At 51.8% G+C, this 57,671-nt stretch carries 50 protein-coding genes, 1 pseudogene and 1 other annotated feature (2 of these 52 only partly in view); of the genes and pseudogenes, 20 read left to right on the plus strand and 31 right to left on the minus strand.

Annotation, left to right across the window (positions count from 1 at the left end):
- Nucleotides 1-1,714, minus strand: the 5' portion of a protein-coding gene (gene ileS, locus KKH3_RS16870; protein ID WP_039361678.1) for an isoleucine--tRNA ligase. Its footprint begins 1,100 nt before the window's first position; only the first 1,714 of its 2,814 coding nucleotides appear in the window; its start codon is at nt 1,712-1,714; its stop codon lies off the left edge, out of view.
- Nucleotides 1,715-1,745: 31 nt separating this feature from the next.
- A complete protein-coding gene (gene ribF, locus KKH3_RS16875) occupies nt 1,746-2,687 on the minus strand; it encodes a bifunctional riboflavin kinase/FAD synthetase (protein ID WP_039361680.1) in 942 nt (313 codons plus the stop codon).
- Between the two features lie 425 nt (nt 2,688-3,112).
- Between ribF and rpsT the strand changes: the two genes are divergently transcribed.
- Nucleotides 3,113-3,376, plus strand: a complete 264-nt coding sequence (gene rpsT, locus KKH3_RS16880) for a 30S ribosomal protein S20 (protein ID WP_010681770.1) — start codon at nt 3,113-3,115, stop codon at nt 3,374-3,376.
- A 37-nt stretch (nt 3,377-3,413) separates the two neighbouring features.
- Here rpsT and nhaR read toward each other — a convergent pair whose 3' ends face one another.
- The 4 genes from nhaR to dnaK form a co-directional block, all read right to left on the minus strand.
- Nucleotides 3,414-4,328 (minus strand): transcriptional activator NhaR, encoded by a 915-nt coding sequence (nhaR, locus tag KKH3_RS16885; protein WP_039361683.1) that lies wholly within the window; start codon nt 4,326-4,328, stop codon nt 3,414-3,416.
- A 31-nt stretch (nt 4,329-4,359) separates the two neighbouring features.
- Nucleotides 4,360-5,556 (minus strand): Na+/H+ antiporter NhaA, encoded by a 1,197-nt coding sequence (gene nhaA, locus KKH3_RS16890; protein ID WP_039361686.1) that lies wholly within the window; start codon nt 5,554-5,556, stop codon nt 4,360-4,362.
- A gap of 285 nt (nt 5,557-5,841) precedes the next feature.
- On the minus strand, nt 5,842-6,978 hold the full coding sequence (gene dnaJ / locus KKH3_RS16895; protein ID WP_039361689.1) for a molecular chaperone DnaJ: 1,137 nt from the start codon (nt 6,976-6,978) through the stop codon (nt 5,842-5,844).
- Nucleotides 6,979-7,086: 108 nt separating this feature from the next.
- Nucleotides 7,087-8,994: a molecular chaperone DnaK gene (dnaK, locus tag KKH3_RS16900; protein WP_039361693.1), complete on the minus strand. Its 1,908-nt coding sequence runs from the start codon at nt 8,992-8,994 to the stop codon at nt 7,087-7,089.
- A gap of 483 nt (nt 8,995-9,477) precedes the next feature.
- On the opposite strand from dnaK, the gene satP reads away from it, so the two are divergent.
- On the plus strand, nt 9,478-10,053 hold the full coding sequence (gene satP, locus KKH3_RS16905) for an acetate uptake transporter (RefSeq protein ID WP_015841790.1): 576 nt from the start codon (nt 9,478-9,480) through the stop codon (nt 10,051-10,053).
- Between the two features lie 95 nt (nt 10,054-10,148).
- Here the strand turns inward: satP and KKH3_RS16910 are convergent, their stop codons facing one another.
- Together KKH3_RS16910 and mog are read right to left on the minus strand one after the other, a co-directional pair.
- Nucleotides 10,149-11,486 (minus strand): MFS transporter, encoded by a 1,338-nt coding sequence (locus KKH3_RS16910; protein WP_039361696.1) that lies wholly within the window; start codon nt 11,484-11,486, stop codon nt 10,149-10,151.
- 123 nt (nt 11,487-11,609) lie between these two features.
- Nucleotides 11,610-12,197: a molybdopterin adenylyltransferase gene (gene mog, locus KKH3_RS16915; RefSeq protein ID WP_039361699.1), complete on the minus strand. Its 588-nt coding sequence runs from the start codon at nt 12,195-12,197 to the stop codon at nt 11,610-11,612.
- A 385-nt stretch (nt 12,198-12,582) separates the two neighbouring features.
- On the opposite strand from mog, the gene KKH3_RS16920 reads away from it, so the two are divergent.
- Nucleotides 12,583-13,671: a GGDEF domain-containing protein gene (locus tag KKH3_RS16920; RefSeq protein WP_039361703.1), complete on the plus strand. Its 1,089-nt coding sequence runs from the start codon at nt 12,583-12,585 to the stop codon at nt 13,669-13,671.
- Between the two features lie 75 nt (nt 13,672-13,746).
- Here the strand turns inward: KKH3_RS16920 and tal are convergent, their stop codons facing one another.
- Nucleotides 13,747-14,700, minus strand: a complete 954-nt coding sequence (tal, locus tag KKH3_RS16925) for a transaldolase (protein WP_010300491.1) — start codon at nt 14,698-14,700, stop codon at nt 13,747-13,749.
- Nucleotides 14,701-15,002: 302 nt separating this feature from the next.
- On the opposite strand from tal, the gene yaaA reads away from it, so the two are divergent.
- Nucleotides 15,003-15,776 (plus strand): peroxide stress protein YaaA, encoded by a 774-nt coding sequence (yaaA, locus tag KKH3_RS16930; protein ID WP_039361705.1) that lies wholly within the window; start codon nt 15,003-15,005, stop codon nt 15,774-15,776.
- A 46-nt stretch (nt 15,777-15,822) separates the two neighbouring features.
- On the opposite strand, the gene thrC is transcribed toward yaaA, so the two are convergent.
- The 5 genes from thrC to KKH3_RS16950 form a co-directional block, all read right to left on the minus strand.
- Nucleotides 15,823-17,112 carry a threonine synthase gene (gene thrC, locus KKH3_RS16935; protein ID WP_039361707.1) on the minus strand — a complete coding sequence of 430 codons (1,290 nt, stop codon included), beginning with the start codon at nt 17,110-17,112 and terminating at the stop codon, nt 15,823-15,825.
- Nucleotides 17,113-17,115: 3 nt separating this feature from the next.
- Nucleotides 17,116-18,045 (minus strand): homoserine kinase, encoded by a 930-nt coding sequence (gene thrB, locus KKH3_RS16940; RefSeq protein ID WP_039361710.1) that lies wholly within the window; start codon nt 18,043-18,045, stop codon nt 17,116-17,118.
- A 2-nt stretch (nt 18,046-18,047) separates the two neighbouring features.
- Nucleotides 18,048-20,507 carry a bifunctional aspartate kinase/homoserine dehydrogenase I gene (gene thrA, locus KKH3_RS16945; protein ID WP_039361711.1) on the minus strand — a complete coding sequence of 820 codons (2,460 nt, stop codon included), beginning with the start codon at nt 20,505-20,507 and terminating at the stop codon, nt 18,048-18,050.
- A 90-nt stretch (nt 20,508-20,597) separates the two neighbouring features.
- Nucleotides 20,598-20,713: a sequence feature (Thr leader region), on the minus strand.
- Nucleotides 20,652-20,738, minus strand: coding sequence for a thr operon leader peptide (thrL, locus tag KKH3_RS22620; protein WP_071531141.1), 87 nt, complete (start codon nt 20,736-20,738; stop codon nt 20,652-20,654). It overlaps the preceding feature by 62 nt.
- Before the next feature lie 193 nt (nt 20,739-20,931).
- Entirely contained in the window at nt 20,932-21,618 is a 687-nt protein-coding gene (locus KKH3_RS16950; protein WP_039361714.1) for a tRNA/rRNA methyltransferase, read from the minus strand.
- A 755-nt stretch (nt 21,619-22,373) separates the two neighbouring features.
- Between KKH3_RS16950 and arcA the strand changes: the two genes are divergently transcribed.
- The gene (gene arcA / locus KKH3_RS16955; RefSeq protein ID WP_039361716.1) at nt 22,374-23,090 is read left to right on the plus strand and encodes a two-component system response regulator ArcA; all 717 of its coding nucleotides are present in this window, start codon (nt 22,374-22,376) and stop codon (nt 23,088-23,090) included.
- Between the two features lie 55 nt (nt 23,091-23,145).
- Here the strand turns inward: arcA and creA are convergent, their stop codons facing one another.
- Nucleotides 23,146-23,628, minus strand: a complete 483-nt coding sequence (gene creA / locus KKH3_RS16960) for a protein CreA (RefSeq protein ID WP_039361719.1) — start codon at nt 23,626-23,628, stop codon at nt 23,146-23,148.
- A gap of 205 nt (nt 23,629-23,833) precedes the next feature.
- Between creA and robA the strand changes: the two genes are divergently transcribed.
- The gene (gene robA / locus KKH3_RS16965) at nt 23,834-24,721 is read left to right on the plus strand and encodes an MDR efflux pump AcrAB transcriptional activator RobA (RefSeq protein WP_039361722.1); all 888 of its coding nucleotides are present in this window, start codon (nt 23,834-23,836) and stop codon (nt 24,719-24,721) included.
- Here the strand turns inward: robA and gpmB are convergent.
- On the minus strand, nt 24,710-25,360 hold the full coding sequence (gene gpmB / locus KKH3_RS16970; RefSeq protein WP_039361725.1) for a 2,3-diphosphoglycerate-dependent phosphoglycerate mutase GpmB: 651 nt from the start codon (nt 25,358-25,360) through the stop codon (nt 24,710-24,712). The two genes, robA and gpmB, sit on opposite strands and share 12 nt — an antisense overlap.
- A gap of 50 nt (nt 25,361-25,410) precedes the next feature.
- Here gpmB and yjjX point away from each other — a divergent pair, with 50 nt between their 5' ends.
- Nucleotides 25,411-25,944: an inosine/xanthosine triphosphatase gene (gene yjjX / locus KKH3_RS16975; RefSeq protein ID WP_039361727.1), complete on the plus strand. Its 534-nt coding sequence runs from the start codon at nt 25,411-25,413 to the stop codon at nt 25,942-25,944.
- Nucleotides 25,945-25,947: 3 nt separating this feature from the next.
- On the opposite strand, the gene trpR is transcribed toward yjjX, so the two are convergent.
- Nucleotides 25,948-26,295: a trp operon repressor gene (gene trpR, locus KKH3_RS16980; protein WP_039361729.1), complete on the minus strand. Its 348-nt coding sequence runs from the start codon at nt 26,293-26,295 to the stop codon at nt 25,948-25,950.
- A gap of 72 nt (nt 26,296-26,367) precedes the next feature.
- Nucleotides 26,368-28,293 (minus strand): murein transglycosylase, encoded by a 1,926-nt coding sequence (gene sltY / locus KKH3_RS16985; RefSeq protein ID WP_052201388.1) that lies wholly within the window; start codon nt 28,291-28,293, stop codon nt 26,368-26,370.
- 430 nt (nt 28,294-28,723) lie between these two features.
- Here sltY and KKH3_RS22530 point away from each other — a divergent pair, with 430 nt between their 5' ends.
- Both KKH3_RS22530 and ettA read left to right on the plus strand, forming a co-directional pair.
- Nucleotides 28,724-28,855, plus strand: a complete 132-nt coding sequence (locus tag KKH3_RS22530; RefSeq protein ID WP_276206510.1) for a hypothetical protein — start codon at nt 28,724-28,726, stop codon at nt 28,853-28,855.
- 140 nt (nt 28,856-28,995) lie between these two features.
- Nucleotides 28,996-30,663 (plus strand): energy-dependent translational throttle protein EttA, encoded by a 1,668-nt coding sequence (gene ettA / locus KKH3_RS16990; protein ID WP_072034549.1) that lies wholly within the window; start codon nt 28,996-28,998, stop codon nt 30,661-30,663.
- 76 nt (nt 30,664-30,739) lie between these two features.
- Here ettA and KKH3_RS16995 read toward each other — a convergent pair whose 3' ends face one another.
- Complete coding sequence (locus tag KKH3_RS16995) at nt 30,740-32,443, minus strand: methyl-accepting chemotaxis protein (RefSeq protein WP_039361733.1); 1,704 nt, start codon at nt 32,441-32,443, stop codon at nt 30,740-30,742.
- A 253-nt stretch (nt 32,444-32,696) separates the two neighbouring features.
- Nucleotides 32,697-33,608 carry a LysR family transcriptional regulator gene (locus KKH3_RS17000; RefSeq protein WP_039361735.1) on the minus strand — a complete coding sequence of 304 codons (912 nt, stop codon included), beginning with the start codon at nt 33,606-33,608 and terminating at the stop codon, nt 32,697-32,699.
- A gap of 119 nt (nt 33,609-33,727) precedes the next feature.
- Between KKH3_RS17000 and KKH3_RS17005 the strand changes: the two genes are divergently transcribed.
- A complete protein-coding gene (locus KKH3_RS17005; protein ID WP_039361737.1) occupies nt 33,728-34,729 on the plus strand; it encodes a zinc-binding alcohol dehydrogenase family protein in 1,002 nt (333 codons plus the stop codon).
- 38 nt (nt 34,730-34,767) lie between these two features.
- On the opposite strand, the gene serA is transcribed toward KKH3_RS17005, so the two are convergent.
- Entirely contained in the window at nt 34,768-36,000 is a 1,233-nt protein-coding gene (gene serA / locus KKH3_RS17010; RefSeq protein WP_039361740.1) for a phosphoglycerate dehydrogenase, read from the minus strand.
- Between the two features lie 294 nt (nt 36,001-36,294).
- On the minus strand, nt 36,295-36,954 hold the full coding sequence (gene rpiA, locus KKH3_RS17015; RefSeq protein ID WP_039362575.1) for a ribose-5-phosphate isomerase RpiA: 660 nt from the start codon (nt 36,952-36,954) through the stop codon (nt 36,295-36,297).
- A 226-nt stretch (nt 36,955-37,180) separates the two neighbouring features.
- Here rpiA and KKH3_RS17020 point away from each other — a divergent pair, with 226 nt between their 5' ends.
- Nucleotides 37,181-38,074 carry a LysR family transcriptional regulator ArgP gene (locus KKH3_RS17020; RefSeq protein WP_039361742.1) on the plus strand — a complete coding sequence of 298 codons (894 nt, stop codon included), beginning with the start codon at nt 37,181-37,183 and terminating at the stop codon, nt 38,072-38,074.
- 88 nt (nt 38,075-38,162) lie between these two features.
- Here the strand turns inward: KKH3_RS17020 and KKH3_RS17025 are convergent, their stop codons facing one another.
- The 7 genes and pseudogenes from KKH3_RS17025 to tkt all read right to left on the minus strand — a co-directional run bounded on the left by KKH3_RS17025 (nt 38,163) and on the right by tkt (nt 46,833).
- Nucleotides 38,163-38,888, minus strand: coding sequence for an oxidative stress defense protein (locus KKH3_RS17025; RefSeq protein ID WP_039362578.1), 726 nt, complete (start codon nt 38,886-38,888; stop codon nt 38,163-38,165).
- A 219-nt stretch (nt 38,889-39,107) separates the two neighbouring features.
- Nucleotides 39,108-39,722 (minus strand): arginine exporter ArgO, encoded by a 615-nt coding sequence (gene argO / locus KKH3_RS17030; RefSeq protein ID WP_039361744.1) that lies wholly within the window; start codon nt 39,720-39,722, stop codon nt 39,108-39,110.
- A gap of 209 nt (nt 39,723-39,931) precedes the next feature.
- Nucleotides 39,932-40,792 carry a small-conductance mechanosensitive channel MscS gene (gene mscS / locus KKH3_RS17035; protein ID WP_039361748.1) on the minus strand — a complete coding sequence of 287 codons (861 nt, stop codon included), beginning with the start codon at nt 40,790-40,792 and terminating at the stop codon, nt 39,932-39,934.
- Between the two features lie 264 nt (nt 40,793-41,056).
- Nucleotides 41,057-42,133 carry a class II fructose-bisphosphate aldolase gene (fbaA, locus tag KKH3_RS17040; protein ID WP_010300561.1) on the minus strand — a complete coding sequence of 359 codons (1,077 nt, stop codon included), beginning with the start codon at nt 42,131-42,133 and terminating at the stop codon, nt 41,057-41,059.
- 137 nt (nt 42,134-42,270) lie between these two features.
- The gene (pgk, locus tag KKH3_RS17045) at nt 42,271-43,434 is read right to left on the minus strand and encodes a phosphoglycerate kinase (protein ID WP_039361752.1); all 1,164 of its coding nucleotides are present in this window, start codon (nt 43,432-43,434) and stop codon (nt 42,271-42,273) included.
- A gap of 72 nt (nt 43,435-43,506) precedes the next feature.
- Nucleotides 43,507-44,523: an erythrose-4-phosphate dehydrogenase gene (epd, locus tag KKH3_RS17050; protein WP_039361754.1), complete on the minus strand. Its 1,017-nt coding sequence runs from the start codon at nt 44,521-44,523 to the stop codon at nt 43,507-43,509.
- A 314-nt stretch (nt 44,524-44,837) separates the two neighbouring features.
- Nucleotides 44,838-46,833, minus strand: a pseudogene (gene tkt / locus KKH3_RS17055) (transketolase).
- 408 nt (nt 46,834-47,241) lie between these two features.
- Here tkt and loiP point away from each other — a divergent pair.
- Nucleotides 47,242-47,994, plus strand: a complete 753-nt coding sequence (loiP, locus tag KKH3_RS17060; RefSeq protein WP_039361757.1) for a metalloprotease LoiP — start codon at nt 47,242-47,244, stop codon at nt 47,992-47,994.
- Nucleotides 47,995-48,669: 675 nt separating this feature from the next.
- On the plus strand, nt 48,670-49,215 hold the full coding sequence (locus tag KKH3_RS17065) for a helix-turn-helix transcriptional regulator (RefSeq protein ID WP_039361760.1): 546 nt from the start codon (nt 48,670-48,672) through the stop codon (nt 49,213-49,215).
- Nucleotides 49,216-49,273: 58 nt separating this feature from the next.
- Here KKH3_RS17065 and speA read toward each other — a convergent pair whose 3' ends face one another.
- Both speA and KKH3_RS22335 read right to left on the minus strand, forming a co-directional pair.
- Nucleotides 49,274-51,256: a biosynthetic arginine decarboxylase gene (speA, locus tag KKH3_RS17070; protein WP_039361763.1), complete on the minus strand. Its 1,983-nt coding sequence runs from the start codon at nt 51,254-51,256 to the stop codon at nt 49,274-49,276.
- On the minus strand, nt 51,249-51,407 hold the full coding sequence (locus KKH3_RS22335) for a hypothetical protein (protein WP_167371710.1): 159 nt from the start codon (nt 51,405-51,407) through the stop codon (nt 51,249-51,251). The genes speA and KKH3_RS22335 overlap by 8 nt, the downstream gene beginning before the upstream one ends.
- Before the next feature lie 558 nt (nt 51,408-51,965).
- Here KKH3_RS22335 and metK point away from each other — a divergent pair.
- The 7 genes from metK to ruvX all read left to right on the plus strand — a co-directional run.
- The gene (gene metK / locus KKH3_RS17075; protein WP_039361766.1) at nt 51,966-53,117 is read left to right on the plus strand and encodes a methionine adenosyltransferase; all 1,152 of its coding nucleotides are present in this window, start codon (nt 51,966-51,968) and stop codon (nt 53,115-53,117) included.
- A 136-nt stretch (nt 53,118-53,253) separates the two neighbouring features.
- Nucleotides 53,254-53,766 carry a SprT family zinc-dependent metalloprotease gene (locus KKH3_RS17080; protein ID WP_039361768.1) on the plus strand — a complete coding sequence of 171 codons (513 nt, stop codon included), beginning with the start codon at nt 53,254-53,256 and terminating at the stop codon, nt 53,764-53,766.
- A 96-nt stretch (nt 53,767-53,862) separates the two neighbouring features.
- Nucleotides 53,863-54,561, plus strand: a complete 699-nt coding sequence (gene endA, locus KKH3_RS17085; protein ID WP_039361771.1) for a deoxyribonuclease I — start codon at nt 53,863-53,865, stop codon at nt 54,559-54,561.
- Between the two features lie 381 nt (nt 54,562-54,942).
- A complete protein-coding gene (gene rsmE / locus KKH3_RS17090; protein WP_039361774.1) occupies nt 54,943-55,677 on the plus strand; it encodes a 16S rRNA (uracil(1498)-N(3))-methyltransferase in 735 nt (244 codons plus the stop codon).
- Between the two features lie 11 nt (nt 55,678-55,688).
- Nucleotides 55,689-56,648, plus strand: coding sequence for a glutathione synthase (gshB, locus tag KKH3_RS17095; protein WP_039361777.1), 960 nt, complete (start codon nt 55,689-55,691; stop codon nt 56,646-56,648).
- Between the two features lie 83 nt (nt 56,649-56,731).
- Nucleotides 56,732-57,295: a YqgE/AlgH family protein gene (locus KKH3_RS17100; RefSeq protein ID WP_039361780.1), complete on the plus strand. Its 564-nt coding sequence runs from the start codon at nt 56,732-56,734 to the stop codon at nt 57,293-57,295.
- A protein-coding gene (gene ruvX / locus KKH3_RS17105; RefSeq protein ID WP_039361782.1) for a Holliday junction resolvase RuvX crosses the window boundary here: on the plus strand, nt 57,295-57,671 show its 5' portion. The gene runs 43 nt beyond the window's last position; 377 of the gene's 420 nt are visible here — the first part of the coding sequence; its start codon is at nt 57,295-57,297; its stop codon lies beyond the right edge, outside the window. Before KKH3_RS17100 ends, ruvX begins: the two co-directional genes overlap by 1 nt.

The following is a 57,671-nucleotide window of genomic DNA, read 5'->3' on the forward strand; positions in this document are numbered from 1 at the left end:
ACATGAACCAGCCACGATGCTGGTCGGAACCTTCCAGATACATATCCGCCGCATGACCGCCGAATTCAGGGCGTACATCCACGACAGACGCGTGCGTTGAGCCAGAATCGAACCACACGTCCAGCGTGTCTGGCACTTTGACGTAATTGTCAGCGTCTGCGCCCAGCACGTCGGCCGGATCGAGATCCCACCATGCCTGAATACCGTCGGCTTCAACGCGTTTTGCTACCGCTTCAATCAGCTCAGCGGTACGTGGATGCAGCTCTTCTGTCTCTTTATGAACAAACAGCGACATCGGCACGCCCCAGGTACGCTGACGGGAGATACACCAGTCAGGGCGGTTGGCGACCATCGCTTCGATACGCGCCTGACCCCAATCAGGGATCCACTGCACGCCTTTGATTTCAGACAGCGACTGCTTACGCAGGCCTTTCTGATCCATGCTGACAAACCATTGTGGCGTCGCACGGAAAATGATCGGCGACTTATGGCGCCAGCAGCATGGGTAGCTGTGCTGCAACTTCTCTACGTGCAGCAACCTGCCTTTTTCGCGCAGAATTTCAACGATCAGATCGTTGGCTTTGAAAACGAATTTGCCATCCAGTTCAGGATAGGTTCCGCTCAGGTAACAGCCGTTCGGCCCAACCGGATTGGCGATTTCCAAATTGTACTTCTGGCTGATCACGTAGTCTTCAGGACCGTGGCCACCAGCGGTATGCACTGCCCCCGTACCCGCATCCAGCGTCACGTGGTCGCCCAAAATGGCCGGTACATCGAAGCCCAGGAACGGATGTTTGAAGCGCAGTAGCTCAAGATCCGCGCCCTTACAGTCGCCCAGCACAATCCACTGGGTCACACCTGCGCGCTTCATCACGCTTTCAACCAGATCGGCCGCCAGAATCAGCGCCTGACCGTCAATCTGCACCAGCTGATAATCAAATTCCGCATTCAGCGAGATCGCACGGTTTGCTGGCAGCGTCCACGGCGTCGTCGTCCAGATCACCAGCGAGACTGGGCCATCTACGCTACTCACGCCAAATTTGGCTAATACCGCAGCCACATCGCTAGCGTTAAACGCGACATCAATGGATGGAGACGTTTTGTCGTAATACTCAACTTCCGCTTCCGCCAGCGCGGAACCACAGTCGGCACACCAGTGAACCGGCTTCGCGCCCTTGTGCAGGTGACCGTTTTCAATGATACGACCCAGCGCACGGATGATGTTCGCTTCGGTGTTGAAATCCATCGTCAGATAAGGACGATCCCAGTCGCCCAGGACACCGAGACGAATAAAGTCGGCTTTCTGACCCGCAACCTGCTCTGCCGCATATTTACGGCACTCAGCGCGGAATTCTGCGGCGCTGACTTTCTCGCCCGGCTTACCGATCAGTTGTTCTACTTTCAATTCAATCGGCAGGCCGTGGCAGTCCCAGCCCGGCACATACGGGGAATCGTAGCCAGACAGACCTTTCGATTTAACGATAATATCTTTCAGAATCTTGTTAACTGAGTGACCAATGTGAATGCTGCCGTTCGCGTACGGAGGGCCATCATGCAGGATGAAGGTTTTCTTTCCCTTCTTCGCATTGCGAATAATCCCGTACAGATCCTGCTCATACCAACGTTTCAGCATGTCAGGTTCGCGCTTGGCCAGATCGCCACGCATCGGGAACCCTGTTTCCGGCAAGTTCAGGGTAGTCTTATAGTCACTCATTAGATTCTCGATTTCGTTTCGGCTAGAAAAATTAAACCGGTGTCTTTAACCCGAAGAACGTCCGGGCGGTCACCACATCATCGGCGATTTGCTGTTTTAACGCATCGAGCGAAGCAAAACGCTGTTCATTACGGATCTTTTTACGCAGTACGACTTCAATGTGACGGCCATAAAGGTTCATCGTCACGTCCAGCAAATGCACTTCAAGTTGCTGGCGTTTGTCACCATTTACGGTCGGACGCGTACCAATATTGGCAACGCCTGGTAGCGGTTCTTGCCCCAACCCATAAACGCTGACGGCATATACACCGCTAACTGGGGAAACCTGACGTTTCAGCGGCAGGTTGGCGGTAGGGAACCCAATGGTCCGCCCCAATTCTTTGCCATGTTCCACGCGCCCGGAAATGCTGTAAGGATGACCCAGCAGGCTTTCCGCCAGCTCAAGCTCATCACGGCTGAGCGCTTCACGTACGGCAGTGCTGCTCACCCGTTTGCCGCTATTACAAAACGAATCGGTACTGATGACATCAAATCCCGATTCACGCCCAGCCTTCTGTAATAACAGGAAATCTCCCTGACGACCAGCCCCGAAGCGGAAGTCATCCCCTACCACCAGAAACTTCGCGCCCAATTTTTTCACCAGCAGGGAAGAAACGAATGTCTCAGCATCGTTGGCGGCAAAATACGCATCGAATCTAACGCACAGCAGATAGTCCACGCCGGCCTGCGCCAGATACTTCACCTTGTCACGCAGACGCGTCAGACGGGCGGGCGCTTTTTCCGCAGCGAAGAGCTCCAGCGGCTGTGGTTCAAAAATCATAACCATCACCGGCAGCCCACGCGCGCGACCTTCCTGCTTCAGTCGTTCGAGCAGCATTTGGTGTCCGAGGTGCACGCCGTCAAAATTACCAATAGTGAGCACACAGCCGTAATGGTGTGCCCGAAGATTGTGTATACCGCGAATTAGCTGCATGGCTGGCTCAGAACAAAGGGTTAATATTATGGAAATCGGCGGATTATACCTTGTACAGCGAGTAAGGTTAACCCGCGATTCGCGCCTTTTGCAGCCACCTTGTAAATCGTGCCAGTATTTGCGCGTTTTTTAGCTGAATCGTCGATGGATGACGCCTGGATGCAGAATATCCAGACGGTGGACAGCACATGCAATCCGACTTTACCGATGGCAGACAGGGTTTTATCAAATTCAGGATGAATTTATGATGCGAAAAGCTGTATTCCACCGCGTGAAGCTGCTAAAATCCTGCGCCATCACAACGTAACAAGTGTCGACGTACAAACGACGCTTATTTGCACAAATCCATTGACAAACGAAGGCTAAACGAGCATATTCCACGGCCTTTGAATTGTCCTCGATTGAATATATTTGGGAGTTGGACCTTGGCTAATATCAAATCAGCTAAGAAACGCGCCGTACAATCTGAGAAGCGCCGTAAGCATAACGCAAGCCGTCGCTCAATGATGCGTACTTTCATCAAGAAAGTATACGCGGCGATCGCTACTGGCGATAAAGAAGCGGCACAGAAAGCATTTAATGACATGCAACCGATCGTGGATCGCCAGGCTGGTAAAGGCCTGATCCACAAGAACAAAGCTGCACGTCATAAATCCAATCTGGTTGCGCGCATCAACGCCATGCAATAATCACGCATCTGCGTGTTGTTGCTAAGAAAAAACCGGCCTAGGCCGGTTTTTTTGTGTCTGTGGTATCACAAAAGAGCGCTGAAAAATCCGCGTTACAGACTCGCTGCACCGCCGGATGCTGGATCATTCTGGCCGCAAAAATCACATAATACTCGTCCTGAATGTTCTCGATCCTGCCGATCTCGACGATATCGCCCTGCTGGTAGATTTCGTTGGCATACAACGAGGGAGCCACGAAAATGGCGTCGTTATTAATACCGAACGCCGTCATCAGCGCCGCATCATCAAATTCGCCCAAAATAGTCGTCTGAATATTCTGCGCCGTAAACCAGTTCAGCAATTTCCGTCCCAGCATGGTTCGCCGTCCGGGAATCAGCAGCTTACGCTGTTCAAGACAGGCCGGGAAAGGCTGCTCAGGCTGTGGGCGTTTACAATAAAAGCTCACACCACATTCACCTAGCTTGATTGAAAACAGCCCTTCCTGCTGCGTTGAATCCACCGGGCAATCCGACAGAATCATATCCAGCTTATGCTGGCTCAACTGCTCCAGCAGCATTTCGTGCGTCGACTCAAAACAGCGCAAATGAATATGCTCCTGTTCCGTCACGACCGTTTCGAGCACCCTGCTCACTAGCCGCTTGGACAGCGCATCTGCCACACCGACATCGAATAATAGGTTCGATTCTTTGCGGTAGTTCACAATATCCAACATTTCCTGGCTAAGCTGGAACATGCTATCCGCATAGCGAAAAACCAGTTGACCGAGCTCCGTCGGTTCCAGCCCTCGTCCCTTGCGCTTGAAGAGCTTGCCTTGCAGACGCTCTTCCAGGCATTTGATTTGTCCGGTAATGGTCTGCGGCGTTAAGAACAGCGTCTCTGCCGCACCCGCAACGGAACCCGACTTATAAACCTGCCAGAAATAATAGAGATGATTAAAATTCAAATGAGACACACCGCCCCCTCTTCACGCCTCTGGCATAGCATCAACCCTTACACGGCTGAAGTGCCTTGTCCAGCGTAGGCAACACCCCGCGTAGTGCCAGATAGCCAAGCAGCGCCGCTAGCCCTGATGCCAGTAAGATTCCCAGCTTGGCATAGGTAATCAACTCTGCATCACCGCCGGAGAATGCCAGCAGCGTAATGAATATCGACATGGTAAAGCCGATACCGCACAGCACTGACACCGCCATGATCTGGTTAAAGCGTACGCCAACGGGCAGACGCGCGTAGCCTAACCGGATGGTTAGCCAACTGAACAAGGTAATGCCCAGCGGTTTACCGATCAGCAACCCGGCGGCGATACCAAGGCTCAAAGGGGAAAACAGTTTTTCCAGCACAATCCCCTGAAGCATAATGCCTGCGTTAGCGAAGGCAAACAGTGGAATAATCAGAAACGCGACCCACGTTTGTAAGCCATGTTCCAACGTGGTTGCCGGAGAAGATTCCCCGCTGGACGTACGTAAAGGAACAAAGAAGCCGACGATCACCCCAGCTAGCGTCGCATGAACGCCGCATTTCAGAATACAAACCCACAAGACGATCCCCACCAACAAATAGGCGGACGTTTTACCAACCTGCTGCCTGTTCATATAGGCTAGCGCCGCAATCGCCAGCACCGCACCACTCAACGCAGGCCAGAAGATCTGCTGCGTATAAAACAGAGCAATAATCAGGATCGCCCCCAGATCGTCAATGATCGCCAGCGCCAGCAGGAAGACTTTCAGTCCGGCGGGAACGCGTTTGCCCAATAACGTCAGCACCCCAATAGCGAACGCGATATCTGTCGCAGCAGGAATCGCCCAACCCGCGCGCGTTACTTCATCATTCGCATTGAAAAGTAGAAAGAGCAAGGCAGGAAAAATCATCCCCCCTACCGCGGCCGCCAGTGGCAGCATCGCCTGCTGGCGGCTGGCTAACGTGCCTTCGACTAGCTCACGTTTCACTTCCAGACCAATCAGCAGGAAGAAAACCGCCATCAAGCCATCATTAATCCACAGCAGCAGATTCTTATTAATTTCCAGTGCGCCAAACCGCATTTCCACCGGCATCATCAGGAATTGTTGATAGCCAGCAGCAGTCACAGACCAATTAGCAAACGCGATCGCCAAAACCGTTGCCATCATTAGCATCACACCAGCAGCGGCATCCAATCGAATAAAGCGACGAATCATTGTTATCATTGACTTAATCTCCCATCAGGTACGAACGCCAATACCGTACGCTCGCTTTCTTACTGGCAAGATTACGTGACCTAACCACTCGTTAAAAGCAGATTAAAACTGGCTTAATAGTCGTAAAAAACGATCTATCGAATTGAGGCTAGCTAGAGAATAAGAATAAAAAACGTCGGGCGTGTTTTTCAACGTTGTGCAGCAACGGCCGCAAGGTGATGGCAAGGCTATCCATCATAAAAAAACCGGCAGGTTTACCCCACCGGTTTCTTATCACGCGTTAACGACACACCATTAACGGGTCAAATCATCGAAAAATTTCTTCACACCATCGAAAAAGTTTTTCGAGCGTGGGCTATTTCTCTCGCCAGACGGGCCACCGAAGCTCTCATCAAGCTCTTGCAGCAGTTGCCTTTGACGTTCGTTCAGGTTAACCGGCGTTTCTACCACTACACGGCACAGCAGATCGCCCTGCGCACCGCCGCGTACCGATTTCACGCCTTTGCCACGCATACGGAACAGTTTCCCGGTTTGCGTTTCAGCAGGCACTTTCAGCTTCACGCGGCCATCCAGCGTCGGCACTTCAATCTCACCGCCTAGTGCTGCCATCGCAAAGTTGATCGGCACTTCGCAGTACAGATTGTTTTCTTCACGCTGGAAGATCGGGTGCGCTTTAACCTGCACCTGAACATACAGATCACCTGACGGTGCACCATGCTCGCCCGCTTCGCCTTCACCAGACAAACGGATACGGTCGCCGGTGTCCACGCCCGCCGGAATTTTCACCGACAGCGTTTTGCTCTTCTCTACGCGACCATGACCGTGACATTTGACGCACGGATCTTTAATGATCTTGCCGCGTCCATGACAGTGCGGACACGCCTGCTGCACGGTAAAGAAGCCCTGACGCATCTGAACCTGACCATTACCATGACAGGTCGGACAGGTGATCGGGGAGCTACCCGGCTTCGCACCGTTGCCATGGCAGACATCACACTCTTCCAGTGCAGGAATACGGATCTCTTTGGTGACGCCACGTACTGCTTCTTCCAGCGTCAATTCCATGTTGTAGCGTAAATCGGATCCGCGGCTCGCGCGCTGACGGCGACCACCGCCAAAGATGTCTCCGAACACGTCGCCAAAAATATCACCAAAATCAGCACCGCCGCCGCCAAAGCCACCGCCGCCTCCACCCATACCACCTTGCTCAAACGCCGCGTGACCATACTGATCGTAGGCTGCACGTTTTTGCGCGTCGGTAAGGATCTCGTAGGCTTCTTTGATCTCTTTGAACTTGGCTTCTGCCTCGCTATCACCCTGATTACGATCCGGGTGGTACTTCATCGCCAGACGCTTGTACGCTTTCTTTATTTCGCGCTCATCCGCGTTTTTAGCAACGCCCAGGCTTTCGTAATAATCTTGCTTCGCCATTTATTTTCCTGCCCCTCAACATGCGTGCACGGGCGCAGAGTTTCCTCGACGCCCGTGCTGATTGCCAGCAATAGCCTTGTGGCTGCTACTGCGCCCGCTCAAGGGCGATTACTTTTTATCTTTTACTTCTTCAAATTCAGCATCAACGACATCGTCATCACGACGCGCAGAGGCATCATCAGCGGCACCTTCAGCACCTGGCTGCGGCTGAGACGCTTCCAGCAGCTTGCCGGAAACCTGAACCAGCGCCTGAATCTTTGCTTCGATTTCTGCTTTGTCTTCGCCTTTCAGCGCGCTTTCCAGCGCTTTCAGTGCGTCGTCAATGGCAGTTTTATCATCAGCGGCCAGTTTATCGCCCACTTCTTCCAGCTGCTTACGCGTGCTGTGCAGCAGGTGATCGCCCTGATTACGAGCCTGAACCAGTTCTTCAAACTTACGGTCAGATTCTGCGTTCGCTTCTGCGTCGCGTACCATTTTCTGAATTTCTTCTTCGTTCAGACCAGAAGATGCCTTGATGGTGATTTTCTGCTCGCGACCGCTGTTTTTGTCTTTCGCGGAAACGTGCAGGATACCGTCAGCATCGATGTCGAAAGTCACTTCGATCTGCGGCATACCGCGCGGCGCAGGCTGAATACCATCCAGGTTAAACTGACCCAAGGATTTGTTGTCGTGCGAACGTTTACGCTCACCCTGCAGAACGTGAATCGTTACCGCAGACTGGTTGTCTTCCGCCGTTGAGAACACCTGACTGTGTTTCGTCGGAATCGTGGTGTTCTTAGCGATCAGCGCCGTCATCACGCCACCCATGGTTTCGATACCCAGAGACAATGGGGTTACGTCCAGCAGCAGAACGTCTTTCACGTCACCAGACAAGACACCGCCCTGAACCGCAGCACCGATGGCAACGGCTTCGTCTGGGTTCACGTCTTTACGTGGCTCTTTACCGAAGAAGTCAGCGACTTTCTTCTGTACCAGAGGCATACGCGTCTGACCACCAACCAGAATCACGTCCTGAATTTCAGAAACGGACAGGCCAGCATCCTGCAATGCCACTTTCAGCGGCTCCAGAGAACGGTTGACCAGCTCTTCTACCAATGATTCCAGTTTCGCACGGGTCACTTTGATGTTCAGGTGCTTAGGACCCGTCGCATCCGCCGTGATGTACGGCAGGTTAACGTCGGTCTGCTGAGCAGAAGACAGCTCGATCTTGGCTTTTTCTGCGGCTTCTTTCAGACGCTGCATTGCCAGCGGGTCGTTGCGCAGGTCGAAACCTTGCTCTTTCTTAAATTCGTCAACCAGATAGTTGATCATGCGGCTATCGAAGTCTTCACCACCCAGGTGAGTGTCACCGTTGGTTGCCAACACTTCGAAGGTTTTCTCGCCATCAACTTCGTCGATTTCGATGATGGAAATATCGAACGTACCGCCGCCCAGGTCGTAAACCGCGATAGTACGGTTGCCAACTTCTTTATCCAGACCGTACGCCAGCGCAGCCGCTGTCGGTTCGTTGATGATACGTTTGACTTCCAGACCCGCGATACGGCCAGCATCTTTCGTTGCCTGACGCTGCGCATCGTTGAAGTAAGCCGGTACGGTGATAACCGCTTCGGTGATGGTCTCACCCAGATAGTCTTCCGCCGTTTTCTTCATTTTTTTCAGCACTTCAGCTGAAATCTGCGGCGGAGCCATTTTCTGATCTTTCACTTCCAGCCATGCATCGCCATTATCTGCCGCGATGATTTTGTACGGCATGATGTTGGCATCGCGCTGAACTTCTTCGTCTTTGAAACGACGGCCAATCAGACGCTTGATAGCAAACAGTGTATTTTTCGGGTTGGTCACTGCCTGACGTTTAGCCGGTTGGCCAACCAGAGTTTCACCGTCTTGGGTATAAGCAATGATTGAAGGCGTGGTGCGATCGCCTTCGCTATTTTCCAGTACTTTTACCTGAGTACCGTCAATAATCGCGACACAAGAGTTGGTTGTACCCAGGTCGATACCAATAATCTTACCCATCTAAACATCTCCACTAAAAAGTCATATTCGGTATGGTGGTTAAACCTACTGTGCGGGCGAAATGTCGTTTTTCAACAAGATTTCTCGTTTTCCAACAACACACCCTCGTTTTTCATCAGCAGCACACGTTTCATTTTCATGCTAACCACCGATGTAACGGCCCGACACACGCCTTTGCGGCAGGTCAAACTGTTTCGGTTGGAAATAAGATGGGGCCAACATTTCTATCATCAAGGGGGGAAGATGAAAAAAAATGACCTTTATCCCTCGTACGATCAAACTATTCTGCCTTCCCCATGTTGTGTCCATTCCAAACGCCCGATATGATGCCGCGCCCACCGCAGAAATGGGGACATTTCCCTACACAATGGCGGGCAATAACACCTAAACGACACCTATCCCAACGTGATTGGCGCATTCGCTAACCTTAATGCCGCGCCCGACGCGAAGGGACTATTAATAATCTGTTATTACAGAGGATTTATGAGCACGAACACGTTGGCAAATCCTGGTCCATTAGGACTGATGGGCTTCGGGATGACCACTATTCTGTTGAACCTGCACAACGCAGGCTTTTTCCCACTTTCTTCCATCATTCTCAGCATGGGTATTTTCTACGGCGGCATCGCCCAGATTCTGGCTGGTTTGCTGGAATATAAAAAAGGAAATACGTTTGGGGTGACGGCGTTTACATCTTATGGCGCATTCTGGCTGACGCTGGTTGCCATTCTTATGCTGCCAAAAATGGGTCTGGCGGAAGCCAGCGACGCTCAGTTCCTTGGCGTATTCCTTGGCCTGTGGGGCATCTTCACGCTGTTTATGTTCTTCGGCACCTTCGGTACCAACCGCGCACTGCAATTTGTGTTCGGCAGCCTGACCGTGCTGTTTGCTCTGCTGGCTGTGGGTAACTTTACTGGCAACCACGCTCTGCTGACCTTCGCAGGTTACGAAGGCATCATCTGTGGTGCGAGCGCAATTTATCTGGCAATGGCTGAAGTGCTGAACGAGAAGTTTGGTCGCAGCGTACTGCCAATTGGCTCATGTGGCGCGTCTCACTAAGTTCTGACGCCATACCCGAACCAACCGATCCTGCGTTACAGATAAACGAGCCCTGTCAGATTGACAGGGCTCGTTTGTTTTTGATGAAAGCGTGCTTAAACTTCCACGGGCGAACGGTCACGCACGTCGCTATCAGCCGAAACACGCGAATCCGCATCCAGATCGCGCTGCAAATAAACCCCCAACAGCAATCCCACGGCGGCCAACGTCAGTACATAGAAGGCAGGAGCCATCGGCGTCGCCTTCATAATCAGCGTCACGAAGACGGGCGTCAGGCCACCGAAAATGGCATAGGAAACGTTGTAGGAAAAAGAAATTCCTGAGAATCGCACCGCAGCCGGAAACGCTCGCACCATAACATAAGGCACGCCGCCCACCACACCCACGCTGAGCCCCACAATCGCATAGCTGACAAAGAGTAGCATCGTACTGTTTGCTGCCGAACTGTAAAAAAACCAGCTACATACCGCCAAAGACAGACTACCCACAATAAACAGCTTGCTGGCACCGAAGCGGTCAACTAATAGCCCCGCGCCGACGCAGCCCACCATCAGAGCAATCGTTGCCAGACAGTTCGCCTGCAATGCCAGCGCAGCAGGAATGCCGTGAACTTTTTGCAGGTAGGTCGGAGCCATCAGAATAACGACGACGATGCACGCAGACAGCAGCCAGGTCAGCAGCATTGAAACCACAACCGCACGTTTATGGTTTAAGACAACCGATTTCAGCGGCAGCTCTTCTGCCAGCTTTTTCTGCTCACGCATTTCCATAAAAATAGGGGTTTCCTGCAACCAGCGGCGCAGATACATGGCGATAAGGCCGAATACCCCACCAATGAAGAACGGCAGCCGCCAGCCGCCGCCCGACATCTGCTCTGGTGTGAGCACCGTGTTCAGTAAGGTCGCGATCAGCGAGCCCAGCAAAATCCCCATCGTCAACCCAGCAGTCAACGTACCGCAGGCAAAACCGATACGGGCACGAGGCACATGTTCCGCGACGAAGACCCACGCACCGGGAACTTCGCCACCGATTGCCGCGCCTTGCAGCACGCGCATCAACAGCAGCAGCAGCGGTGCCGCAATACCAATGGCTTCATAGGTCGGCAACAGGCCCATTGCCAGCGTCGGTAGCGCCATCAGCAATATGCTCAGGCTGAACATTTTCTTACGTCCGCTCTTATCACCAAAGTGGGCCATGATGATGCCCCCAAGCGGACGAGCCAGATAGCCTGCGGCGAAAATACCGAACGTCTGAACCTGCCGCAGCCATTCAGGAATGTCCGGGGGGAAGAAGAGCTCGCCAATCACGGCGGCAAAGAAGACGAAAATAATAAAATCGTAAAACTCTAACGCGCCACCCAGTGCAGCCAGAGACAGCGTTTTGTAGTCCTGCCGATTCAACCGGCGAGGATGGGCGTGTTGATCCTGAGTCATAAGTTACCGTGCATTGCCAGAGTGAGAAAAAACATCACCGCAGTGTGTAAAGTAGAAATTACTATAGCGGCAAAATTTTTATACACCAGCAAAGCTGAATCTTATGTTTCAAATCGGTTAACTTCAGTCTTTTATTTCGCGCACGGCATTTTTAGGGCGAAAAGCTGCTACCACATTCGCATTGGTTTCAATGTAAGGGCCTTCCAGCAGTTGGATACAATACGGTACGCTGGCAAAAATACCGGCCACAACCACCTTGCCATCAGCATCTTTTAAGCCTTCCAGCGTTTCCTTAATCGACTTGGGTTGTCCCGGCAGATTAAGAATCAACGCCTGTTTACGCAACACGCCCACCTGACGGGAGAGGATTGCGGTAGGAACGAAGCGCAGGCTGATCTGCCGCATTTGCTCGCCAAACCCAGGCATTTCTCGATCGGCAACGGCCATCGTGGCATCCGGCGTGACATCACGACGAGCTGGCCCCGTTCCCCCGGTTGTCAGCACCAGATGACAACCGCGTTCATCAACCAGCTCACACAGCGTTTGTTCAATCATCGGCTGTTCATCGGGCACTAACCGGGTTTCTACTTCAAAAGGTGTGGTCAGGGCGCTGCGGAGCCAGGATTCCAGTTCTGGGATGCCTTTATCCTGATAAACCCCGTTAGAAGCGCGGTCAGATACGGAAACCAAGCCAATACGCAATACGTTCATAAGCACCTCAGTTTAAACAAAACACCAATTTTATCAGGATATTGACGGTTCTTAGCAAACAATCAGCTCTCATGAGGAAATTCATACTACGTTCGTTATTTCTCACCCTATGCGACACAACATTTGATAACAATTATTAAATAGCGTCTCAAAAAGCAAAAAATCACTGGAATTAATAATACTGTGACGCAATTAAAAGTTAAGAGTAGTCGGTGCATAAAAAAGATCGCTTACCCATTCAGAGTTGATGAAATAAGCCGATAAATTAACGAGAAAAGAATGATATCCACCACGACAGAACATCACCTTAACTCAAATCATATGATAAAATTAAAGCACTTCTTTAGTATCACAATAAGTAAAAAAGCCTCTCTAGGAAGTCGCTATGAACGATATTAAATATAAGATATTAAAGCTATTTTCACACCCTACCTCGGCTTTCTTCCTGTTTGGTTTTATTTCCTTTTTTATCAGTATTTTTCTTACACATGAAGCGAATAAAAATTCGTGGAAAGTAGAGCGGCAAAACCTGGACATAACGATAAAGACCTATGAATCCTATAATGCCGGTGGAGAGGTGACGGAGAATGATATCACCCGAAAAACAGGCTCTTACGTCTCCGCACGAATGAGAACATGGGTATTTAATACGCGTGATGTGCGCAGCGAATGTATCAATCGTTTATCGTCATCCGATCTGACATTTAATGATATGGCGATCATCCGTATTTGTCAGAATAAACTGCCATCAATTGGTGAATATGCAGGGAAAGGTACCCTTACCATCATATTCCCAGTGTTATCACCCACAGATGAACTGTTAGGTATTCGGATTAGAAGCACGTCAGAAACCCCCTCTCCGTCGTTTATCTATACGCTAACATCCCTTGGGTCTGCGACGATCATCCTAAGCGTGGTTCTACTTTCTGCAATTTTAGGCAGCCTGCTGTCGCTTCTTGCTAAAAAATACCTGATAGAACTCCCTATCATTGCCAGATACGACGACCTGACAGGCTATCTACGGCGAGACGCGTTCTTTCTGGCCGCGAATAAGGCTTTTAGTATCGCCAATCTGACTAAACGTCCCGTTAGCGTGATTCTGATCGACATCGACTACTTTAAGCAGGTGAATGATAGCTTTGGCCATAGCGTCGGTGATGATGCTTTGAAGTTTGTTGCCGACACCTTCAAGAAATCATTTCGCCGTGAAGATATTTTTGGTCGCATTGGCGGCGATGAATTCGCGATCGTATTACCGAATACCAGTGTCGACGATGCGTACACTATCGTGGATAAGGCAAGAGAACGCGTTAGCGAAACACCCTGTGAAACTGCCGAGGGCAAAATCAGGCTGACGGTCAGTATTGGGCTGGTTGAATACCATATCGCTGGGGAAGATCTCAGCGAGGTCATGAAGCGTGCCGACGATAATCTTTATATCGCGAAGAAAACCCGTAACGCCACGGCGAAATAGGCCTATACCTCTGTAATGCCAAACGACAGACAAAAAAATAGCCGGGAATCCCGGCTATTTTTATCGGCAGAATGCTTACAGCAAATCTGCGATCATCTTTTCCAGTTTTTCCTGGTCGATAGCAAACTTACGGATCCCGTCGGCCAGTTTATCAATCGCCATTGGGTCCTGATTGTGCTGCCAGTAGAACTCAGCTTCCGTCATTTTCGCCGGACGAACTTTCACATCACCAACGTAAGACAGCTTGCGAACCACTTCACCTTCGCTTTCTGACAGCTCTTTCAGCAGGGCTGGTGCAATGGTCAGGCGGTCACACCCGGCCAGTTCCAGAATCTCACCGACGTTACGGAAGCTCGCGCCCATCACGACAGTTTCATAGCCGTGCTCTTTGTAGTAGTCGTAGATTTCGCTAACGGAAACCACGCCTGGATCTTCATGCGGCGCGAATTCTTTCTTATCGCCATTAGCTTTGTACCAGTCAAGAATACGGCCAACGAACGGTGAAATCAGGAACACTCCCGCTTCAGCACAAGCACGCGCCTGCGCAAAGGAGAACAGCAGCGTCAGGTTACAGTTGATGCCTTCTTTTTCCAACTGCTCCGCCGCGCGGATACCCTGCCAGGTTGAAGCCAGTTTAATCAGGATACGCTCGTTGCTGATGCCTGCGTCATTGTAGAGCTTGATCAGGTGTTTTGCCTTCGCCACGCTGGCTTCGGTGTCATAAGACAGACGCGCATCCACTTCTGTGGAGATGCGGCCGGGAATCAATTTTAAAATTTCGAGACCGATATTGACCGCCAGTTTATCCGTGGCATCCACGACCTGCTGCTTACGATCGCTGCTCTGCTCACGCGCCCAGGCAATTGCCTCGTCGATAAGCTTACGGTACTCAGGAATTTGTGCAGCGTTCAGAATCAGTGAAGGGTTAGTGGTCGCATCTTGCGGCTGGTACAGTTTCATTGCCGCAATATCGCCGGTATCAGCAACAACCGTGGTCAATTGGCGTAGGGAAGTCAGTTTATCCGTCATGTTGGCATGTCTCGTTGTTTATACGTGGTGCTCGTGAATGAAAATAGCTCGTAGATGAATCGACTTATTATCTAATCAGGTGGCCGTCTGTTTTGCGCCGAAATCTGATAATAACACGCGCACTTTCCCGTGCAAGCCAGCCTTTTCGCACTCGCGCCTACAACCGGGGTTGCACACTGGCGTTCCCCCTCTCCAAAGGCGCTCGCACGTAAAAGACAAGGCGTATTGTAGCTATCGCCGTTTTCTTCCGACGTTCTTGCTATAGTAGAACCATCTAAAATCAGACCGACAGGACATGGCGCATGCTTATTACAATTTCACCCGCAAAAACGCTCGACTACACCAGTCCTTTGGCAACGACGCGTTATACCCAGCCGGAACTTCTGGACCATTCCAGCCAGTTGATTGATGTGTGTAAAAAACTGACGCCAGCACAGATAGGCTCTTTGATGAGCATCAGCGATAAACTGGCTGACCTGAACGCAGGCCGCTTTAGCGATTGGCACCCGGATTTCACGCCTGAGAACGCGCGTCAGGCACTGCTGGCGTTTAAAGGCGACGTCTATACCGGACTGGCCGCAGAAGATTTCAGTGAGGATGACTTCGATTTCGCCCAGCAGCATCTGCGTATGCTATCAGGCCTGTATGGCGTGTTGCGTCCGCTAGATTTGATGCAGCCATATCGGTTGGAAATGGGCACCAAGCTGGAAAACAAAGCGGGTAAAGATCTCTACAGTTTCTGGGGCGACACCATTACTGAAAAGCTGAATCAAGCGCTGCGCGATCAAGGTGATGATGTGCTGGTTAATCTGGCATCGGACGAATATTTCAAAGCCGTTAAACCGAAAAAGCTTAATGCCCGTCTGATCAAACCCATCTTCCTGGATGAGAAAAACGGTAAATTCAAGGTGATCAGTTTCTACGCCAAGAAAGCGCGCGGCCTGATGAGTCGTTTCATTATCCAAAACCGTCTGACTCAACCGGAACAGTTGAAAGCGTTTAATCTGGAAGGTTACTTCTTCGAGGCAGCGGATTCTTCGAGTGATGAGCTGGTGTTTAAGCGTCACGAACAGTAAACAAGAGAAGGGAAACAGGGCGGAGTATTCCGCCCTTTCAATCGATTTATTCCGGCAGTGACATCAGGAACTCACGCAGCTTCGCGAAATCATCCGGGAAGTTGTGCGATAGCAGATCCAGATCGGCACGCTCAGCCAGTGCTTCCGGCAGATCCAGTTCTTTGCCCAGAATGTCTTCTACGCTTTCCTTGAATTTCGCTGGGTGCGCCGTCCCCAGGAACAAACCGAACTCACCCGCTTGCAGCTGATCGCGCAGCAGACGGTAAGCAATCGCCGCGTGCGGCTCAGAGAGATAACCTAACGCATCCAGCTCATGCATGGTTTCTTTCGTGGTCTCATCGCTCACCGCGCCAAAACCCAGTGTTTTCAACTGCCAGTTCTTACGGCGGAACAGTTCTTCCACGCGCGGCCAGTTGTTCGGCTGGCTGACGTCCATCGCGTTAGATAACGTTGCCACCGTTTTATTCGGTTCCCAACTCCCGCTGCTCAGGAAGCGCGGTACGGTGTCATTGGCGTTAGTCGCCGCGATGAAGCGCTTAATCGGCAGACCGAGCGATTTTGCCAGCAGGCCAGCGGTCAGATCGCCGAAGTTGCCGCTCGGTACAGAAACCACCAGTTGGTTACGGGCTTCCTGTGGAAGCTGTGCAACGGCTTCGAAGTAGTAGCAAATTTGCGCCAGCAGACGGCTGATATTGATGGAGTTTGCTGAGTTCAGGCCAATCGCCTTTTTCAGTTCTTCATCATCAAACGCCTTTTTCACCAATGCCTGACAGGCATCGAAATCGCTATCGATAGCGATAGTGTGAATGTTGCCACCCAGCGTACAGAACAGTTTTTCCTGCAACGGACTGATCTTGCCCTGCGGATACAAAATCACGACACGGACATTTTCCAGCCCGTAAAAGGCGTGCGCCACAGCGGCACCAGTATCACCAGAGGTCGCCGTCAGAATGGTAATTTTCTCGTCGCCAGACACTTCCGTCAGCATTTGTGCCATAAAGCGGCCGCCGAAGTCTTTAAAGGCCAGCGTCGGGCCGTGGAACAGCTCCAGCGCAGCGATATCTTCCGCAACGGGCGCAACAGGAGCCGGAAATGCAAAGGCTGCTTTTACACGCTCAAACACGGTTTCGGTCGCAATTTCATCGCCGATATAGGCAGACAGAATGCGGCTGCTGCGGGTCACAAAATCCAGATCCAACAGAGCATCAATTTCGGTGCGATCAAATTCCGGCAATTCCAGTGGGAAGAACAGCCCTTGTTGGCTACCCAGCCCTTGCTTGATAGCCTGAGCAAAACTGACCTGCTCGTTATGATCTTTAAGGTTGTACAGTTTCATGCGTTATCCCAGTTGTCGTGCGCCAGTCGTATCAAGACGGCAAATATGAACAAAACCTTCATCGTTCTGCAAATAGTTATCCCGCAGCCAGTCGGCCAGGCGCTGTGCGCTCGCCATGTCGTTGCAGACGGAGAATAATGTTGGGCCAGAGCCGGAAATACCGCAGGCCAGCGCCCCGATATCTTCAGCAGCCTGACGAGCGGCAGCAAAGCCGGGCAACAGTTTCGTCCGATAAGGTTCCGCAATGACATCCTTCATCAGTTTTGCCGCCAGCGCTGCCTGTCCGGTATGGCAAGCGTGGATAAAACCGGCCAGATAACGGCCGTGGCTGATGCAATCCTGACGACGATATTGCGCAGGCAGAATCGCGCGCGCTTCAGCAGTGGAGACTTTAATCCCCGGATACGCCATAACCCACAGCCAGTCATCAAACGACGGCACAGGCTGGCTGATGATGTCGTTTTCTTCCAGCATCAGTTGAATGCCGCCGAGAAAACACGGGGCAACGTTATCGTAGTGAACGCTGCCGGAAATACGCCCTTCCAGTTCCCCCATCAGCGTCAGCAGACGGTTATCATCAAGCGGCTTACCGCAAAATTCGTTCATCGCCATCAGCCCGGCGACGACAGAACAGGCGCTGGAGCCTAACCCCGAACCAATCGGCATATTCTTTTCGAGCGTCATCGCTACCGGTACGGTTTTGCCAATTTCCTGACAGAACAGTTCCCAACATTGATACACAATGTTTTCTTTCGGGTTGTCCGGTAGCTTGCTAACAAAACGTCCTTCATTACGCAGGCTGAACAGATCGGCGGCCTCAACAGAGACGCAATCCCCCAGCAGTGAACCGTCTACTGGCGAGACGGCCGCCCCCAACACATCAAACCCGACGCTGACGTTACCGATTGATGCAGGTGCATAGACCTTAACCATAATTATGCTCCCAACTTCCATGACAAGGTGCGCAGCAGATCTGCGAACACACCAGCAGCGGTAACATCGTTACCCGCGCCATAACCGCGCAACACGAGCGGAAGTGGCTGATAATAACGGCTGTAGAATGCCAGCGCATTCTCGCCATCTTTGACTTTAAACAGCGGATCGTTGCCGCCAACCGCACTGATCTTGACCTTACAGCGGCCTTCTTCAATCACGCCGACATAGCGCAACACTTTACCTTCATCGCGCGCTTGTGCAACACGGCTGGCAAACTCATCGTCCGCTGTCGGCAAGCGCTGCATGAAGCTGGCGACATCGCCGGAAGCATCAAAGCTGGCAGGCAGAACGGACTCCACCTCAATATCGCCCAGCTCCAGCTGATAACCCGCTTCACGCGCCAGAATCAGCAGCTTACGCGCCACATCCATACCAGAAAGATCGTCGCGCGGATCGGGTTCGGTATAGCCTTTTTCTTTCGCCTGCGTGGTTGCTTCTGACAGCGACATGCCTTCATCGAGTTTACCGAAAATAAAGGACAGCGAGCCAGAGAGAATACCGGTAAAGCGAATCAGTTCATCACCCGCATTCAACAGATTTTGCAGGTTCTCAATCACCGGCAGGCCTGCACCGACGTTAGTGTCGTACAGGAAACGACGACGGGATTTCGCCGCAGCGCTACGCAGTTGGTGATAATAGTTCATCGACCCCGTGTTGGCTTTCTTGTTTGGCGTCACCACGTGGAAACCGTCAGCCAGGAAATCCACGTATTGATCGGCCACGGCCTGATTAGAGGTACAGTCAACGATCACCGGGTTCAGCAGATGGTACTCTTTAACCAGACGGATCAGACGGCCCAGATTGAACGGCTCGCGGGCTTTACCCAGTTCTTCGTGCCAGTTGTCCATCGAAATGCCGTTAATATTGGTCAGCATAGCTTTAGAGTTGGCGATGCCACACACGCGCAGGTCGATATGTTTGTCTTTCAGCCATGGCTGCTGGCGGTGGATCTGTTCCAACAATGCACCACCCACGCCGCCGACGCCGATAACAAATACGTCGATCACCTGATCGGTGTTAAATAGCATCTGGTGAGCCACACGCACGCCAGTGGTGGCGACGTCGTTGTTCACCACGACGGAGATAGAGCGCTCAGACGAGCCCTGCGCGATAGCCACGATATTGATATTCGCTGTCGCCAACGCCGAGAACAGACGTGCAGACAGGCCGCGCAGTGTGCGCATACCATCACCCACCACAGAGATAATCGCCAGACGTTCCATCACATCCAGCGGCTCCAGCACGCCTTCTTTCAGTTCCAGATAGAATTCGTCTTCCAGCGTTTTTCTGGCGCGCGCCAGCTCGTTTTGCGATACGCAGAAGCTGATGCTGTATTCGGAAGATGACTGCGTAATCAGAACAACAGAGATACCCGCGCGCGACATCGCGGCAAACACGCGCGCTGCCATGCCGACCATGCCTTTCATGCCGGGGCCGGATACGTTAATCATCGCCATGTTGTTCAGGTTGGTGATGCCTTTAACCGGATACTGGGTATCCGTGCTATCCATACCGATGAGCGTGCCGGGAGCCTGAGGGTTTTCGGTGTTTTTGATAAGGCAGGGAATTTGGAACTGAGCGATAGGAGCGATAGTGCGAGGGTGGAGAACTTTGGCGCCGAAATAGGACAGTTCCATCGCCTCCTGATAAGACATCGATTTCAATAATCGCGCATCCGGCACCTGACGCGGATCGCAGGTATAAACGCCATCTACATCAGTCCAAATCTCACAACAGTCGGCACGCAAACACGCAGCCAGCACCGCAGCGGAATAGTCAGAACCATTACGGCCCAGCACCACCAGTTCGCCTTTGTCATTACCGGCCGTAAAGCCCGCCATCAGGATCACATGATCCTTCGGGATAGCGCTTTCAGCGATGCGGCGAGTCGACTCAGTGATATCCACGGTGGATTCAAGATAATGTCCCTGCGCCAACAGTTTCTCGACCGGATTGATAACGGAGACCCCATAGCCGCGCGCCTGAAAGAGCGCTTCCATGATGGCGATAGACAGTTTTTCCCCCCGGCAGATAATTGCAGCGTTCACGCTGTCAGGGCACTGACCCAACAGCGCGATGCCGTGCAGAACGTGTTTCAGCTGTGCAAACTCCTGATCCACGAATGCCTTCAGGCGGGCATGGTCAAAGCCAGGTTGAGACGCTGCAAGTCCTTGCAGTAATGAAGAAAAGATCGTTTCGGCATCGTTCAAATGAGGCAGGATATCTTGTCCGGCGACAGTTTTCTCAATCATGGCAACCAAATGGTTGGTAATTTTCGCCGGCGCGGACAATACGGTAGCCACCTGTCCCTGGCGCGCGTTGTTTTCGATAATGTCGGCAACGCGTGCAAAACGCTCCGCATTCGCTACTGAAGTCCCGCCAAATTTCAACACTCGCATTTTTATCTGTTCTCCTGAATTTCTGCCAACCAAACGCCGGAAGCGTTTTTTGTATGCCGCTTACAGACGGCGTTGAGGGATAACCTGCCATAAAAAAAAGCCCGCACTGTTCGGTGCGGGCTTTTTCTGGAATCTTTATATGCGTCAGCCCGCACCGTTACTGGTTGTATCGGTGATGGTAATAATCGTGGTGATCAGGCTGATAGTGCGCATGCTAAAATCGAATCTCATTAGAAGTAGAGTTATCTGCCCTATTAGTTAGGCCAATCGCCCTTTGAAGTCAATGGATTTCTTTTTTTTCTTCTCGTCGAAGAAAAAGTTCCTGCCGCGCAACCCACTGCCTAAACAGGAATAAGCCAGACAAACCGTTGTCAAAATACGCAGCCCAAGATGTTCGACTGCCAAAAAAGCCATCTCTGCTATCTTATTTCGGCAGCCTTTTTTCAATGTCGTGGAGCAACCGATGGAGCATCGCCGTATCGCGTTGCTCTAAACGCCCTAATCGCTGGTGTAACCAGTCTCGCAGTTTTTCATCATCCTCAACCGCCAGAGTAACCAAAAGCCGATCCAAACGATCGCGCAGCGCCGACATCTGCCCCGCCACTGCTGGCTGCGCCGCTTCCGGTTTGACGTGCATGAATTCAGCCAGTTGGTAACAATATACCATCACCGCCTGACCAAGATTCAGCGAGGGATAATCCGCTTTCATCGGCACGCCGGTCAACACATCCGCCAGTTCGAGTTCCTCATTCGTCAGGCCAACATCTTCACGACCAAACACCAGCGCCGCAGAAGCCATCCATTGAACCTTCTCCTGCAATACGCCAGTCAGTTCTGCTGGCGTGCAGTAATAATGATACTTAGCCCGGCTGCGTGCGGTAGTTGCAACTGTAAAGTCGACATCCGCCAGTGCTTCAGCCAACGTGGGAAACTCCTGTACGTTATCCAGAATATCTCCTGAACCGTGCGCCACCCAGCGAGCCGCTGGTTCTTGATGTACGGTGCTACCGACAATACGCAAGCTGCTGAATCCCATCGTTTTCATCGCACGAGCTGCTGCCCCTACATTTTCAGCTCGAGCGGGTTCAATCAAAATAATATGAAACTGCATAGACTCCTCAGTATGGGTTATATGCTTTTTGGCAAGCCTTCATCTGCTCGCCAAACAACGCGCCCCTGTAATCGACAACAATTTATTGATGACTACGATTTATTGCTAACGACAAGACAAGATTTTGAGCATCAAGGTAAAAAATTAACAATAAATCAACAAAATTTCCGGCATCAACTCGGTCTTCGGTAGGAAACATCGGTGAGTCCAAAAATGGGCGGGAAAATAAAACCCTAAGAAAAACAAGGTAAATTATTTTATTTCAATAAGTTATAAAAGCACCAACGATTATGTAGCGCCAATGATGATTATTGGCATTTGCTATGCTAAATCGTTCATAAAAAGTGCTAAATTGTGACGTAAACTGGCAATCCTATAAGTGTTTATCACAAAATAGTTAACGTGCTAAAATGAAATTTGATATATGTCAACAGAACCGTAGATTTATCCGCAGGCAAAATCTGTGCTTACTGTTATGTTGCTGTTAATAAGGTTAAACTGTGCGCCACTTTGAGCGCAGTTAAGTTAGCGCCACGCTCACCTGCTAGCAGTACCTCTAAGCGGGTAGAGAATGAACACCAGTAACGCATTTACGTACTTGAGTCTGACGTTGAGCGAGAGCGTAGTTTACCTCGATAAGCTCCAGGGAAATACCCGGAATAACTGGCGTTGTAGCCAGCGGGCCAGCAGGGTATGACAGCGACTTCTGTACTTCCGATTTCTATAATTTAAGTTGGCAATTTTAGGTAGCAAACATGCAGACGCCGCACATTCTTATTGTTGAAGACGAGCTAGTAACTCGTAATACCCTCAAAAGCATTTTTGAGGCGGAAGGATACGTTGTTCACGAAGCCACTGATGGCGCAGAAATGCACCATATTTTGTCTGAGAATGACATCAATCTGGTGATCATGGACATCAATCTGCCAGGGAAGAACGGCCTGTTGCTGGCACGTGAACTGCGCGAGCAAGCCACCGTTGCTTTGATGTTCCTCACTGGTCGCGACAATGAGGTCGATAAGATCCTCGGTCTGGAAATCGGTGCGGATGACTACATCACCAAACCGTTCAACCCACGTGAATTGACGATCCGCGCACGTAACCTGCTGTCACGTACCATGAATCTGGGCAGTGGCTCGGAAGAACGTCGTCTGGTGGAAAGCTATCGCTTCAACGGCTGGGAACTGGACATCAATAGCCGTTCTCTGATTAGCCCGGCTGGCGAGCAATACAAGCTGCCGCGCAGTGAATTCCGCGCCATGCTGCACTTCTGCGAAAATCCGGGCAAGATTCAATCTCGTGCGGAGCTGCTGAAGAAAATGACGGGGCGTGAGCTTAAGCCACATGACCGTACCGTTGACGTCACCATCCGTCGTATCCGCAAGCACTTTGAATCAACAGCAGATACGCCGGAAATCATCGCGACGATCCACGGCGAAGGCTATCGCTTCTGCGGCGATCTGGACAATTAACTCCCCTCAGCCGGAGCAGGCATCTGCTCCGGCTGCTTTCTCTTCTTACCGCACGTTATTCACTCTTTGCCCACGGCATAACCGGCACCGCGCTTAACGCATTTTTCGGCGAACCATCGACTATGCGATCAGAATAAGCAAGATAGATCAGCGCATTGCGCTTTTGATCGTAAAATCGCACAACCTGCAATTTCTTGAAAACCAGCGATGTTCTTTTCTGAAACACCACGGACCCACGATCGCCGCCGTTTTTGATTTTCTCGGACAGCGTAATCGGCCCAACCTGCTGGCAGGAAATGGCCGCGTCTGACGTGTCTTCCGCCAGCCCTAACCCGCCCTTGATTCCGCCTGTTTTGGCTCGGCTAATGTAGCAGGTCACATTTGATACATCTGGATCGTCAAACGCTTCCACCACGATCTTATGATCCGGCCCCAGCAGTTTAAAGGCGGTATCGACAGACCCAACTTCTTCCGCACTGACAACACCAGCGGCGGATAGCAATAGCAGACCCGCTCCCACAATACGCTTTATATTCATATTTCAGGTCCTGTTACAATTCATAACAAACGATTAATAACCACAATTAAAAAGGGGGTGACCAAAATAAACCGCTATAATATCCCTCTTTATCCAAATTACCTGCGGAACATTTTCAAAAATCTTCGGCAGTACCAAAGTGAAAATATTGCTATGATGCGGGATCTCAATACGCTCGCGCTCAATGTGTTTGATGAGGAAGATTATGGATCAAGCCGGTATCATACGTGACTTGCTTAACTGGCTGGAAAGCCATCTCGACCAGCCGCTATCACTCGATAATGTGGCGGCGAAAGCGGGTTATTCCAAGTGGCATCTACAAAGAATGTTCAAAGATGTGACGGGCCATGCTATTGGTTCATATATCCGAGCGCGGAGATTAACCAAAGCGGCGGTTGCACTCTGCCTGACCAGTCGCCCTATCCTTGATATTGCCCTGCAATACCGTTTTGATTCACAACAGACTTTTACCCGCGCATTCAAAAAGCAGTTTGCACAAACGCCAGCGTCTTATCGTCGTTCCGATAACTGGAACACTTTCGGCATTCGTCCACCAATCCGGCTCGGTGAATTTACTCTGCCACAGCCGCAGTTTGTTACCTTGCCAGAAACACAGCTTCTCGGGCTAACGCAAACCTATAACTGTCGTCTGGAGCAGATTTGTAACTTCCGTACAGAAATTCGCTTACATTACTGGCGGCAATTTCTGGGAGAAACCCGCAGCGTTCCACCCGTGCTTTATGGGCTACATCACTCACGGCCAAGCAAAGAGAAAGATGATGAACACGAGGTGCTCTACACCACCGCGCTGGAACCTCAGTATCTACCCGATGATGTCCACACTGGCGAGCCTATCACGCTACCGGGCGGAGACTACGGGATGTTTGTTTTTGAAGGCCCGACAGACGAACTACAGGATTTTATTATCAGCCTGTATGACACCTGTCTGCCGACCTTCCAGCTCACGCGGCGCAAAGGGTTTGATGCCGAGCGTTTTCACCCTAGCCGCGATACAGACGGGGAAATACCCGACATCATCCGCTGCGAGTATTTTATCCCCATACAACATCCAGAACCGCCCTCAGCGCTGTAGTTCATCCAGTGCCGGAATATCCAGATGAGAAATATCTCCGGCCGTTTCCACCACCCAGCCAGACGCCAGCCATGGGCTTTGCTGATGGTCAATGCGCGACAAGGAACAGTTGCGAAGACGCAGGCGACGTTCAGCCGATGCGGGTAATCCCAGAACCGTACTGAGCAAACATCCTAGCGCCATCCCATGGCTAACCAGCAAAGGACGACTTCCCGCTGGCAACGCTAAACAACGCTCCAGAACGCCGTGCATGCGCAATGCTACATCAACCATCGACTCGCCTTCCGGGATGCGGCCATTGGGCGTGCCATCCACCAGCCCTTTACGCCATCCTTCTTCCTCGGCGGTCAGCGAATCCAAATCGCGGGCTTCTAAGACACCCATGTTCAATTCACGTAACCCCGGCTCCAGGATTATCTGGCAATCACCACAAGATTTCGCGATGATTTCTGTCGTCTGACGCGTTCTTCCGAGATCGCTGGTAAAAATATGCGTAATCCCTAACGTACTGATTCGTCCAGCAACTTGCTGTGCCTGTTGCTCACCTCTTGGCGTCAGCGCACTGTCCGATTGACCTTGAATACGTCGAGCCACATTCCATTCTGTTTCGCCGTGGCGAACAAGATATACCTGTAACATGGTTATTTTCCGTTATACTGCGTCAAATTAACTAAAGGTACGAAACTGTTATGTATCACGTTGTTGCTGCAACTACCAACCCGGCAAAGATTAAGGCTATTACGCTGGCATTCACCGATGTCTTTGGTGCAGAAAACTGCCGCATCGAAGGCGTTGACGTCGACAGTGGTGTCCCGCGCCAGCCTCTTGGCTCTCTCGAAACCCGTACGGGTGCCAGAAACCGCGTCATGATGGCACGTCAGGTGCGGCCGGAAGCCGATTTTTGGGTCGGTGTCGAAGCAGGCATTGAAGAAAGCATGACTTTCGCCTGGATGGTGATCGAAAACACCCACCTGCGTGGCGAATCACGTTCTGCAAGTCTGGTTCTTCCAGAAAGTATATTACATGGTATCCGTGAAGGGCGGGAATTAGGCGATGAAATGGAGCGTTTAACGGGCGTTCAGAATATCAAACATAAAGGTGGAGCCATCGGCGTCTTCACCGACGGCAAATTGTCACGTACCAGCGTATACCATCAGGCGCTGCTACTGGCACTGGTGCCGTTCCATAACCCGATCTATCAGATTCCCGTAGCGAAATCGTAACAGCTACGCATCGTCACCCAACGGTTTATTTGCCGACAGCAACTGCGCTTCCAGCCAGCTTTTTAACGCGGGAGGCGCGGCTTTCAGACTGTTTGAACCGCGCGTAATCGTGGCAATTCCCGCCCCTAACTCGCTTTTCAGCTCACGCTGGCTCATTTCGCCCCGCATTAGCTCCTGCACAATTCGCACCCGCGTGCCTAACGCTGTACGCTCATCCGGCGTCAGCAGGAGTTGGAGCAGCGGCAATTGAAGATCCTCCGCAATAGACTGCTGTAATAGCGCGACAAAGCGTAACCAGTGCTCATTGTCTTGTTCAGAAAGTGCCGGGTCGATAAGCGATAACGGAGTCATAACAGGCTGCCATACTATTTAACTAGTACGGCAGCATAACACAATTTCAGGCAACGAGCGCAACGCCGCCTCTCAATAACGCCGCTGCCATTCCGCATCCGTCAGCACATTGGCTGGCTGATTCAGGAAATAGCGATAGAAGACGTCATAAGCCAGCACATTTTTCACATAACCCCGTGTTTCCGAGAACGGAATACTTTCGATAAACGCAACGGAATCGATGCGCCCGGCGCTGTTCTTCAGCCAGGTATTCACACGCGACGGTCCGGCATTATAAGCCGCGGAAGACAGAATGCGGTTACGGCCAAATGTCTGGTATACGTACTCTAAATAGCTCGTTCCCAATAAAATATTGGTTTCGGGATCGAACAGTTGGCTACTGTTCGTATAGAACGTGATATTGCTCATTTTGGCCGTATGCTGCGCCGTCGCAGGCATCAACTGCATCAGCCCCGATGCGCCAACCGGAGAACGTGCTTTAGGGTTCCAGGCGCTTTCCTGACGAGCGATCGCCATTGCATAGCTCTGGCTAATGCCTTTCCCCTGCGTTTCACGGCGGAATTCATTATTCCAGGCCAGCGGGAAACGCTCTTCCAGATGATCCCACAGCTTCGCGACAATCGTCGCCTGCACGCTCAAATCCGCCCAGCGCTGCTCAAACGCATAGCGAGCCAGCGCTTCCTGCTGCGGCTTGCTGCGATTCGCCACCAACCCGACCCACTCGCTGCGCGCCAGATTATCCATCTGCCAGAACATCAATTCCCGCACGCGAGCAACTTCCGGTAGCTGGGACAAAGACGGATCTGGCTTCACCGCCGTCATGATCGTAATCGGATAGCGCTCGTTCAGTTTCTGCGCCGCGACCATCGGATAGAACCCGCGTTCCTGCATCAGGCTGCGTAATAGCGTCTCGCCTTCCTGGCGTTTGCCCTGATCCAACAACACCGATGCACGCCAGTAGCGCCATTCGTCTTTCTGTAACGCCTCCGCCGGCAAACGTGCCATCCAGCTTGTTAGCCCCTGACGGTCACCAGCCCCCAACGCCATGCGCACACGACGCTCCAGCAAGGTGGTCGACGTACTTTTTCTCACCACGTCATCCCGCCACTGCGCCTGCTCTGGTGTGGCATCGTTGCCCATCAATCGCCAGGCGATGGTTTCTTCCATTGCCTGACGTTCTGCGGCACTCATTTTCTGCAAACGGACAATGACTGGCAGCATCGAACGAGCATTATCGACATCCTGACGCGCCGTGCGCGTAAAGGCTGACAGCGTAACTTTTCGCGTAAAATCAGTCGGTCCGACGGTACGAGCGAAGCTCTCCAGCGAATTAGGATCGTTCTGGAGTTTCAGTAGCGCATCGCCCATCGTTTTATAGTCGTCGGGTAACTGCTTGATGAGATAACTCACCAAACTGCCGCTACCGTCGTCCATTGCCAGACGCGTGCGTTCCAGCGTCGTCAGCGGTGTCTGCTCGCCTGCCTGCTGCCAGACGGAGAAGAGTTTATCGCACACGGTAGGGAGCGAGCGCCCTGTCAGCCAGATATCACGCGTGGCTTCCCACACGCCCTGACGCTGACCGGTTGCCCACTGGGCGTAATAAAAGTTACAGCGGGCGCTGACGGGCTTCGGCGGCTGTGGACTAAATGCCAGCAGTCCGATCCAGTCCTGACGACGCGCCAGTTCATTCACAAAGCTGGTAGTGAGATTACGGGCAGGCGGCAATGTCGGGTGCGTTGCGATAAACTGCTTCACCTGCGTCGCACTGACCTGACTCAGATCCTGCGTGAGCGAACGGTATTCAAGATAAGGATAAAGTGGGTAACTGCGCAGCGTTGGCATTAGCTGCGCGACCGTGTCCATTTGGTTGCTGTCCCATGCTTGCTTAACCTGTTGATAGCGCTGACGCTGTTCGTCCAGAGAATCCGCCAGCACATGGCCGGAAGCACCAGCCAGACCTATCGCCGCAACGGCGTACCACCAATGACCCACTTTCATCACCTGCATTAACCTCATCCGTTATCGAGCTTGCTATCGGCATCCTTCATCGTATCGATACCCCTACCCTATACCCAAAATAATTCGAGTTGCGTGACAAAACGTTAGCGTTTTGAACAACGCTCTGCGTTGACCCTTTAGGGCAAGGCCCATTTATGGCCTTGTAACGCGACAACCGCATGACAAATCGGTTTTAACCGATTTGAACAGCGCTAGCGCTGGCCCGAAGGGTGAGCCTCTATGAGGCTCATGAATCCCCAGAAGCTTACTTAGGTAAGTGACTGGGGTGAGTAAGGACAAATTGGCTTAGCCAATTTGAACGCCACTTGTGGCGACCCTTCAGGGCGAGGCTCAGAGATGAGCCGAGTATTGCCAACGCACAAGCGACTTGAAGTATGACGGATATCGGGCAGATCCAGTGTGGCACATCATGCCAGACAACGATATGCCGATCCGCAAGCCGATTCTGAAATTCATCAGGCGGCCTACGTCTCAGATCGGCCACGGCAAATCGCCGGATAGCTGGGATCGCGGGCTGAAACCCGCTACACTTCATACTTAAAGTAATGCGCTTAGAATAATCGATTCACTGCCAAGGTATTTCTCTGGCGGCACTATTTAGTACTCAGTAGCAGCGTGCTACACATGGTCATCCGCTTAGGGTGACAAATCATAGAGATAAGAGAGAGGCGAAGTCGCAACGTGGCTCAATATGTTTATACCATGCATCGCGTCGGTAAGGTCGTACCGCCGAAGCGTCACATTCTGAAAAACATCTCCCTCAGTTTTTTCCCCGGTGCCAAGATCGGCGTGCTGGGTCTGAACGGAGCCGGTAAATCAACGCTGTTGCGTATTATGGCTGGCATTGATACGGACATCGAGGGCGAAGCTCGCCCACAACCTGGCATCAAAATCGGCTATTTGCCGCAGGAACCGCAGTTAAATACGGAGCACACCGTTCGTGAATCCGTAGAAGAAGCGGTATCTGAAGTCGTCACTGCGCTGAAGCGTCTGGATGAAGTCTATGCGCTGTACGCCGATCCGGATGCAGATTTCGATAAACTGGCTGCCGAGCAAGGTCGGCTGGAAGAAGTCATTCAGGCGCACGACGGTCACAACCTGAATAACCAGTTAGAGCGCGCGGCGGATGCCCTGCGTCTGCCTGAGTGGGATGCGAAAATCGCGACGCTGTCTGGGGGGGAACGTCGCCGCGTGGCGCTGTGCCGTCTGCTGCTGGAAAAACCAGACATGCTGCTGCTCGACGAACCGACCAACCACCTGGATGCCGAGTCAGTAGCCTGGCTGGAACGCTTCCTGCACGACTTCGAAGGCACCGTGGTGGCGATTACCCACGACCGTTACTTCCTCGATAACGTCGCAGGCTGGATTCTGGAGCTGGACCGCGGTGAAGGTATTCCGTGGGAAGGCAACTACTCTTCCTGGCTGGAGCAGAAAGATCAGCGTCTGGCACAAGAAGCCTCTCAGGAAGCGGCACGCCGTAAATCCATTGAGAAAGAGCTGGAGTGGGTGCGTCAAGGCGCTAAAGGCCGTCAGTCCAAAGGTAAGGCACGTCTGGCACGCTTTGAAGAGCTGAACAACACGGAATACCAGAAACGTAACGAAACGAACGAACTGTTTATTCCGCCTGGTGCTCGTCTTGGCGATAAAGTGGTGGAAGTCACCAATCTCAGCAAGTCCTACGGCGAACGTCAGCTCATTGACGGGCTGTCTTTCTCCGTCCCCAAAGGCGCGATTGTCGGCATTATCGGTCCGAACGGTGCCGGTAAATCAACCCTGTTCCGCATGATGTCCGGTCAGGAACAACCAGACAGCGGGACTATTGAGCTGGGTGAAACGGTGAAACTGGCGTCAGTTGACCAGTTCCGTGACGCGATGGATAACAGCAAAACCGTCTGGGAAGAAGTGTCTGGCGGGCAGGACATCATGCGTATCGGCAACACCGAAATGCCAAGCCGCGCCTACGTTGGCCGTTTCAACTTCAAAGGGGTTGATCAGGGCAAACGCGTCGGCGAGCTATCCGGTGGTGAACGCGGTCGTCTGCATCTGGCGAAACTCTTGCAGGTCGGCGGCAACGTGCTGCTGCTCGATGAACCCACCAACGACCTGGATATCGAAACCCTGCGCGCGCTGGAAAACGCCCTGCTGGAATTCCCTGGCTGCGCCATGGTGATTTCGCATGACCGTTGGTTCCTCGACCGTATCGCAACGCACATTCTGGATTATCAGGATGAAGGTAAAGTGGAATTCTTCGAAGGTAACTTTACCGAGTACGAAGAGTATAAGAAGCGTACGCTGGGTGCCGATGCGCTGGAACCCCACCGCATCAAATACAAAAAGATCGCTAAATAAGCCGTCACCGAACGTCATAAACGAATGGCCCGCATTGCGGGCCATTTTTCTTTCCAGTACAGCTTCACTTACCTGCTCAGAACGTTTCCCAGTTTTGACTATCGCTGCCTTTGCTAGTGGCTCCGGCAAGAGCCATCGTTGGCGCTAAACGCGGTTGCGGTGCAGCCTTCGGCAAGGACGATTTCAGTCTCTGAGCCACGCCTGCCAGCTTGAATACCGCGACAGCCTGCGTTAGACGTGCAGCTTGTTCTTCAAGTGAAACGGCTGCCGCCGAGGCTTCCTGCACCAACGCCGCATTCTGTTGCGTCGCACTATCCATTTCAGACACGGCCTGACTCACCTGACCGATGCCACGGCTCTGCTCATCAGAAGCGGAAGCAATTTCTCCCATGATGTCAGTCACGCTAACGACAGCACGGACAATCTCACCCATGGTTGTACCCGCCTGAGACACAAGCCCAGACCCCGTGTCCACTAGACGGCTCGATTCGCCAATCAGCCCTTCAATTTCTTTAGCGGCCTGCGCGCTGCGCTGTGCCAGACTACGGACTTCGCCCGCCACCACGGCAAAACCACGCCCTTGCTCACCCGCCCGCGCGGCTTCTACCGCCGCGTTCAGCGCCAGAATGTTGGTCTGGAAAGCAATGCTATTAATGACGGAAGTAATTTCGGAAATGCGGCGTGAACTGGTTGAAATATCCTGCATGGTATCCACCACGTTCTTCACGATCTGCCCGCCCTTCTCCGCTTTTTCAGAGGCATTTTTCGCCAATTGGCTGGCGTGATGGGCATTGTCAGAGTTCTGTTTCACCGTTGCGGTCAGCTGTTCCATGCTGGCTGCGGTTTCCTCCAGCGCGGCAGCCTGCTGCTCGGTGCGCGAAGAGAGATCGACGTTACCCGCCGTAATTTCTGACGACCCTTGATAGATCGAATCCGCACCTTCACGTACGATCGTCACCGTATCCGTGAGTTCCGCCTGCATGTTCTGGATATTCGCCCCCAGAATGCCGATTTCATTACGCCCCATCGCCATCGGCGGCTGCGTCAAATCGCCCGCTGCGATCTGCTGGATACGATCAACCAGTCTGTTGATGGGCGCAAGGATCACATTACGCACCATGATGTAAGCCATGATCGCCATAATGATAGACAGAGCAAAGGAGCCAGCCATCATCCAGTAACCCAGTTTGGCATTTTGTTCTGCTCGCAGATTGATCTCCTGCGCGGCTTTCGTCAGTTCAGTTACCTTCTTGCGTACTGGAACACTGAACGCTTCGTCTAACTGGCGGGCCGATGATCCTTCTAACGAAATAAGATCTTCAAATTCTCCGTCACTGGTTGCTTTCTGCATCGCCAGAATCGCGTTATCGCGGTAGCTGGCGTACTCCTTAAGAATTTCATCATCCAACGCGCGTTCACTTTCTTGTTTATCTGGACGCGCAAGATACTCATCCAGACGCTTTTGTGAGGCTCTGACTCGACCTGCGGCCTGATCTAACGCAGATTTATATACCTCGTGATCGCTAATGCGGTTCGCTGCACCCGCCTGAATAAGCAGCAGTCGAGCAACACGTAGCTGATCGAGACTGCTGCTGATACCCGCGCGGATATCAGACAGTTCATTCGCTTTATCCAGTGAATCATTACTCTGCTTTAAAAAATAACTCGCTGTGCCAATAGAAAGCGCAAATAAAATCAGGATAATTGAAAAAAGAGTAATAAATAACGAAACGAGACGTATATTATTGATATAGCCAATCTTTTCCTTTTGAACAGACATCGGTTGTATTCTCATTTTCACCATCACTGGTCTACATTATCTCTGTCATTATGGGTGCGACAGAGCCCGGATATCACCGTGACAATCACGCCACGCAGAACAAACCTTTTATAAAAAAAAGCAAAAAAGAACCAAGGTTGTTATCGGCATTTTCAGCCTAAAGCGCACCTAAAATAAGTTGATGGAAATCACATTTCAATAAAAATAAAAAAACATAAAGAAAAATGAAACAAAGACATTACAGGCACAACCATCACAGCTGCTTTTTCAAAAACGTTGAGTAATTATCCAGCGCGCGATGTTGTAAAACAAAGTCGATAAAACACGCCAATGCGGGCGAATTCAGTTTGCGGCTAGGATAGACAAGATAAAGTTCGTTAGCTTCCGCCTGCCATTCCGGCAAGACCCTGACCAGCTTGCCGGAAACCGCTTCATCCAGACAGAGGAAATCCGGCAGTAGCGTAATCCCCGCCCCCGCAATAGCGCACTCGCGGGCGTAAAGCAGATTGTCCGTGATATGCGAATCGGGCAGTAACCAGCGATAGAGTTCCGAACCGCGATGAAAGAGCCACTCCGTCCAGGCATGATGCGTAATACAGCGGTGTTGATGAAGCTGCTGTGGGTGGAGTAATGCCGGGTGCCGCGCCAGATAGTCGGGCGAGGCCAGCAAATATCGCGGGGTCTGCCCAAGCGAACGCCCAATCAGTGAAGAGTCATGAGGCTTACCGGTACGAAAAGCGACATCAAAGCCCTCCTGCACCAGATCGATCACGTCATCTGAAATCAGCACATCCAGCGATACCGCCGGAAAGCGCTGCTGGAACTCGGCGGTGAGGCGCGCCAGCAGCGTGGAACCTAATCCCGCCGGACTGGTGATACGCAGTCGCCCACTGGGGTTATCACGCAAGCGCTGTACAGCGAGATCGGCACGCTCACTGGCTTGCAGCATCTCCTGACAGTGAATCAGGTAGCGCTCGCCTGCAAACGTCAGGTTTAGCTGGCGCGTCGTTCGGTTCAGCAACCGCAGGCCGATCTGCTGTTCAAGCTGGCTAATACGCAGGCTCAGGCTGGATTTTGCCAGCCCAGCTTTTCGCGCCGCCTGTGTAAAGCTGCCGCACTCGGCCACCAGCGCAAACAGCGCCATATCCTGCAATTGCTTAAACATGATTGTTCACCCCAGACGAACACTGCATTATTTATTGTCCATCTTATCAGTCATATCGTCGTGTTCTACACTTTGCTCTATTAACGAGACCGTATTCTGAAAATAATGAGGAACAGACCATGACCGCTCATGCGATAGCCGTTGATCCACAACAGCCCGATAATTTCATTGCCATCACGCAGGACATCCCCGAACCCGGTGAATACGATCTGTTGATCGGCGTAAAAGCCATTTCCATCAATCCAGTGGATACCAAAGTTCATGCCGGATTGCGTCAAAATGGATTACAGCAGCCCCGAATTCTCGGCTGGGATGCCAGCGGCGTCGTGCTGAAAACCGGCAGCGCCGTGAGCCACATTCAGGTAGGCGATGAAGTCTGGTACGCCGGCGACATCACCCGCCCCGGCAGCAACACTACCCATCAGTTGATTGATTCACGTATCGTGGCGCGCAAACCCGTGTCGCTGGACTGGTCAGCCGCAGCCGCACTGCCGCTCACGGCGCTGACCGCGTGGGAAGGATTGTTTGAGCATCTGAAAATACAACAGGCCGACAGCGAGAAAACGCTATTGATTATCGGCGGTGCAGGTGGCGTAGGTTCTCTTGCGATTTCTCTGGCGGCATTGCGCAGTTCGGTGAATATCATCGCCACCGCATCGCGGCCTGACTCGGCAGAGTGGTGCCGCCAGCGCGGTGCCCATAAGGTCGTCGATTACCGTGATCTGGTTGAGTCTCTGGAAAAAGAAGGGATCAAACAGGTCGATTATATTTTCTGTCTGAACGACACGGACGGTCACTGGGATGCCATCAGTAAACTGATCGCGCCAATGGGGCACATCTGCACCATCGTGGAAAACAAAAATCCGCTCGACCAAACGGCGCTGAAACTCAAAAGTGCAGCGCTGCATTGGGAATTAATGTTTACGCGCAGCATGTTCACCACGCCGGATATCGCGGAACAAGGGAACATTTTGCATGAAGTCGCACAGCTGGTTGATGCAGGAAAACTTCAGGGAACCGCCAGCGAAACGCTGCAAGGGTTAACGGTAGATACGCTAAAGCAGGCTCACGGAAAAGTGCTGGAAGGGCATATGCGCGGCAAGATCGTTATCGCGTTGTAGCAAAGTAACCAGCCCCGTAAGGGGCTGGTTAGCACACATCAGAACAGCAGACGGGCACGAATGGTGCCAGGAATTGCCTTCATCAGTTGTAGTGCCGTTTGCGCACCGTCAGTTTCAACGTCAATGACTACATAACCAATTTCAGGTGTCGTTTGCAGATACTGCGCGGCGATGTTAATGCCCTGCTCAGCAAAGATCTGGTTAATTTTGGTAATCATGCCAGGACGGTTTTCATGGATGTGCAGCAGGCGACTGGCGCGTACGCCATGAACGGGCAGCGAGACTTCCGGGAAATTCACCGCAGACAGCGTAGAACCGTTGTCTGAATATTTCGCCAGCTTTCCGGCGACTTCATCACCGATATTTTCCTGCGCTTCCTGCGTGGAGCCGCCGATATGCGGCGTCAGCAGCACGTTATCAAACTCACACAGCGGTGACAGGAACGGATCGCTGTTGGTTGCCGGTTCCTGTGGGAACACGTCAATCGCCGCACCGGACAGATGCTTGCTTCTCAACGCTTCGCACAGTGCAGGAATATCAACCACCGTGCCGCGAGCGGCGTTAATCAGGATCGAGCCCGGCTTCATCAGCGCCAGCTCTTCCGGCCCCATCATATCCTGCGTGCTTTCATTTTCTGGTACGTGCAAGCTCACCACGTCGCTCATATTCAGCAGGTCGGACAGGTGGCGCACCTGCTGAGCATTACCTAACGGCAATTTACTTTCGATATCATAGAAGTAAACGTGCATGCCTAAGCTTTCAGCCAGAATGCCTAACTGCATACCGATATGGCCGTAGCCGATGATCCCCAGCTTTTTACCGCGCGCTTCAAACGATCCCACAGCTAGCTTGTGCCAAACACCACGGTGCGCTTTCGCGTTGGCCGCTGGGATACCGCGCAGCATCAGCAGCATTTCGCCGATCACCATTTCTGCCACGGATCGGGTATTGGAAAACGGTGCGTTAAATACCGGGATACCACGTTTGGTCGCGGCCGACAGTTCAACCTGATTAGTCCCGATACAGAAACACCCTACCGCGATCAGTTTTTCCGCAGCAGCAAAAATCTCTTCTGTCAGATGGGTACGCGAGCGGATACCCACAAAATGCGCATCGCGGATGGAGGCTTTCAGCGCCTCAGGATCCAGCGCGCCTTTATGGAACTCGATGTTGGTGTAACCGGCTGCACGCAGGTTATCCAGCGCGCTCTGGTGCACGCCTTCCACTAACAGAAACTTAATCTTGTCTTTTTCCAATGATACCTTTGCCATTTCCCGACCTTATTTTCAGACTTCAAATGTGACAGAGTGCTAAATAGCTTCTGCCAACATAACAAAAATTACGCAGTCAGCAATACAAACGATTGCTTCGCCCACATCGCGCCACAGAGAAGCGCACCTGATTTATGGTAAAAAATATTGCCAAAGATGTGCATCGCCATATCGGCGATAAACAAAATAAGAAAATGTGATATTAAGTACCAAAAATGAGCTGTTAACTAAATAGATTTTTTTAGCTAAAAAATTTCTGACGTGGACGTCCGCCACGTCAGAACGATCATGTCCTCATCTAACGACGGTTTTTACACCCTCAGACGTGCCGACTAACGCCACATCTGCACCGCGGTTGGCGAACAGCCCAACGGTCACAACGCCTGGGATACCATTAATGTGGTTTTCTACGGCGACCGCATCCATGATATTCAGGTTGTGTACATCCAGTATGACATTGCCGTTATCCGTCACTACGCCCTGACGATAGACTGGCTGCCCGCCCAACTTCGCCAGTTCACGCGCCACATAAGAGCGTGCCATCGGGATAACTTCGACTGGCAGTGGGAATGTGCCCAGCACATCAACCTGTTTGGATGCATCAACAATGCAGATGAACTGGCGCGACAGTGCTGAAATGATTTTCTCGCGGGTCAGCGCCGCCCCCCCGCCCTTGATCATCTGCATGTGTCCGTTGATCTCATCCGCACCATCCACGTAGACATCCAGCGAATCCACATCATTAGCGTCAAAAACGGGAATACCCAGACTTTTCAACTTTTCCGTTGAGGCATCCGAACTGGAAACCGCGCCTTTGATTTGATGTTTTATCGAACCCAGTGCATCAATAAAGTGTGCGGCCGTCGATCCGGTTCCTACTCCCACAATCGTGTCTGGGCGGACGTAGTCGAGCGCTGCCCATCCCACTGCTTTTTTCAGTTCATCTTGCGTCATAATCTGCTTCTGGCCTGTAGAATCGATATACGAAAACGTGTGCGTATTATAGAACATGCTCATTGGGGAAAGCGTGCAAATTCACTTCACCGCCGATGCATTATTTCACACATACCGTGCTGAATCGTGATTGCACACAACAGCCAAAATAAGATTTCTGCATGGCAAATCAGCAAAATGTGGCATAGTGAAAAAAACAGACTCATTCAGGGGATTTTGACTTTTCATGAAACGCCCGGACTATCGAACGCTTCAGGCTCTGGATGCCGTCATCCGCGAGCGTGGTTTTGAACGCGCGGCCCAAAAATTGTGTATTACCCAATCTGCCGTTTCGCAGCGTATTAAACAGCTGGAAAACCTGTTTGGCCAGCCGCTGCTGGTCAGAACTATTCCGCCCCGCCCGACGGAACAAGGGCAAAAGCTCCTGGCTCTACTGCATCAGGTCGAGCTGCTGGAAGAAGAGTGGCTGGGCAATGAAACCAACAGCGACATTCCGCTGCTGCTGTCGCTGGCGGTGAACGCCGACAGCCTGGCAACCTGGCTGCTACCTGCGTTACAGCCGGTCTTGGTCGATTCACCGATTCGTCTTAATTTGCAGGTCGAAGATGAAACGCGCACGCAGGAAAGGCTGCGCCGGGGTGAAGTGGTCGGTGCGGTGAGTATCCAGTCTCAGCCACTGCCAAGCTGTCTGGTGGATAAACTAGGCGCACTGGACTATCTGTTTGTCGCGTCGCCGAGTTTTGCCGCCCGTTATTTCCCGAATGGCGTCACGCGTTCGGCGCTGCTGCGTGCCCCTGCGGTCGCCTTCGACCATCTGGATGACATGCATCAGGCTTTCTTACAGCAGAACTTTGATTTGTCACCGGGCAGCGTCCCTTGCCATATCGTGAATTCGTCAGAAGCCTTTGTACAACTGGCGCGACAAGGCACAACCTGCTGCATGATCCCGCACCTGCAAATCGAGAGAGAACTTGCCAACAACGAGCTAATCGACCTGACGCCGGGGCTGTTTCAACGCCGGATGCTTTACTGGCACCGCTTCGCGCCGGAAAGTCGGATGATGAGGAAAGTGACGGACGCCCTGCTCTCACACGGTCATCAGGTACTGCGCCAGTCATAACGTAGAGAGAGTAAAAAAACAACAGGCCTGACTGAGCAGGCCTGTTGGTATTATCAAGGGTTTACGCAACCCTGTTTTAGCACGAGCATTACTGCGTACGCAGTAGCTCAAACACGACATCCACCTGATCGTCAAAGTGAATAGTTTGCTGTTCATAGGTTTGCGCCGCTTCGCTTTGCACCGCTGCATCTGCCGTTTTAAACATCCGTGCCATTGGCATCGGCTGATAGTTGGCAACGTGATAGCGAACGCTGTAGATCGGCCCCAGCTTGGCATTGAAGCCCTGCGCCAGTGCTTCCGCCTGACTCGTCGCCTGCTCAATGGCTTTCTTACGCGCTTCATCACGATAGGTTTCTGGGTTAGCAACGCCTAATTCTACCGTGCGAATCTCATTCAGCCCCGATTTCAGCGCCCCATCCAGCAGCTCGTTTAGTTTATCTAGTTGGCGCAGCGTCACTTCCACCTGACGCACGGCACGATAGCCTTTCAGCACTGAACCACCTGTTTTCAGATAGTCATATTCTGGCTGCGTACGTAAATTGGCAGCATTAATATCTTTTTTCTCAATGCCGTTTTTACCCAGAAAATCAAAATATTGTGCAACGCGGGTATCGACCTGCTTTTTCGCTTCCGCCGCATCCTTCGATGACACACTCACTTCAATCGCCAGACGCGCAATATCCGGTGTTGCATCTACGCTGGATGTCCCTGACGTCACGATATGCGGGCCATCTGGCAATTCCGCAGCCTGTGCGGCTATCGACACACCACCAAATCCTATCGCAGCGGCCAGCGCCAGTGCATTGAGCTTCATCATACCTCGCTTCACACTCTCTCCTTACTTATGTTTCGTCACGCATGCCGCAGGCAGATTGTCTGTGCCAATAGATCGTCTGCACCAACACGGAATCTTCCAGAATGAAAGAGACAGGACGGATTACTTTACCGACCAACATAACGCATTACCAACTCCATACAATATAGGTGAATTTCTGAAACACAGCCTTAAGGTGAGGTTATTTCTTTCCAACCATTATTGCCAACCGTGACGCGCCAGCTGCAAAGCAATGCCCCACATCACTACGCCGACAAAAAAGTTGATGACCCGCTGTACACGTGGCGTATTCAGCCACGGTGCCAACCAAGAGGCCAATAGCGCCAGCGCAAAGAACCAGGTGAACGAAGCCGTCATCGTCCCCAGCGCGAACCAGCGTCGGGCATCGTCCGCAAACTGGCTTCCCAGACTCCCTAGCACCACAAAGGTATCCAGATAGACATGCGGATTCAGCCAGGTCACCGCCAGCATGGTCGCAATAATGCGCCAGCGGCTTTGCTTCATCACTTCAGCACTGGCCAACGCAATGTTCTTGCTGAAGGCCGTTTTCATTGCACCCCAGCCAAACCAGAGCAGAAACGCAACGCCGCCCCAGGTCACCGCGCCCAGTAACAGAGAAGACTGGCTGAGCAACGCGCTACCGCCAAAAATACCAGCGGTAATCAACACTACATCGCTCAAGGCACATAACATCGCTACCATCAGATGATACTGTCGGCGAATCCCCTGATTCATCACGAATGCATTCTGCGGCCCCAAAGGCAAAATCATCGCTGCACCTAACAGAACACCCTGTAAATAGACCGCCCACATACTTCGTCTCTCCTACGCCGTTTGTTGTTATCGCGGGGAGTTTATGGAAGCCGATTAGATAAGTGAAATTGAATATTCTAACGCTGCATTAGCTAAGCTAATGTTTCGAAAGCCGCTAAAAGTGAAGTGGAATAAGAAGGGAATTTCTGATGATGCACCATGCCAATATCGGGACATGGTGCCTACTTATTTGCTTAAGTCAGCGGAGTTTACTCAGGCTGTTTCGCTGTAGAGGCTACGTTATGCAGGTGTACGTCCATCTGCGGATAAGGAATGCCAATACGGTGCTCATCCAGCACGCGTTTAAAGCTCTCCAGCAGATCCCAATACACCGCCTGCGCGTTGCCATTGGTCGTCCACACCCACACCACAAAATTCAGCGATGACGCCGCCATTTCATTCAAACGAATCGTGACGCCCTTGTCGTGTTGGATACGCTCGTCCGCGGCAACAATATCGCCCAGCAGCTTTTTCACCACGTCGATATCGGCATCATAGGCCACGCCGACAATAATTTCGGTACGGCGATCCGGTTCACGTGAACTGTTTATAATATTGCCAGCAATAATCTTGCCATTCGGCACCACGATGATTTTACCGTCGGACGTGCGCAGCGTCGTCGAGAAGATCTGTACCTGTGTGACCGAGCCGGACACGCCGCCCAAATCCACCCATTCACCGGTACGGAAAGGCCGGAAAATCACCAGTAAGACGCCCGCTGCAAAGTTGGCTAACGATCCCTGTAATGCCAAGCCAACAGCCAAGCCCGCGGCACCCAATACCGCAATCACCGATGCCGTCTGCACACCAACCCGGCTCAATACCGCAATCAGCGTGAACGCGATAATGCCATAGCGCACCAGCGCAGACAGGAAATCCGCCACGGTTGAATCGATAGAACGATTAATCATCAGTTTATTGAGGGTGCCGGAGACGATCCGAGCGATCACCAGACCAACGATGAGGATCACTAATGCTGCGACGATATTCACGGCATACTGCAAAAACAAGTTCTGGTGTGTCACCAACCAGTCCCCTGCCTGATCCAACCCCGTATTAAGTTCTTCCATTTGAAAACTCCTGTTTTTTAATCACTGGGAAATCATAACGCCCATAACTGAAACCGCAACATTACCACCAAAAATTAAGGCTCCCGTAGGAGCCTTAGCATCAAACCATGTTTATACCCGTCATACTTCAAGCTGCATGTACGTTGGCTTTCCTCGCTCACCCCAGTCACTTACTGATGTAAGCTCTTGGGGACTCACTGCGTTGTTCAAAACGCTAACGTTTTGTCCTGCAACTCGAATTATTTAGGGTATACGTCGTCTGACTTACAGCACATCAACAGCATTAAGCTCTTTGAAGGCTTGTTCCAAACGAGTCACCATGCTTGCCTGAGAGGCACGCAGCCACACACGCGGGTCATAGTATTTCTTGTTCGGTTGGTCTTCGCCTTTCGGGTTGCCCAATTGGCCTTGCAGATACGCTTCGTTTTCTTTGTAGTATTTCAGGATACCTTCCCATGTTGCCCACTGGGTATCGGTATCGATGTTCATTTTCACTACGCCGTAGCTAACGGAATCTTTGATTTCCTGAGCGCTGGAACCAGAACCACCGTGGAACACGAAGTCCAGGCTGTTGTGAGGCAGGTTATGTTTCTTGGAAACATATTCCTGAGAATCACGCAGGATGGTCGGAGTCAGCTTCACGTTACCTGGCTTGTAGACGCCATGTACGTTACCGAAAGAGGCCGCGATGGTGAAACGTGGGCTAATCGCGTTCAGTTTGGTGTACGCGTAGTCAACGTCTTCTGGCTGGGTGTACAGAGCAGAAGCATCCATGTGGCTGTTATCCACGCCGTCTTCTTCACCACCGGTACAACCCAGTTCGATTTCCAGGGTCATGTCGATTTTGGCCATACGCGCCAAATACTTAGAGCAGATCTCGATGTTCTCTTCCAGAGACTCTTCAGACAGGTCGATCATGTGAGAAGAGAACAGCGGTTTGCCCGTCGCTGCGAAGTGTTTTTCACCCGCGTCCAGCAGGCCATCGATCCACGGCAGCAATTTCTTCGCGCAGTGGTCTGTGTGCAGAATCACCGGTACGCCATAGTGTTCAGCCATTTGATGCACATGATGAGCGCCAGAAATCGCTCCCAAAATTGCCGCCTGCTGACCTTCTGCTTTCAGGCCTTTACCCGCGATGAATGCTGCACCGCCGTTAGAGAACTGAACGATGACCGGCGCGCGCACTTTGGCTGCGGCTTCCAGCACAGCATTGATTGAGTCGCTACCGACACAGTTCACTGCTGGCAAAGCGAATTTGTTTTCTTTTGCTACTGCGAAAACTTTCTGAACGTCATCACCAGTGATGACACCGGGTTTTACGAAATCAAAAATTTTAGACATGTTACGTGTCCCGTTTCGTTGGCCGTGGAGGGGTTAGAGAAGTCGATGTTAAATCGACAGGCTGTCTCGACACGATATTGCGAACATCACGTATCGAGACAACCACAGGAAAGGGGAAAAACGCCCCTTACCTTAAATTATTGCTTGGCACGTTCTTCCAGCATAACGACTGCTGGCAGTTTTTTCCCTTCGACAAATTCGAGGAATGCGCCACCACCGGTAGAAATGTAGGAGATTTTATCTGCAATACCAAACAGATCGATCGCAGCCAGCGTATCGCCGCCACCTGCAATAGAGAACGCGTCGCTCTCTGCGATAGCACGAGCGATGGTCTCGGTTCCTTTACGGAAATTAGGGAATTCGAAGACGCCGACCGGGCCATTCCACAGGATGGTCTTGGCATTCTTCAGAATTTCAGCCAGACGCTCAGCGGATACATCACCCAGATCCAGAATCTGCTCTTCGTCTTTGATTGCTGTAACAGACTTCAGCGTTGCGGCCGCAGTTTCAGAGAATTCTGACGCAACACGCACATCGCTCGGTACAGGAATATCACAGGTTTCCAGCAGCTTTTTCGCTTCAGGAATCAGGTCAGCTTCGTACAGGGATTTACCCACGTTGTGGCCTTGTGCAGCAACGAAGGTGTTGGCGATACCGCCACCGACGATCAGCTGATCGGCGATTTTAGACAGGGAATCCAGTACGGTCAGTTTGGTAGAAACTTTAGAACCACCCACGATAGCAACCATCGGACGGGCGGGTTCGCTCAAGGCTTTACCCAGCGCTTCCAGCTCACCAGACAGCAGCGGGCCCGCACAGGCGATAGTGGCAAATTTACCCACGCCGTGGGTTGAAGCCTGCGCACGGTGTGCCGTACCGAATGCGTCCATTACGAACACATCGCACAGCGCCGCGTATTTTTTGGACAGGACTTCGTCGTCTTTTTTCTCGCCTTTGTTAAAGCGGACGTTTTCCAGTACAACTAGCTCGCCTTCGGCGACATCAACACCATCCAGGTAATCTTTCGCCAGACGTACAGGAGAAGACAGTTTCTCTTTCAGATAGTCAACGACAGGCAGCAGAGAAAACTCTTCGTTGTACTCGCCTTCAGTCGGGCGTCCCAGATGGGAAGTGACCATCACGCGAGCGCCTTGTTTCAGAGCGATTTCGATGGTCGGCAGAGAGGCACGGATGCGCGCATCAGACGTCACTTTCCCTTCTTTTACCGGTACGTTCAGATCCGCACGAATAAGAACACGTTTACCAGCCAGATCCAGATCGGTCATCTTAATTACAGACATGGTGAATCCTCTTGTTGATTCTCTTTTAAAGTTGCTTGAGCGAGATAGCGACCCCAGATCGCCACCGTCGTACTAGAAACCGCTGGCCGCCATCGCCCGTGTTGTATCCAACATCCGGTTGGCAAAGCCCCACTCGTTATCGCACCAGACCAATGTTTTAATCAGATGCTGACCACTGACCCGTGTCTGCGTGCCGTCGACAATGGCACTGTGCGGATCGTGGTTAAAATCAGCCGACACTAATGGCAATTCAGTGTAATCAACTATACCACGAAACGACTCATGCGCTGATTTTTGCAATAGTGCATTAATTTCATTCACGTTTACGGCTTTCCTAACGCTAACGCTCAGGTCAATTGCCGTGACGTTAATCGTCGGCACTCGCACCGATATCGCCTCAAAACGATCGACAAACTGCGGAAAAATACGGGTGATCCCCGCTGACAGTTTAGTATCTACCGGAATGATCGACTGGCTGGCGGCACGCGTACGCCGCAGATCGTGATGATAAGCATCGATCACCGGTTGATCGTTCATCGACGAGTGAATCGTCGTCACCGTCCCATTCTCGATACCAAAGGCATCATCCAGCAGTTTGATTACCGGGATAATGCAGTTGGTCGTACAGGACGCATTGGAAACAATGCGATGCCCGCTTTCCAACTGATGGTGATTGACGCCAAACACCACCGTGGCATCCAAATCCGTCGTTCCTGGGTGAGAAAACAGCACCTTCTTCGCGCCTGCCGCCAGATGGGCTTCTCCATCTTCCCGGCTACCGTAGACGCCGCTGCAATCGAGCACGATATCGACACTGAGTTCTCGCCAAGGCAATTGCTGAATCTCTACCTGATGCAATAGACGAATACCGTCATCACCGACATAAAGCTGGTCACACTCCTGACGAACATCCCACGAAAAACGGCCGTGACTGGAGTCGTATTTGAGCAAATGCGCCATGCCTTCCGCGCTCGCCAGCTCGTTAATCGCCACAACGGTAATCTCGGCTCGGCGGCCTGATTCATACAACGCACGTAAAACACTGCGGCCTATGCGGCCAAAACCGTTTATCGCAATCCGGATCGTCATGGCGTTCCTTGTGGTTCCTTATGTCATGGCAGGGTTATCCAGCACATAGGATATACCCTTCTTAGACACCAGAGAACCCCTGGAGAAACGCCGTCAGCACAACAACTGAAACGCTTCAGCTAGAATAAACGAATTAACGCATAAAAGAAATATTCTCCTCTGGCACACGCCAGAAGAGTGACCTGCGTCATAAAAATGAAAAAGTCGCAACCGGGGGGCAGACAAAGCGCATCAAGAGGTGGGGTAAATTAAAGATGAAAAAAAACCGCCAGCGCTCGCTGACGGTTTTTCATATCGAGATTTACGTGGTGTGATTACTTCAACAGCGCCTGCGCTTTTTCGACCACGTTATCGACCGTAAAGCCGAATTCTTCGAACAGCAGTTCAGCCGGAGCCGATTCGCCGAAGCTCGTCATGCCGACAATCGCGCCGTTCAGGCCGACATACTTGAACCAGTAGTCTGCAATACCCGCTTCAATCGCCACGCGTGCCGATACCGCTTTTGGCAGCACCGCTTCACGGTAGGCCGCATCCTGCTTGTCGAATGCATCAGTAGACGGCATGGATACCACGCGTACCTTGCGGCCTGCGGCAGTCAGCTTGTCATACGCACCGACAGCCAGCTCGACTTCAGAGCCGGTGGCAATCAGGATCAGCTCAGGCTGGCCGTCGCTGTCTTTCAGCACGTAACCGCCTTTCGCCACGTTCGCCAACTGCTCCGCGGTACGGGGTTGCTGCGCCAGATTCTGACGGGACAGGATCAGCGACGTCGGGCCGTCCTGACGCTCAATCGCGTATTTCCACGCCACCGCCGTTTCTACCTGATCTGCCGGACGCCAGTTGCTCATGTTCGGCGTCACACGCAGGCTGGCCAGCTGTTCAACCGGCTGGTGTGTCGGGCCGTCTTCGCCCAGACCGATAGAGTCGTGGGTGTAAACATAGATGCTGCGGATTTTCATCAGTGCAGCCATACGCACCGCATTACGCGCATATTCCACAAACATCAGGAAGGTCGCGGTGTACGGCACAAAGCCGCCGTGCAGCGCAATCCCGTTGGCAATCGCCGTCATGCCGAATTCACGCACGCCGTAGTGGATATAGTTGCCCGCGTGGTCTTTATCCAGCGAGACCGAGCCGGACCAGATGGTCAGGTTGCTCGGTGCCAGGTCGGCAGAGCCGCCCAGGAATTCCGGCAGCAGTTTGCCGTAGGCTTCCAGCGCGTTCTGTGAGGCTTTGCGGCTGGCGATTTTCGCCGGATTGGCCTGCAAATCGTCGATAAATTTCTGTGCGTCGGCCTGCCAGTTGGCTGGCAGTTCACCGCTGGTGCGGCGAGTGAATTCGGCAGCCAGTTCAGGGATACGCGCTGGCATAGGCGGCAAACGCCTCATCCCAGGCTGCTTCCTTACGCTGACCGGCCGGTTTCGCATCCCAGGCAGCATAAATGTCAGCCGGGATATCAAACGGCGCGTGCGTCCAGCCCAGCTGTTCGCGGGAAGCCGCGACTTCCGCCTCACCCAGCGGGGCACCGTGGGAGTCGTGCGTACCGGCCTTGTTCGGTGAACCGAAGCCAATCACGGTTTTGCACATCAGCAGCGACGGCTTGTCAGTGACAAGCTGAGCTTCGCCGATGGCGCGTTTGATGGCGTCCGCATCGTGACCGTCCACGCCGCGCACCACGTGCCAGCCGTAGGCTTCAAAGCGTGCAGCAGTATCATCGGTAAACCAGCCTTCAACGTGACCGTCGATGGAGATGCCGTTGTCATCATAAAACGCGGTCAGTTTGCCGAGCTTCATGGTGCCGGCCAGCGAACAGACTTCGTGGGAAATCCCTTCCATCATGCAGCCGTCACCGAGGAAGGTGTAGGTGTGATGGTTAACAATCTCGTGGCCCGGCCGGTTGAACTGCGCGGCCAGCGTGCGCTCGGCAATCGCCATCCCGACCGCGTTGGCAATCCCCTGACCCAGCGGGCCGGTGGTGGTTTCGACGCCGGCGGTGTAGCCGTATTCAGGGTGACCCGGAGTTTTGGAGTGCAGCTGACGGAAGTTTTTCAGTTCTTCAATCGGCAGGTCGTAGCCCGAGAGATGCAGCAGGCTGTAAATCAGCATGGACGCGTGGCCGTTGGACAGCACGAAGCGGTCGCGGTTGGCCCAGTTAGGGTTGGCCGGATTATGGTTGAGATAATCGCGCCACAGCACTTCGGCGATATCGGCCATGCCCATCGGTGCGCCCGGGTGACCGGATTTGGCTTTCTGCACCCCATCCATGCTCAGCGCGCGGATAGCATTGGCAAGTTCTTTACGAGAGGACATGCTTGACTCCAGATCGGATTGAACGACTGCCATCCTGTATAACCATTAAAATCAACAAGTTAAACAAGAGTGACAAAATAAATATGATTACAAATGTACATGAAAAGTAGAGGGAATGCACATGGAACCGTGAGCAAAAAACAGGGATTTATCGGCTGACGAATCAATAGCGGTTCTTTTGCCAATTATGTAGTGGATTACAGTGCCATACGTCAGGTTTTCTAGTGGGTTCGCCTTTAGCAACCGCGCCTTTTTGGAACGCACCAAAACAAAATTCATCGTCGACGACGATATCGGAAAGCCTACAAATCAGATTTTCCGATCTATTTATCAATGCCGTTTTCGGGTACCTTATAGCCGTTTTTTTGGTATTAAAAAATAAACATTAATCGTATGGAGATGATTTTTATGGCTATTCGTTCTTCTGTACTGGCGCTGTGTGTCGCAACCCTGCTGACTGGCTGCCAGAACTTAAACACCAGCACCTTAATGCAATCCGGCGCACAGGCTTTCCAAGCGGCAACGCTCAGCGATGCTGATGTTAAATCACTCAGCAATCAATCCTGTGAGCAAATGGATAAAGAAGCAAAGATTGCTCCTGCCGACAGCAAATACACACAGCGCCTGAATAAAATTGCAGATGCACTGGGTCATGACATCAACGGTACTCCAGCCAACTATAAGGTTTATCTGACAAAAGATGTTAACGCCTGGGCAATGGCTAACGGTTGTATTCGCGTATACAGCGGTCTGATGGATATGATGAATGACAACGAAGTGGAAGGCGTTCTCGGCCACGAAATGGGTCACGTTGCGCTGGGTCACACTCGTAAAGCTATGCAGGTTGCCTATGCAGCGACTGCCGCACGTACTGCAATTGGCTCTGCGGGCGGCGTAGCGGCGTCCCTGTCACAGTCTCAACTCGCCGATCTGGGAGAAGCACTGGTTAATTCCCAATTCTCTCAAACTCAGGAAACGCAGGCCGATGATTACTCCTTCGATCTGCTGAAGAAACGTGGCGTCAAGCTGGAAGGCTTGGCAAGCAGCTTTGAAAAACTTGCCAAACTTGATGCCGGTCGTGAAAGCAGCATGTTTGATTCCCATCCTTCATCGGAAGGACGCGCCAAACATATTCGTGAACGTATTGCTGCTGAGAAGTAATCACCCACGCTGATTACTCGTAAAGCATACACACTGGGCAATTGAAAAAATCTCAATTGCCCGCTAGTCATCCGACCACTATCATCCCCATCATATTCCCTGTAAGCTGTTTCATAACAGCTATCTGCAATCACTTCTATCTTCATCATGATAGGATTTAATAATTAATAGATATAAATAGATAGCTATCTTCAATCATATTTACTTTCCGTTCTCTTTTTAAGAAACGCATTTCGACAGATTTCCAGATGCTGGAAGCAGTACTCCGCGAATGCCGTGGCATACGGAAAAACAGGTAATCGCGATTAACACAAAGACATACGGCGCAATAAACAAGGATGATGGAGTAACCCCCTGTATTTAAAGATAGAAATAAACCAGTAAATCAAGCATACTATGTTAAACCAATAAAAATTTTTCCAGTTTGATCATATAGATATATGATAAAACCTGCTGCCGCACTCGCAGGTTTCTCTTGCGATTCCACCTTTTAGCAATTTAAAGGCATTTCAGGATCGCGATTTCTTAATAACTGGATAACATCAGCAGCGATTATTGGTTTATGGCCACTTTCACACAATAAACTCATATGTGTTAAAAATCATGGATGTGAGAATTTTCAGTAAATGCAATTTTACCACGGTAGGATTACGGGAAATCCTATCCAGTATCCCTATGCTCTCTATAAAACCCGTCAACAGGTTTACGCTACAGCAAGGAAAGAAGAAATGTATTTTCATCATTGACGGTAGCAGCGAGGGCTTTGAGGAATACTTTGAGTCGATAAGAACTCATTTTTATAATATGGCGTCATCGTTCGTTATCATCAATAATTCTCCCAATCACCCCCCCGTGTGCATTGACGAAAAAACGATTCTTATTTCCAAGTCAGCAGCCATCGATTCTTTTTATAAATTACTCGACTTTGTTCACCTCCACGATCGCCGTTTATTCAGTCCCGTTAGACTGTCAAAATCTGAATATGCGGTATTCCAGTATTGGTGTGCGGGCTACACAGCGGAAGCGATTGCCGATCTCATCGGATTAAATAAGAAGTCAGTACTGAACAGTAAATCACGATTACTGAATAAATATGGCGTTCAGGATAAAAACTCTTTACTGCTTATTGCAAAAATTATCTTCAAAGACAGCGTCATTGAAGAATTTGATTCCCTTTCCAAACCAGCAACCGATATCAATACAAGTCATTCGCTTAACTAAGCGATAGACGAAAAAAAGGGATGCTCACGCGCATCCCTTTTTACTCACTCAGCAACGCTTATTCTTCATCTTCCAAATAAGTGTAACCGTACAGTCCGCTTTCAAACTCCTCCAGGAACTGTGCCTGAAGTTCCGTATCCAGATCGGTTTCTTTCACCTGATCGCGGAAACGGGTCATCAGCACTTTGGGGTCAAGCTGCACATATTCCAGCATGTCGGCAACCGTATTCCCTTCGTCAGACTCTTCAATCTCAACGGTACCATCCTGGAAGACAAACACATCAACGGTCGACGTATCGCCGAACAGGTTATGCATATTCCCCAAGATTTCCTGATAGGCACCGACCATAAAGAAGCCCAGCAGCGGAGGATTTTCTGGATCGTAAGGCGGCATTGGCATCGTCGTCGCAATCCCGTCACCATCGACATAATGATCGATCGTACCGTCGGAATCACAGGTGATGTCAAGCACGACAGCACGGCGCTCAGGCGGCTTGTTTAGCCCTTCCAGGGGCATGACCGGGAACAGTTGATCGATCCCCCATGCATCCGGCATGGATTGGAACAGCGAGAAGTTGACATACAGCTTGTCAGCCATCCGCTCCTGTAATTCATCAATCACCGGCCGGTGCGCACGGTTGCTCGGATCCAACTGCTCCTGAATCATCTGACAGATGCTCAGATAAAGCTGCTCTGCTTTCGCGCGCTGCGTCAGATCCAACATGCCGTGCGTGTATTGGGTATGCACATCGTGCAAATCCATCTGGCTGTCGTGCAACCATTCACGCAGCGAACGGCGTTTCCCCGGCTGTTTGATTTCTTTCCAGGTTGACCACAGGCTCTCCAGCGCACGCGGAGCGTCTTCTTCTGGCTCTGTGGGTTCGCTGAATTCGTTGCGCTCAACCCCGATAATATTGGAAACCAATACGGTATGGTGCGCGGTTACCGCACGGCCAGATTCGGTGATGACCGTCGGATGCGGCAACCCGTGTTCGTTACAGGCATCGCCGATGCCCCAAATCACGTTGTTGGCATATTCGTTCAGGCCATAGTTCACTGAACAATCGGACTGAGAGCGCGTGCCTTCATAATCCACACCCAAACCGCCACCGACGTCGAAGCACTGGATATTCACACCCAGCTTATGCAGTTCAACATAGAAGCGCGCGGACTCACGCACGCCCGTCGCAATATCACGGATGTTCGCCAACTGCGATCCCAGATGGAAATGCAGCAGTTGCAGGCTATCCAACCGCCCCGCTTCACGCAGCATTTCAACCAGTTGCAGCACCTGAATCGCCGCCAGACCAAACTTGGATTTTTCGCCGCCGCTGGATTGCCACTTGCCCGATCCCTGAGAAGCCAGACGCGCGCGGACGCCAAGGCGCGGCACCACATTCAAGCGCTCTGCTTCTTCCAGCACCAGCCGAATTTCGGACATCTTCTCGATGACCAGATAAACCTTGTGACCCAGCTTTTCACCGATGAGTGCCAGACGAATATATTCACGGTCTTTGTAGCCGTTACACACAATCACCGTACGGGTCATGCCCGCGTGACCGAGTACCGCCATCAGCTCTGCTTTTGAACCGGCTTCCAAACCCAGCGGCTCACCGGAATTAGCCAGTGACTCAATGACGCGGCGATGCTGGTTAACCTTGATCGGATAAACCAGAAAATACCCGCCTTCGTAGCCAAACGATTCGCGAGCCTGTTTAAACGCAGCGTTAATAGAACGCAGGCGATGCTGAAGGATTTGCGGAAAGCAGAACAGCGCAGGAAGGCGCTGATGGTTATCTTTCTGCATATCTTTGACCAATTTGGCCAGATCGACGCGAGCTTCTGGTACGTCAGGATCCGGGCACACGCTAATGTGGCCGAGTTCATTGACGTCATAGTAATTATTGCCCCACCAGGCAATATTGTAAGTACGAAGCATTTCGCTGGCATTACGGTCATTCATGGCAACCTCCTGCATAGAGCGCAAATTTTCATGTTTACCCGTCGCTGACGAGCCGTGCTGAATCATGTCGTCAGACATAACGAACCTCTTCTTTTTCTAGACTGCTGATCACATCAGTACCTGAATAAACAGCCCACATGAGCATACCTGCAACATGCGGCATCGACAGTGAAAAAATCGGCGTAGTGAAGTATGCCGCCACTTTATTACTCTTATTAGTGTAAAACACGTTGTCAGGCTCCGTGTTACGGGTCGATAAAACTCGTTGTGAAAATCACCGGGCGAACGTGACCAGAAAGGCGTTAAACGCTTCTGGCAGAAAGAATAACAGGCGGATTAGCCAGCCCTGGAGTCCTGTGTCGAATTTAAAGACAGGCTACGTCGAGAAACGGCAAAGAAGGGTTGAGTCGTGGACGCGGTCGCGTCAAAAGGGACATATTGCGAGCGCAATATACTCAGTAAACAACGGATCATTAATCCTACCACCTCCACGTGCGCCGCAGGCTATGCGGTCAGCTATCAATAAAAAATTCAAGATGTCACGGGTTGCATCACCGCTCGCCGTTTATACCTACATGCTGATGGAAAAGCAAAATGAAAATTACCGCCAGTCATCTCTTGTAAAAGAAAAAACGGCCGATGATAAAAGGACGATGGCGCGCTAATGCGAAAAACTACTGGCACTGAGACCAAAAGGTGACCTAGAATAGCCATCCAGATGTTAATCCGTCTATACCGATTAACTGATACACTGCTTAACGGCTTTGATTTGAAGGTAAAGAAACTCATGGCTAAACACCTTTTTACGTCCGAGTCAGTCTCTGAAGGACATCCTGATAAAATTGCTGACCAGATTTCTGATGCGGTTCTCGACGCCATTCTGGAGCAAGATCCAAAAGCGCGTGTCGCTTGTGAGACTTATGTAAAGACCGGCATGGTGTTAGTCGGTGGTGAAATTACCACCAGCGCCTGGGTCGATATTGAAGAAATTACCCGCCGTACCGTGCGTGATATCGGTTATGTCAATTCAGAAATGGGCTTTGATGCCAACTCTTGCGCCGTACTGAGCGCGATTGGCAAGCAGTCACCTGACATCAATCAGGGCGTTGACCGCCGCGATCCGCTGGAACAAGGCGCAGGCGATCAGGGTCTGATGTTCGGCTACGCAACCAACGAAACCGACGTCCTGATGCCTGCTCCTGTGACTTATGCACACCGTTTGGTTCAGCGTCAGTCAGAAGTGCGTAAGAGTGGTTCGCTGCCGTGGCTGCGCCCAGATGCGAAAAGCCAGGTTACATTCCTGTACGACGATGGCAAGATTGCCGGCATTGATGCCGTGGTGCTCTCTACCCAGCATTCAGAAGAGATCAGCCAGAAAGATCTGCATGAAGCGGTGATGGAAGAGATCATCAAGCCAGTTCTGCCAGCAGAGTGGCTGTCTGCCAACACTAAATATTTCATCAACCCAACCGGACGCTTTGTTATCGGCGGCCCAATGGGTGACTGCGGCCTGACGGGTCGTAAAATCATCGTTGATACCTATGGCGGTGCAGCACGTCACGGTGGCGGTGCGTTCTCCGGTAAAGATCCGTCTAAAGTAGACCGTTCTGCTGCCTATGCTGCACGCTATGTCGCCAAGAATATCGTCGCGGCTGGCCTGGCTGACCGCTGCGAGATTCAGGTGTCCTACGCTATCGGCGTAGCGGAACCCACCTCTATCATGATCGAAACCTTCGGCACAGAGAAAGTGCCCACCGAGCAGTTGACGCTGCTGGTGCGTGAATTCTTCGATCTGCGCCCTTACGGCTTAATCCAGATGCTGGATCTGCTGCATCCGATTTATCAGGAAACAGCAGCCTATGGTCACTTTGGCCGCGAACATTTCCCGTGGGAAAAAACCGACAAAGCCGCACAGCTGCGCGAGGCTGCGGGTCTGTAATCCGCACATGCAGCGTGAAGTATGACGGGTATAAAACGGCGAATAAAGATTCGCCGTTTTTCATTTGAGCCTCCCCCCACATTTCCTTCTGCTTCGCCTATTGCGTCTCCCTGCCACTCAATTTATGCTCACAGCCATGAGCACACCCCGAATCCCCATTGCCAGCCATCAGGCTGTGATGCGCTGCCTCCGTGATAAATTGCAGCAGGCTAACCTCACTTTGCAAACGAACTACACCGAGCCAACAGTCAATTACCAGCAACGCGGTTCAACCGCCGGAACGGCCTGGCTGCAACACTGGGAAATTCGGCTGAATCCCGTCTTGTTGCAGGAAAATCAGCAGGCCTTTATCGATGAAGTCGTCCCCCATGAGCTGGCTCACTTGCTAGTCTACGCCCGCTTTGGCCGTGTCGCACCGCATGGTAAAGAGTGGCGCTGGATGATGGAAAACGTCCTGCGCGTCCCCGCAAAACGCACGCATCGGTTTGCGGTGCAATCCGTGCAGGGGAAAACCTTCACCTACCTGTGCGATTGCCAACGACATGAGCTGACGATCCGTCGGCACAATCGGGTGCTGCGCGGCGAAACAGAATATCGCTGTCGTCGCTGCGGTAAAACCTTACGTCATGATGTAAAAAGTTCTATTTAAACGAGAATTTCCAGTTTTAAAAACTGCTTTTGCATTTGCCTGCCGACGAGACATCCGGTAGTCTGCCAACTTTACAGCCTGTGGATTATTTGGAATATGCTACGCAAAATTCTCGCTATCGCCGCCGTTGGCGCGAGTCTGTTTTCGACTACCGCGCTGGGTCAAAACATCAATAATTTTTCGCAGGCAAAAGCCGCCGCTGCCGAGATTAATCGCGATGCGCCGGGTTCGTTCTACTGCGGCTGTAAGATTACGTGGCAGGGCAAGAAAGGCACGCCCGATCTTGAATCCTGTGGTTATCAGGTCAGGAAAAATGAACAGCGTGCCAGCCGCATCGAGTGGGAGCATGTTGTGCCCGCCTGGCAGTTCGGCCACCAGCGCCAGTGCTGGCAGGACGGCGGCAGAAAAAACTGTAACAGCGACCCCGTCTACCGTGAGATGGAAACCGATTTGCATAACTTGCAGCCTGCTATCGGCGAAGTAAACGGCGATCGCGGCAATGCAATGTATGGACAATGGAACGGGGGAACATCCCAGTATGGTCAATGCGAGATGAAGGTCGATTTCAAAAATAATCTGGCAGAACCGCCTGCTCGCGCTCGCGGCCAAATCGCTCGTACCTATTTCTACATGCGCGACCGCTATCAGTTACGTCTTTCCAGCCAGCAAACCCAGTTGTTCGAAGCCTGGGATAAGCAATACCCAGTCACTCAGTGGGAATGTACCCGCAATCAGCGCATTGCCGCAAAACAGGGAAACCCGAATCCCTACGTTCAACAAGCTTGCCAGCGCTAGTTCGTCTACCTACTATAACGAATCGGTTTCCAGCAAAACCACCGTCATCTGACGGTGGTTCAGACCGTTGACAAACCTATTTACGGAACGAGAACGGTGGTAATGGGATAGAAGAGTAAAGCGTTTGCGCCATGGACAAAAACGTCAGGAACGTTTTTGAACGTCGCTAGCGACGGCCCTGAAAGGGGGAATCTCAGGGATGAGATTCATATCCGCGCAATCCGAGCTTACAGGGACGTACTTGCAGCGTCTTTACGATCTACCCATTATCACCGCTCAGCGTACTTTGTCCGCAAACTCGGCCACTATTAAATGACGGTGGTTTTACCTATTTCTGGCGTTCCTGTGCCGATTAATTTCATTCAAAGGTCTTAATCCAGTATGCGAGTACCACGCATTTTTCATCCCGAAACGCTCCCCCTTAACGGCGGTGAAGCCGAGCTGAGTGACGATGCCGCCAATCATGTTGGTCGCGTGTTACGCATGACTACGGGTCAGTCATTGCAGCTGTTTGATGGCAGCAATCATGTCTTTGATGCAGAAATCATCGCAGCTGGCAAAAAGAGTGTGCGTGTTCGCTTCACAGCAGGTAAGTTGGAAGATAAAGAATCGCCCCTACATTTACATCTGGGACAGGTGATGTCGCGCGGCGAGAAGATGGAATTTACCATTCAGAAATCCATCGAGCTGGGTGTCAATGTGATTACACCTCTGCTTTCTGAGCGCTGTGGCGTCAAGCTGGATGCCGAGCGTATGGAGAAAAAAATTAGCCAGTGGCAGAAAATTGCGGTTGCCGCCTGTGAACAGTCCGGCCGCAACCGTGTGCCGCTGGTGCGACCAGCGATGACGCTGGAAGCCTGGTGTGCAGAGCAAGACAATGCACTGAAATTAAATCTGCACCCACGCGCGACACAGAGTATCAATACGCTGCCACTGCCGGTAGATCGGGTCAGGCTACTGATCGGCCCGGAGGGCGGGCTCACCGCGAGCGAAATTACCATGACCTCAGAACACGGATTCACTGATATCCTGTTGGGGCCACGCGTCTTGCGCACAGAAACCACTGCACTCACCGCCATGACCGCCTTACAGGTACGTTTCGGCGATTTGGGGTAAAGGAGAAAAGAATGATCAAACTCGGTATCGTGATGGACCCGATTGACACCATCAATATCAAGAAAGACACCAGCTTTGCCATGCTGCTGGAAGCACAGCGCCGTGGTTGGGAACTGCATTATATGGAGATGAACGATCTCTATATGCACGCGGGCGTCGCGCGTGCTACAACGCGTCGCCTGAGCGTCCAGTACGATTACGATGGCTGGTACGATTTCTCCGGCGAGCAGGACATTGCGCTGGAAGAGTTGGATGTGGTGCTGATGCGAAAAGATCCACCGTTCGATACGGAATTCATCTACGCCACTTATATTCTGGAACGCGCGGAAGAGAAAGGCACGCTGATCGTCAACAAGCCGCAAAGCCTGCGCGATTGCAATGAGAAGCTGTTCACCGCCTGGTTCCCGCATCTGACCCCTGATACGCTCGTTACGCGTCGTGCAGACAAACTGCGTCAGTTCCATGAAAAACATGGCGACGTCATTCTCAAGCCGCTGGACGGCATGGGCGGTGCGTCTATTTTCCGTTTGAAGCAGGATGACGCCAACGTCTCGGTCATCATCGAAACGCTGACCGAACACGCGACCCGCTACTGCATGGCGCAAAACTATTTGCCGACCATTAAAGATGGCGACAAACGCGTACTGGTGGTTGATGGCGAACCCGTGCCTTACTGCCTGGCACGTATCCCGAAAAGCGGTGAAACACGCGGCAATCTTGCAGCCGGCGGCCGCGGTGAAGCGCGTCCGTTGACCGAAAGCGACTGGAAAATCGCCCGTGACGTCGCCCCAACGTTAAAAGCCAAAGGCCTGATTTTCGTCGGTCTGGATATTATCGGCGACCGCCTGACAGAAATTAACGTCACCAGCCCGACCTGCGTGCGTGAAATCGAAACAGCCTATCCGGATGTTTCCATCACGGGCATGCTGATGGACGCCATTGAAAAACGTCTGGCTGCACGTACCCGCTAATACCAGAGACACCTGACACACCACCCAGCCCGTGCAATACGGGCTGTTTCCCCAACGCTGACGGATATCGATAAAAATACACAATGAATTTACAGCATCACTTCCTCATTGCTATGCCAGCACTACAGGACTCTGTATTTAAACGTTCGGTGGTCTATATCTGCGAACATAATGAAGACGGAGCCATGGGGCTGATCATCAACAAACCGATGGATCAATTTTCCGTGGAAAATGTGCTGAAAAAGCTAAAAATAGACCCAACACCGCGCGATCCTGCCATTCGATTGGATAAACCCGTCTTCATCGGCGGCCCACTGGCGGACGATCGTGGCTTTATTCTGCATACGCCCTGTCCCGGCTTTGGTTCCAGCATCAGTATTTCTGAGGACACCATGATCACCACGTCCAAAGATGTACTGGAAACGTTAGGCACGCCCCAGCAGCCGAAAAACACGCTGGTCGCCTTAGGCTATGCCGCCTGGGAGAACGGCCAACTGGAAGAAGAACTGCTGGAGAATGCCTGGCTGACGACGCCAGCCGATAAAGACATTCTGTTCCACACGCCGATTGCCGAACGCTGGCGGGCAGCGGCCAGAAAATTGGGCATTGATATTCATAACATCTCCACTGAAGCAGGACATGCCTGATGACCAGCAGAACCATTCTGGCCTTTGATTTTGGGACAAAAAGTATCGGTGTCGCCATCGGTCAGGAGATTACCGGTACGGCACGTGCCCTGACATCTTTCAAGGCGCAGGAAGGGATACCCGACTGGCAAAAAGTGGAGAAGCTGTTGTCAGAATGGCAGCCCGATTTGGTCGTCGTCGGTCTGCCGCTCAACATGGATGGCACAGAGCAACCGCTAACGGCACGGGCGAGAAAGTTTGCTAACCGGCTACATGGCCGTTTTGGCGTCGCTATTGAGTTACACGATGAACGCTTGAGTACGGTGGAAGCGCGTGCCGATCTCTTTGAACGCGGCGGCTTTAAAGCGTTGGATAAAGGGAGCGTAGATGCTGCTTC

Source organism: Pectobacterium actinidiae, from assembly GCF_000803315.1.
Lineage (GTDB): Bacteria > Pseudomonadota > Gammaproteobacteria > Enterobacterales > Enterobacteriaceae > Pectobacterium > Pectobacterium actinidiae.

Coding starts and splice junctions, on each gene's coding strand:
- KKH3_RS17080 (WP_039361768.1), top strand. CDS start 53,254: ATGAGCACACCCCGAATCCCCATTGCCAGCCATCAGGCTGTGATGCGC.
- KKH3_RS17025 (WP_039362578.1), bottom strand. CDS start 38,888: ATGAAGCTCAATGCACTGGCGCTGGCCGCTGCGATAGGATTTGGTGGT.
- argO (WP_039361744.1), bottom strand. CDS start 39,722: ATGTGGGCGGTCTATTTACAGGGTGTTCTGTTAGGTGCAGCGATGATT.
- robA (WP_039361722.1), top strand. CDS start 23,834: ATGGATCAAGCCGGTATCATACGTGACTTGCTTAACTGGCTGGAAAGC.
- pgk (WP_039361752.1), bottom strand. CDS start 43,434: ATGTCTGTAATTAAGATGACCGATCTGGATCTGGCTGGTAAACGTGTT.
- rpiA (WP_039362575.1), bottom strand. CDS start 36,954: ATGACGCAAGATGAACTGAAAAAAGCAGTGGGATGGGCAGCGCTCGAC.
- speA (WP_039361763.1), bottom strand. CDS start 51,256: ATGTCTGACGACATGATTCAGCACGGCTCGTCAGCGACGGGTAAACAT.
- fbaA (WP_010300561.1), bottom strand. CDS start 42,133: ATGTCTAAAATTTTTGATTTCGTAAAACCCGGTGTCATCACTGGTGAT.
- metK (WP_039361766.1), top strand. CDS start 51,966: ATGGCTAAACACCTTTTTACGTCCGAGTCAGTCTCTGAAGGACATCCT.
- KKH3_RS22530 (WP_276206510.1), top strand. CDS start 28,724: ATGCCAGACAACGATATGCCGATCCGCAAGCCGATTCTGAAATTCATC.
- arcA (WP_039361716.1), top strand. CDS start 22,374: ATGCAGACGCCGCACATTCTTATTGTTGAAGACGAGCTAGTAACTCGT.
- thrB (WP_039361710.1), bottom strand. CDS start 18,045: ATGGTTAAGGTCTATGCACCTGCATCAATCGGTAACGTCAGCGTCGGG.
- mscS (WP_039361748.1), bottom strand. CDS start 40,792: ATGGAAGAACTTAATACGGGGTTGGATCAGGCAGGGGACTGGTTGGTG.
- endA (WP_039361771.1), top strand. CDS start 53,863: ATGCTACGCAAAATTCTCGCTATCGCCGCCGTTGGCGCGAGTCTGTTT.
- gpmB (WP_039361725.1), bottom strand. CDS start 25,360: ATGTTACAGGTATATCTTGTTCGCCACGGCGAAACAGAATGGAATGTG.
- thrC (WP_039361707.1), bottom strand. CDS start 17,112: ATGAAACTGTACAACCTTAAAGATCATAACGAGCAGGTCAGTTTTGCT.
- KKH3_RS17005 (WP_039361737.1), top strand. CDS start 33,728: ATGACCGCTCATGCGATAGCCGTTGATCCACAACAGCCCGATAATTTC.
- mog (WP_039361699.1), bottom strand. CDS start 12,197: ATGAACGTATTGCGTATTGGCTTGGTTTCCGTATCTGACCGCGCTTCT.
- yaaA (WP_039361705.1), top strand. CDS start 15,003: ATGCTTATTACAATTTCACCCGCAAAAACGCTCGACTACACCAGTCCT.
- KKH3_RS17065 (WP_039361760.1), top strand. CDS start 48,670: ATGCTCTCTATAAAACCCGTCAACAGGTTTACGCTACAGCAAGGAAAG.
- thrL (WP_071531141.1), bottom strand. CDS start 20,738: ATGAGATTCGATTTTAGCATGCGCACTATCAGCCTGATCACCACGATT.
- trpR (WP_039361729.1), bottom strand. CDS start 26,295: ATGACTCCGTTATCGCTTATCGACCCGGCACTTTCTGAACAAGACAAT.
- KKH3_RS16910 (WP_039361696.1), bottom strand. CDS start 11,486: ATGACTCAGGATCAACACGCCCATCCTCGCCGGTTGAATCGGCAGGAC.
- KKH3_RS16995 (WP_039361733.1), bottom strand. CDS start 32,443: ATGTCTGTTCAAAAGGAAAAGATTGGCTATATCAATAATATACGTCTC.
- tal (WP_010300491.1), bottom strand. CDS start 14,700: ATGACGGATAAACTGACTTCCCTACGCCAATTGACCACGGTTGTTGCT.
- yjjX (WP_039361727.1), top strand. CDS start 25,411: ATGTATCACGTTGTTGCTGCAACTACCAACCCGGCAAAGATTAAGGCT.
- KKH3_RS16950 (WP_039361714.1), bottom strand. CDS start 21,618: ATGCAGTTTCATATTATTTTGATTGAACCCGCTCGAGCTGAAAATGTA.
- creA (WP_039361719.1), bottom strand. CDS start 23,628: ATGAATATAAAGCGTATTGTGGGAGCGGGTCTGCTATTGCTATCCGCC.
- rsmE (WP_039361774.1), top strand. CDS start 54,943: ATGCGAGTACCACGCATTTTTCATCCCGAAACGCTCCCCCTTAACGGC.
- KKH3_RS17020 (WP_039361742.1), top strand. CDS start 37,181: ATGAAACGCCCGGACTATCGAACGCTTCAGGCTCTGGATGCCGTCATC.
- KKH3_RS16920 (WP_039361703.1), top strand. CDS start 12,583: ATGAACGATATTAAATATAAGATATTAAAGCTATTTTCACACCCTACC.
- KKH3_RS17100 (WP_039361780.1), top strand. CDS start 56,732: ATGAATTTACAGCATCACTTCCTCATTGCTATGCCAGCACTACAGGAC.
- satP (WP_015841790.1), top strand. CDS start 9,478: ATGAGCACGAACACGTTGGCAAATCCTGGTCCATTAGGACTGATGGGC.
- serA (WP_039361740.1), bottom strand. CDS start 36,000: ATGGCAAAGGTATCATTGGAAAAAGACAAGATTAAGTTTCTGTTAGTG.
- sltY (WP_052201388.1), bottom strand. CDS start 28,293: ATGAAAGTGGGTCATTGGTGGTACGCCGTTGCGGCGATAGGTCTGGCT.
- dnaK (WP_039361693.1), bottom strand. CDS start 8,994: ATGGGTAAGATTATTGGTATCGACCTGGGTACAACCAACTCTTGTGTC.
- KKH3_RS17000 (WP_039361735.1), bottom strand. CDS start 33,608: ATGTTTAAGCAATTGCAGGATATGGCGCTGTTTGCGCTGGTGGCCGAG.
- epd (WP_039361754.1), bottom strand. CDS start 44,523: ATGACGATCCGGATTGCGATAAACGGTTTTGGCCGCATAGGCCGCAGT.
- ribF (WP_039361680.1), bottom strand. CDS start 2,687: ATGCAGCTAATTCGCGGTATACACAATCTTCGGGCACACCATTACGGC.
- loiP (WP_039361757.1), top strand. CDS start 47,242: ATGGCTATTCGTTCTTCTGTACTGGCGCTGTGTGTCGCAACCCTGCTG.
- nhaA (WP_039361686.1), bottom strand. CDS start 5,556: ATGATAACAATGATTCGTCGCTTTATTCGATTGGATGCCGCTGCTGGT.
- dnaJ (WP_039361689.1), bottom strand. CDS start 6,978: ATGGCGAAGCAAGATTATTACGAAAGCCTGGGCGTTGCTAAAAACGCG.
- gshB (WP_039361777.1), top strand. CDS start 55,689: ATGATCAAACTCGGTATCGTGATGGACCCGATTGACACCATCAATATC.
- thrA (WP_039361711.1), bottom strand. CDS start 20,507: ATGCGAGTGTTGAAATTTGGCGGGACTTCAGTAGCGAATGCGGAGCGT.